This window comes from Couchioplanes caeruleus, from assembly GCF_003751945.1.
GTDB classification, from domain to species: Bacteria; Actinomycetota; Actinomycetes; order Mycobacteriales; family Micromonosporaceae; genus Actinoplanes; species Actinoplanes caeruleus.
This window is the reverse complement of sequence record NZ_RJKL01000001.1, coordinates 6,898,853-6,953,523: the sequence shown is the minus strand read 5'-3', so window position 1 is coordinate 6,953,523 and position 54,671 is coordinate 6,898,853. Positions and strand designations below refer to the sequence as shown.

General features: G+C 71.4%; 60 protein-coding genes and 4 pseudogenes (2 of these 64 running past the window's edge). 26 read left to right on the top strand and 38 right to left on the bottom strand.

Annotated elements, in window-relative coordinates:
* On the bottom strand, positions 1-137 hold the 5' portion of the coding sequence (locus tag EDD30_RS31285; RefSeq protein ID WP_071806298.1) for a DUF397 domain-containing protein. The gene continues 55 nt to the left of window position 1, outside the view; 137 of the gene's 192 nt are visible here — the first part of the coding sequence; the start codon lies at positions 135-137; its stop codon lies beyond the left edge, outside the window.
* A complete protein-coding gene (locus EDD30_RS31280; RefSeq protein WP_071806314.1) occupies positions 130-957 on the bottom strand; it encodes a helix-turn-helix domain-containing protein in 828 nt (275 codons plus the stop codon). The genes EDD30_RS31285 and EDD30_RS31280 overlap by 8 nt, the downstream gene beginning before the upstream one ends.
* A 291-nt stretch (positions 958-1,248) precedes the next feature.
* Here EDD30_RS31280 and EDD30_RS31275 point away from each other — a divergent pair, with 291 nt between their 5' ends.
* The 3 genes and pseudogenes from EDD30_RS31275 to EDD30_RS41610 form a co-directional block, all read left to right on the top strand.
* Entirely contained in the window at positions 1,249-1,488 is a 240-nt protein-coding gene (locus tag EDD30_RS31275) for a hypothetical protein (RefSeq protein ID WP_084556506.1), read from the top strand.
* Between the two features lie 172 nt (positions 1,489-1,660).
* The gene (locus EDD30_RS31270; protein ID WP_244945665.1) at positions 1,661-2,479 is read left to right on the top strand and encodes a CAP domain-containing protein; all 819 of its coding nucleotides are present in this window, start codon (positions 1,661-1,663) and stop codon (positions 2,477-2,479) included.
* A 208-nt stretch (positions 2,480-2,687) separates the two neighbouring features.
* Positions 2,688-2,918, top strand: a pseudogene (locus EDD30_RS41610) (DNA-3-methyladenine glycosylase); the annotation flags it as partial.
* A 9-nt stretch (positions 2,919-2,927) separates the two neighbouring features.
* Here the strand turns inward: EDD30_RS41610 and EDD30_RS31260 are convergent.
* Complete coding sequence (locus EDD30_RS31260) at positions 2,928-3,557, bottom strand: DNA-3-methyladenine glycosylase (protein ID WP_071806315.1); 630 nt, start codon at positions 3,555-3,557, stop codon at positions 2,928-2,930.
* A gap of 127 nt (positions 3,558-3,684) precedes the next feature.
* Here EDD30_RS31260 and EDD30_RS31255 point away from each other — a divergent pair, with 127 nt between their 5' ends.
* Positions 3,685-3,915 carry a hypothetical protein gene (locus EDD30_RS31255; protein ID WP_071806301.1) on the top strand — a complete coding sequence of 77 codons (231 nt, stop codon included), beginning with the start codon at positions 3,685-3,687 and terminating at the stop codon, positions 3,913-3,915.
* 368 nt (positions 3,916-4,283) lie between these two features.
* Here EDD30_RS31255 and EDD30_RS31250 read toward each other — a convergent pair whose 3' ends face one another.
* A complete protein-coding gene (locus EDD30_RS31250; protein ID WP_143162728.1) occupies positions 4,284-4,700 on the bottom strand; it encodes a hypothetical protein in 417 nt (138 codons plus the stop codon).
* A 113-nt stretch (positions 4,701-4,813) separates the two neighbouring features.
* Positions 4,814-4,987 (bottom strand): hypothetical protein, encoded by a 174-nt coding sequence (locus EDD30_RS39395; RefSeq protein ID WP_170047334.1) that lies wholly within the window; start codon positions 4,985-4,987, stop codon positions 4,814-4,816.
* Between EDD30_RS39395 and EDD30_RS31245 the strand changes: the two genes are divergently transcribed.
* Positions 4,976-5,347, top strand: a complete 372-nt coding sequence (locus EDD30_RS31245) for a hypothetical protein (RefSeq protein ID WP_071806303.1) — start codon at positions 4,976-4,978, stop codon at positions 5,345-5,347. The two genes, EDD30_RS39395 and EDD30_RS31245, sit on opposite strands and share 12 nt — an antisense overlap.
* Before the next feature lie 47 nt (positions 5,348-5,394).
* Here EDD30_RS31245 and EDD30_RS31240 read toward each other — a convergent pair whose 3' ends face one another.
* A complete protein-coding gene (locus EDD30_RS31240; protein WP_143162729.1) occupies positions 5,395-5,817 on the bottom strand; it encodes a hypothetical protein in 423 nt (140 codons plus the stop codon).
* Between the two features lie 301 nt (positions 5,818-6,118).
* On the opposite strand from EDD30_RS31240, the gene EDD30_RS31235 reads away from it, so the two are divergent.
* From EDD30_RS31235 to EDD30_RS42125, 4 genes and pseudogenes are all read left to right on the top strand, one after another.
* Positions 6,119-6,514 (top strand): class I SAM-dependent methyltransferase, encoded by a 396-nt coding sequence (locus tag EDD30_RS31235; protein WP_084556507.1) that lies wholly within the window; start codon positions 6,119-6,121, stop codon positions 6,512-6,514.
* A gap of 133 nt (positions 6,515-6,647) precedes the next feature.
* Positions 6,648-7,157 carry a hypothetical protein gene (locus EDD30_RS31225; RefSeq protein WP_143162731.1) on the top strand — a complete coding sequence of 170 codons (510 nt, stop codon included), beginning with the start codon at positions 6,648-6,650 and terminating at the stop codon, positions 7,155-7,157.
* Positions 7,158-7,238: 81 nt separating this feature from the next.
* Positions 7,239-9,328, top strand: a pseudogene (locus EDD30_RS42130) (GH92 family glycosyl hydrolase); the annotation flags it as partial.
* 102 nt (positions 9,329-9,430) lie between these two features.
* On the top strand, positions 9,431-10,321 hold the full coding sequence (locus tag EDD30_RS42125) for a discoidin domain-containing protein (protein ID WP_346198418.1): 891 nt from the start codon (positions 9,431-9,433) through the stop codon (positions 10,319-10,321).
* A 50-nt stretch (positions 10,322-10,371) separates the two neighbouring features.
* Here EDD30_RS42125 and EDD30_RS31215 read toward each other — a convergent pair whose 3' ends face one another.
* From EDD30_RS31215 to EDD30_RS31200, 4 genes are all read right to left on the bottom strand, one after another.
* Entirely contained in the window at positions 10,372-12,018 is a 1,647-nt protein-coding gene (locus EDD30_RS31215) for an alkaline phosphatase D family protein (protein WP_071806307.1), read from the bottom strand.
* Positions 12,019-12,092: 74 nt separating this feature from the next.
* Positions 12,093-12,506, bottom strand: a complete 414-nt coding sequence (locus EDD30_RS31210) for a CBS domain-containing protein (RefSeq protein WP_071806308.1) — start codon at positions 12,504-12,506, stop codon at positions 12,093-12,095.
* A gap of 47 nt (positions 12,507-12,553) precedes the next feature.
* Entirely contained in the window at positions 12,554-13,423 is an 870-nt protein-coding gene (locus EDD30_RS31205) for an NAD(P)H-hydrate dehydratase (RefSeq protein WP_071806309.1), read from the bottom strand.
* Positions 13,407-14,129 carry a histidine phosphatase family protein gene (locus tag EDD30_RS31200; RefSeq protein WP_071806310.1) on the bottom strand — a complete coding sequence of 241 codons (723 nt, stop codon included), beginning with the start codon at positions 14,127-14,129 and terminating at the stop codon, positions 13,407-13,409. The genes EDD30_RS31205 and EDD30_RS31200 overlap by 17 nt, the downstream gene beginning before the upstream one ends.
* Before the next feature lie 104 nt (positions 14,130-14,233).
* Here EDD30_RS31200 and EDD30_RS31195 point away from each other — a divergent pair, with 104 nt between their 5' ends.
* Both EDD30_RS31195 and EDD30_RS31190 read left to right on the top strand, forming a co-directional pair.
* The gene (locus EDD30_RS31195; protein ID WP_123678602.1) at positions 14,234-16,534 is read left to right on the top strand and encodes a putative bifunctional diguanylate cyclase/phosphodiesterase; all 2,301 of its coding nucleotides are present in this window, start codon (positions 14,234-14,236) and stop codon (positions 16,532-16,534) included.
* 94 nt (positions 16,535-16,628) lie between these two features.
* The gene (locus EDD30_RS31190; RefSeq protein ID WP_071805954.1) at positions 16,629-17,546 is read left to right on the top strand and encodes a sulfite exporter TauE/SafE family protein; all 918 of its coding nucleotides are present in this window, start codon (positions 16,629-16,631) and stop codon (positions 17,544-17,546) included.
* Here the strand turns inward: EDD30_RS31190 and EDD30_RS42120 are convergent.
* The 7 genes and pseudogenes from EDD30_RS42120 to EDD30_RS39390 all read right to left on the bottom strand — a co-directional run bounded on the left by EDD30_RS42120 (position 17,535) and on the right by EDD30_RS39390 (position 20,516).
* Entirely contained in the window at positions 17,535-17,840 is a 306-nt protein-coding gene (locus EDD30_RS42120; RefSeq protein ID WP_425321283.1) for a DUF6745 domain-containing protein, read from the bottom strand. The two genes, EDD30_RS31190 and EDD30_RS42120, sit on opposite strands and share 12 nt — an antisense overlap.
* A gap of 279 nt (positions 17,841-18,119) precedes the next feature.
* Positions 18,120-18,792 (bottom strand): annotated as a pseudogene (locus tag EDD30_RS41025) (methyltransferase domain-containing protein); the annotation flags it as partial.
* Positions 18,789-19,247, bottom strand: coding sequence for an MvdC/MvdD family ATP grasp protein (locus tag EDD30_RS31175; RefSeq protein WP_071805956.1), 459 nt, complete (start codon positions 19,245-19,247; stop codon positions 18,789-18,791). The pseudogene EDD30_RS41025 and the gene EDD30_RS31175, both read right to left, overlap by 4 nt.
* A 4-nt stretch (positions 19,248-19,251) precedes the next feature.
* On the bottom strand, positions 19,252-19,560 hold the full coding sequence (tgmA, locus tag EDD30_RS31170) for a putative ATP-grasp-modified RiPP (RefSeq protein ID WP_211277811.1): 309 nt from the start codon (positions 19,558-19,560) through the stop codon (positions 19,252-19,254).
* Between the two features lie 118 nt (positions 19,561-19,678).
* Positions 19,679-19,987, bottom strand: coding sequence for a hypothetical protein (locus EDD30_RS31165; protein ID WP_244945466.1), 309 nt, complete (start codon positions 19,985-19,987; stop codon positions 19,679-19,681).
* Entirely contained in the window at positions 19,947-20,252 is a 306-nt protein-coding gene (locus EDD30_RS41020) for a hypothetical protein (RefSeq protein ID WP_071805958.1), read from the bottom strand. The genes EDD30_RS31165 and EDD30_RS41020 overlap by 41 nt, the downstream gene beginning before the upstream one ends.
* Positions 20,253-20,318: 66 nt before the next feature.
* A complete protein-coding gene (locus EDD30_RS39390) occupies positions 20,319-20,516 on the bottom strand; it encodes a hypothetical protein (RefSeq protein WP_170047290.1) in 198 nt (65 codons plus the stop codon).
* On the opposite strand from EDD30_RS39390, the gene EDD30_RS31155 reads away from it, so the two are divergent.
* Positions 20,457-20,927, top strand: a complete 471-nt coding sequence (locus EDD30_RS31155) for a GNAT family N-acetyltransferase (RefSeq protein WP_280526180.1) — start codon at positions 20,457-20,459, stop codon at positions 20,925-20,927. The two genes, EDD30_RS39390 and EDD30_RS31155, sit on opposite strands and share 60 nt — an antisense overlap.
* 690 nt (positions 20,928-21,617) lie before the next feature.
* Here the strand turns inward: EDD30_RS31155 and argH are convergent.
* On the bottom strand, positions 21,618-23,048 hold the full coding sequence (gene argH / locus EDD30_RS31145) for an argininosuccinate lyase (RefSeq protein WP_244945464.1): 1,431 nt from the start codon (positions 23,046-23,048) through the stop codon (positions 21,618-21,620).
* 50 nt (positions 23,049-23,098) lie between these two features.
* On the opposite strand from argH, the gene dapE reads away from it, so the two are divergent.
* Positions 23,099-24,166 (top strand): succinyl-diaminopimelate desuccinylase, encoded by a 1,068-nt coding sequence (gene dapE / locus EDD30_RS31140; RefSeq protein WP_071805960.1) that lies wholly within the window; start codon positions 23,099-23,101, stop codon positions 24,164-24,166.
* A gap of 4 nt (positions 24,167-24,170) precedes the next feature.
* Here the strand turns inward: dapE and argG are convergent, their stop codons facing one another.
* The 8 genes from argG to argC form a co-directional block, all read right to left on the bottom strand.
* Positions 24,171-25,418: an argininosuccinate synthase gene (argG, locus tag EDD30_RS31135; RefSeq protein ID WP_071805961.1), complete on the bottom strand. Its 1,248-nt coding sequence runs from the start codon at positions 25,416-25,418 to the stop codon at positions 24,171-24,173.
* Positions 25,419-26,321: a hypothetical protein gene (locus EDD30_RS31130; RefSeq protein ID WP_244945463.1), complete on the bottom strand. Its 903-nt coding sequence runs from the start codon at positions 26,319-26,321 to the stop codon at positions 25,419-25,421.
* Positions 26,318-26,821 carry an arginine repressor gene (locus EDD30_RS31125; protein WP_071805962.1) on the bottom strand — a complete coding sequence of 168 codons (504 nt, stop codon included), beginning with the start codon at positions 26,819-26,821 and terminating at the stop codon, positions 26,318-26,320. Before EDD30_RS31125 ends, EDD30_RS31130 begins: the two co-directional genes overlap by 4 nt.
* A complete protein-coding gene (argF, locus tag EDD30_RS31120; protein ID WP_071805963.1) occupies positions 26,821-27,747 on the bottom strand; it encodes an ornithine carbamoyltransferase in 927 nt (308 codons plus the stop codon). The genes EDD30_RS31125 and argF overlap by 1 nt, the downstream gene beginning before the upstream one ends.
* Complete coding sequence (locus EDD30_RS31115; protein WP_071805964.1) at positions 27,744-28,901, bottom strand: acetylornithine transaminase; 1,158 nt, start codon at positions 28,899-28,901, stop codon at positions 27,744-27,746. The genes argF and EDD30_RS31115 overlap by 4 nt, the downstream gene beginning before the upstream one ends.
* Before the next feature lie 76 nt (positions 28,902-28,977).
* Positions 28,978-29,844, bottom strand: coding sequence for an acetylglutamate kinase (argB, locus tag EDD30_RS31110; RefSeq protein WP_071805965.1), 867 nt, complete (start codon positions 29,842-29,844; stop codon positions 28,978-28,980).
* Positions 29,841-31,013, bottom strand: a complete 1,173-nt coding sequence (gene argJ, locus EDD30_RS31105; RefSeq protein WP_071805966.1) for a bifunctional glutamate N-acetyltransferase/amino-acid acetyltransferase ArgJ — start codon at positions 31,011-31,013, stop codon at positions 29,841-29,843. The genes argB and argJ overlap by 4 nt, the downstream gene beginning before the upstream one ends.
* Positions 31,010-32,011 (bottom strand): N-acetyl-gamma-glutamyl-phosphate reductase, encoded by a 1,002-nt coding sequence (argC, locus tag EDD30_RS31100; protein ID WP_071805967.1) that lies wholly within the window; start codon positions 32,009-32,011, stop codon positions 31,010-31,012. The genes argJ and argC overlap by 4 nt, the downstream gene beginning before the upstream one ends.
* A 233-nt stretch (positions 32,012-32,244) precedes the next feature.
* Here argC and EDD30_RS31095 point away from each other — a divergent pair, with 233 nt between their 5' ends.
* Positions 32,245-32,586 (top strand): hypothetical protein, encoded by a 342-nt coding sequence (locus EDD30_RS31095; protein WP_071805968.1) that lies wholly within the window; start codon positions 32,245-32,247, stop codon positions 32,584-32,586.
* Here the strand turns inward: EDD30_RS31095 and EDD30_RS31090 are convergent.
* The gene (locus tag EDD30_RS31090; protein ID WP_143162847.1) at positions 32,583-33,254 is read right to left on the bottom strand and encodes a hypothetical protein; all 672 of its coding nucleotides are present in this window, start codon (positions 33,252-33,254) and stop codon (positions 32,583-32,585) included. The genes EDD30_RS31095 and EDD30_RS31090 overlap by 4 nt on opposite strands.
* A 147-nt stretch (positions 33,255-33,401) precedes the next feature.
* Positions 33,402-34,037 carry a hypothetical protein gene (locus tag EDD30_RS31085; protein ID WP_143162846.1) on the bottom strand — a complete coding sequence of 212 codons (636 nt, stop codon included), beginning with the start codon at positions 34,035-34,037 and terminating at the stop codon, positions 33,402-33,404.
* A gap of 228 nt (positions 34,038-34,265) precedes the next feature.
* On the opposite strand from EDD30_RS31085, the gene EDD30_RS31080 reads away from it, so the two are divergent.
* The 9 genes and pseudogenes from EDD30_RS31080 to EDD30_RS31040 all read left to right on the top strand — a co-directional run bounded on the left by EDD30_RS31080 (position 34,266) and on the right by EDD30_RS31040 (position 44,024).
* The gene (locus tag EDD30_RS31080) at positions 34,266-36,509 is read left to right on the top strand and encodes an exo-beta-d-1,3/1,6-glucosidase (RefSeq protein WP_071807517.1); all 2,244 of its coding nucleotides are present in this window, start codon (positions 34,266-34,268) and stop codon (positions 36,507-36,509) included.
* A 12-nt stretch (positions 36,510-36,521) separates the two neighbouring features.
* Complete coding sequence (locus EDD30_RS31075; RefSeq protein ID WP_170047480.1) at positions 36,522-37,451, top strand: phosphotransferase; 930 nt, start codon at positions 36,522-36,524, stop codon at positions 37,449-37,451.
* A 52-nt stretch (positions 37,452-37,503) separates the two neighbouring features.
* A complete protein-coding gene (locus EDD30_RS31070; protein ID WP_123678601.1) occupies positions 37,504-38,223 on the top strand; it encodes an ABC transporter ATP-binding protein in 720 nt (239 codons plus the stop codon).
* Positions 38,220-39,539, top strand: a complete 1,320-nt coding sequence (locus EDD30_RS31065; RefSeq protein WP_123678600.1) for an FtsX-like permease family protein — start codon at positions 38,220-38,222, stop codon at positions 39,537-39,539. The genes EDD30_RS31070 and EDD30_RS31065 overlap by 4 nt, the downstream gene beginning before the upstream one ends.
* Positions 39,536-41,005 carry a sensor histidine kinase gene (locus EDD30_RS31060; protein ID WP_084556614.1) on the top strand — a complete coding sequence of 490 codons (1,470 nt, stop codon included), beginning with the start codon at positions 39,536-39,538 and terminating at the stop codon, positions 41,003-41,005. The genes EDD30_RS31065 and EDD30_RS31060 overlap by 4 nt, the downstream gene beginning before the upstream one ends.
* Before the next feature lies 1 nt (position 41,006).
* Positions 41,007-41,652: pseudogene (locus EDD30_RS31055) on the top strand (response regulator).
* 91 nt (positions 41,653-41,743) lie between these two features.
* A complete protein-coding gene (locus EDD30_RS31050) occupies positions 41,744-42,700 on the top strand; it encodes a serine hydrolase (protein WP_071807029.1) in 957 nt (318 codons plus the stop codon).
* Positions 42,701-42,727: 27 nt separating this feature from the next.
* Positions 42,728-43,189, top strand: a complete 462-nt coding sequence (locus tag EDD30_RS31045; RefSeq protein ID WP_071807030.1) for a cytidine/deoxycytidylate deaminase family protein — start codon at positions 42,728-42,730, stop codon at positions 43,187-43,189.
* 76 nt (positions 43,190-43,265) lie between these two features.
* Positions 43,266-44,024, top strand: coding sequence for an SAM hydrolase/SAM-dependent halogenase family protein (locus tag EDD30_RS31040; RefSeq protein WP_071807031.1), 759 nt, complete (start codon positions 43,266-43,268; stop codon positions 44,022-44,024).
* A gap of 46 nt (positions 44,025-44,070) precedes the next feature.
* Here EDD30_RS31040 and pheT read toward each other — a convergent pair whose 3' ends face one another.
* From pheT to EDD30_RS30995, 9 genes are all read right to left on the bottom strand, one after another.
* Positions 44,071-46,548: a phenylalanine--tRNA ligase subunit beta gene (gene pheT, locus EDD30_RS31035; protein WP_071807032.1), complete on the bottom strand. Its 2,478-nt coding sequence runs from the start codon at positions 46,546-46,548 to the stop codon at positions 44,071-44,073.
* A 2-nt stretch (positions 46,549-46,550) separates the two neighbouring features.
* Positions 46,551-47,612, bottom strand: coding sequence for a phenylalanine--tRNA ligase subunit alpha (locus EDD30_RS31030; RefSeq protein ID WP_071807033.1), 1,062 nt, complete (start codon positions 47,610-47,612; stop codon positions 46,551-46,553).
* Positions 47,613-47,802: 190 nt separating this feature from the next.
* Positions 47,803-48,597, bottom strand: a complete 795-nt coding sequence (locus EDD30_RS31025; RefSeq protein WP_394328281.1) for a TrmH family RNA methyltransferase — start codon at positions 48,595-48,597, stop codon at positions 47,803-47,805.
* A 67-nt stretch (positions 48,598-48,664) separates the two neighbouring features.
* Complete coding sequence (gene rplT / locus EDD30_RS31020; RefSeq protein ID WP_071807035.1) at positions 48,665-49,057, bottom strand: 50S ribosomal protein L20; 393 nt, start codon at positions 49,055-49,057, stop codon at positions 48,665-48,667.
* Positions 49,058-49,096: 39 nt separating this feature from the next.
* A complete protein-coding gene (rpmI, locus tag EDD30_RS31015; protein ID WP_071807036.1) occupies positions 49,097-49,291 on the bottom strand; it encodes a 50S ribosomal protein L35 in 195 nt (64 codons plus the stop codon).
* 96 nt (positions 49,292-49,387) lie between these two features.
* Complete coding sequence (gene infC, locus EDD30_RS31010) at positions 49,388-50,011, bottom strand: translation initiation factor IF-3 (RefSeq protein ID WP_071807037.1); 624 nt, start codon at positions 50,009-50,011, stop codon at positions 49,388-49,390.
* A gap of 308 nt (positions 50,012-50,319) precedes the next feature.
* Positions 50,320-50,781 (bottom strand): PH domain-containing protein, encoded by a 462-nt coding sequence (locus EDD30_RS31005; protein WP_071807038.1) that lies wholly within the window; start codon positions 50,779-50,781, stop codon positions 50,320-50,322.
* Positions 50,782-50,840: 59 nt separating this feature from the next.
* Complete coding sequence (gene hisG / locus EDD30_RS31000) at positions 50,841-51,683, bottom strand: ATP phosphoribosyltransferase (protein WP_071807053.1); 843 nt, start codon at positions 51,681-51,683, stop codon at positions 50,841-50,843.
* A gap of 43 nt (positions 51,684-51,726) precedes the next feature.
* Positions 51,727-51,990, bottom strand: a complete 264-nt coding sequence (locus EDD30_RS30995) for a phosphoribosyl-ATP diphosphatase (protein ID WP_071807039.1) — start codon at positions 51,988-51,990, stop codon at positions 51,727-51,729.
* A 102-nt stretch (positions 51,991-52,092) separates the two neighbouring features.
* Here EDD30_RS30995 and EDD30_RS30990 point away from each other — a divergent pair, with 102 nt between their 5' ends.
* From EDD30_RS30990 to EDD30_RS30980, 3 genes are read left to right on the top strand one after another with little or no spacing between them, the layout of a single operon-like run.
* Positions 52,093-52,959, top strand: coding sequence for an ABC transporter substrate-binding protein (locus EDD30_RS30990; protein WP_071807040.1), 867 nt, complete (start codon positions 52,093-52,095; stop codon positions 52,957-52,959).
* A complete protein-coding gene (locus EDD30_RS30985; RefSeq protein WP_071807041.1) occupies positions 52,956-53,822 on the top strand; it encodes an amino acid ABC transporter permease in 867 nt (288 codons plus the stop codon). Before EDD30_RS30990 ends, EDD30_RS30985 begins: the two co-directional genes overlap by 4 nt.
* A gap of 1 nt (position 53,823) precedes the next feature.
* A complete protein-coding gene (locus EDD30_RS30980) occupies positions 53,824-54,564 on the top strand; it encodes an amino acid ABC transporter ATP-binding protein (protein ID WP_071807042.1) in 741 nt (246 codons plus the stop codon).
* On the opposite strand, the gene ribH is transcribed toward EDD30_RS30980, so the two are convergent.
* Positions 54,561-54,671 carry the end of a 6,7-dimethyl-8-ribityllumazine synthase gene (gene ribH / locus EDD30_RS30975; RefSeq protein ID WP_071807043.1) on the bottom strand. The gene runs 366 nt beyond the window's last position, so 111 of the gene's 477 nt are visible here — the last part of the coding sequence; its start codon lies off the right edge, out of view; its stop codon occupies positions 54,561-54,563. The two genes, EDD30_RS30980 and ribH, sit on opposite strands and share 4 nt — an antisense overlap.

The window sequence follows — 54,671 nt, the reverse complement described above, 5'->3', positions numbered from 1 at the left end:
AGGGCGGGGCCGTCCGGATCCTTGCTGTCGCGGACCGCGACGATGCCGGGCAGATTGTCCGCGACCTCGACGCAGTCACCCCCATTGCTGCCGCTGCGGGTGCTCTTGTGCCATCGGGCACCGGTCAGGTCAGCCATCGCTCTCCTTGATGATCGTGCCGATGAGGTCGTCGGAGGCTCGCCGGTCGAGCGAGGCTCTTTCCAGCTCGCGCCAGACGACCCCATAAGTCTCCACTTCGCGGGGCTTGTCCAGATAGAGGGCGCCGGTCAGATTCTCGCTGTAGATCGTCGTCGGCTCCGGTGCGGCGGCACCGAGGGTGGGAAAGTCGAGAATGGTGAACGAACCGGCGCTGGACGCGCAGTGCGGACCGACCGAGAAGGGGAGCACGCGCACGCTCACGCCGGGACGCTGCGAGATGTTGACCAGATGGGCGAGCTGTTTCTGCATGCCCAGGGTGTCGGCGATGGACCGGCGCAGCACCCCCTCGTCGATGATCACGTCGAGGACGGGCGGGCGCGGGCTGAACCGGCGCAGCAGTTCCTGGCGTTCCAGGCGGACGGCGACGGCGCTGCGTACGCCGTCCTCGTCCAGGCCGGCGCGCTGGTGGAAGAGCCATTCGGCGTACTCGCGGTTCTGCAGCAGGCCCGGGATGACGCCGGGCGCGTAGTGGCGCAGCCGCTCGGCGGCGGTCTCCATGCCGACGTAGAGCTCGAACCAGGCGGGCACCACGTCGCCGTACGCGTGCCACCAGCCCTTGGCCTTGGACTCGCGGGCCAGCCCGACGAGGACCTCGGTGATCTGGTCGTTGGCGCCGTAGAAGGAGCACATGGCCAGCACGTCGTGCTTGCGCAGCGAGACCTCGCCGTTCTCGATGCGGTACATCCGGGCGCGGGAGAACTCCAGTTCCTCGGCGGCGGCCATCAGGGATATCCCGGCCTGCTCCCGGAGCTGTTTCATGAGCCGGCCGGCCTGGCGTCTCGGGACGGTCGAGCCTGTCTCGGTGGTCACCGCAGGCCTCCTCTGTCGGAAAATTCGCAGTTGTATCGAACGAGACGACCGGGTCGTCCGGAGTGAGACGGTGGGAATTCGATTTCGGGAATCTCGTACTCATCCATTGATGCCTGAGATTAGGTCACGCACCCTCCTCTGTGTAGCCCTCGCGTCGCTGACGGTGACATGACGGGTGCCCTGGAAGGGATGCGCGATGGTGGACTACGGTCGAACACCGCAACGGGTCCCGGTGGCGGCGTGCTGATCCCGCGGACCGACCACCTGCCGGCCCGCCCGTCCTGGGACTGCCTGGTGTGCGAGCGCTCCTGGCCCTGCGCCAACGCCCGGGAACAGCTTGCCGTGCAGTACGCCCGCTTTCCGTCCGGCCTGGCGATCTACATGGTCTCGACGATGTACGACGCCGTCGAGGACCTGACCGCCCAGGGCGCACCGACCCCGGCCGATCTCTACGAGCGGTTCCTGGCCTGGATCGCGTGACCGGCGGGCGTGGATCTTATGTCTTCGTGTGTCGATCCTTAAGGGCTCCTGAGGTGGCGCCCCGGGCACCGCGGCGACGGCCATAGTCGGTGGGCGCCGCGGCCCGCGGCCGCCGAGCCGCGCCCGAGCCGCGGCCGCCCGCCGAGCGACCGAGGTGACCCCGCCCGTGACGATGTCCGCAGCCCAGCAGTTCCGGTACACGCTCGCGGCGGGTGCGACCGCCGTCGTGATCGGGGTCGGGTTCACGGTCGCCGGGTTCCGCAGCGACGACTCCGGCACGACCGCCGAGCGGGCCTCCGCCGACGCCCCGCTGGTCACCGAGCCGCCCGCCCCCGGCGGTACGGGCACCGGCGCCGACCTGCTGCTGGGCGAGGGCGCCGGCGGCGACGCGACCCCGACCGCGGCGGCCTCGGCGACGGCGGGCGGCGCCGCACCGACCACCGCACCGGCCATCGCCGCCGCGACGACGCCGGCGACCAGGCGGGCCACCCCGCAAAAGCCGACGGCCACCAAGCGCCGCACCACGCCGCCGGCCACCAAGCCGGCCGCCGGGAAACCGCCCGCCACCGACGGCACGATCCTCGACCGGGTGCTCGCCCACATCAACGCCGCACGCGGCGACGAGGGGCTGCCGGCACTGTCGCTCGACGCCCAGCTCTCGAAGGCGGCGGCGATCCACAACGGCCTGATGACCGGCGGCTGCGAGCTGAACCACCAGTGCCCGGGCGAAAGCGGCATCGGCGACCGCTTCAGCGCGCAGGGCGTGCGGTGGAGCTCGGCGGGAGAGAACATCGGGTTCCGCTCCGCGGGCAGCACCGACGCGGCGATCGTCGCGGCCGCCGACCGCATCACCGACGACATGCTCGCCGAGGTTCCGCCGGAGGACGGCCACCGCAGGAACCTGCTGAGCAAGAACTTCGACCGGATCGGTCTGAGCGTGGTCCGCGACGGCGAGGGCATCGTCTGGGTGACCCAGGACTTCGTGGGATGACCGGCAAGAGCGGGCCCGCGCGGCGCCGGCGACGCCGCCGGCTGGAGTTCGGGCCGACGCGCCCGTTCGGGCCGAACCGCCCGGACGGCTGCTGCGGTCCGGTGAAACGCCGCCGGCCCAGCGGCCCCACCCGTCCGACCACCTGACGCGGTGCCGCGGCCCGGCAGAGGCTGTGCCTGGCTGACGAGGTGACGTATTCCTGGCTCGAGTGACGTATTCCTGGCTCGAGCTGCCCACCGAGAAGGTCGACGAGGCGGCGCGGCAGTTGCTCGGCCGGCGGCTCACGGCGAACGGCGTGACCGTGCGGCTGACCGAGGTGGAGGCGTACAGCGGGCTGGGAAAGGACCCGGCCAGCCACGCCCACCGCGGGGTGACGAACCGCAACGAGGTCATGTTCGGCCCGGCCGGTGTGCTGTACGTGTACCAGATCTACGGCATGCAAGTGGAATCAAGACGTACTTTCAAGATTCCCTCTCCGACGGCGCGGCACGTGGCGACGGTACGTGCTCACCGTCGGGTCGTCCGCCAACCAAAACCGCCAGGCCACGTCGTGCGCGGCGGCTACGCCGACGCGGGGTCCAACCACAACCCGCTCCCCCGGCACCGGCTCGACCGGAGGGCGCAAAGTCAACGGACCGGTGCCGTCAACCACAGACGTACCGTATGCCGTCAGATCGAGGCCGAGCGCTTCGACCAGCCGAGCCGGGCCGGACGCCAGTTCGCGGGACAGCTTTGCCGCAGGTCGACGAGCGTGCGCCAAGTCAACACCGTCGACCACTTCACCTGCGCGGAGCAGGACGGCTGCTGCCTCCCCTGTCGGTCCGCAAGTGACGTTTGCGCAGGTATGCAATCCGTAGATGCGATACAGGTAGAGGCGCCCGGCTGGCCCGAACATGGCTGCGTTGCGCGGAGTCTGACCCCGGTGGGCATGGCTGGCCGGGTCCTCACCCAGGCCGGAGTATGCCTCAACCTCGGTGATCCGGATCGTGACGCCGTTAGCGCTTGCTAGCCAACCGAGAAGGGTGCGTGCGGTCTCGGCCACCTCAGTCGCGGGGGCATCGAGCCAGGAGTAGGTCACGCCACTAGGAAATCAGAAGGCCTCGAGGCCCAGGGTGACCGAGTAGGGCGCGGCGCGCAGGTAGTCGGTCGCCTCGGCCTCAAGGCCAGCGCCGAGCGCCTCGGTCTGCTTGCGGGCTCGCTCGGTCATGAACAAGCTCCGCGTCCCAGCCGGTTCCCGCACCATCCCGGTCGGCACCGATGTCGAGGCGGCCCTGCTGGAGGACGAGAAAGCTCAACCCGGCCTCCAATGTCGGCGAGGCTGGGAAGCCAAGAGCGACCCGTGGGCTCCGCCGTCGCGCGAGCAGGTCAAAGGCGGACTGAGTGAGAAGCCCGAGCTCTCCCTGAGCGTGGCGCTCGACCCGAACTCGATGGAGTAACGGATTTCCTGCTGCGTATCGAGGGCGACGAAGCCCGATTCCGCTGGTGAAGCAGACCCCGCGCCCACCGCGCCCAGGCAGCAGCGAACAGTGACTGCGGCGTAGTCGACTCCACGGATGTTGTCGGACGGAGCCCCTACTCAAGCGGCGCGCTGGGGCTTGACAACGACATTGGGAAGTCTTTGATCCTGTATCTCCTGCTTCCAGGAATGACCCATCAATCATGAAGATCCACTCTGTTCGGATGGGCACCACAGTGACGCCCATCCGAACGGAGCACCCTGGTGGCACCGCGGAGCGGTCTTCACCCTTCCAGAGAGGCCGGAAACTCCGATTGGCCGGAAGGCTTGCGCTGCTGAGTAAGCGACTCAGTTCTGAGTGACCCGGACCGTTTCGTTGATCTGCGTGTACTGACACTCAAACTCGTTGCACACGGACAGGTCGCCCGTGATGAGCGCCTCGCCAGGGCGGAAGAACTGGCCGCCGGCCTGGGCGAGAGCCCGCACCGTCACCGTCTGGGGTGCGCCCGTACAGGCTATGGAAGTCCAGCCGCTGCCTTGCGCCACGCCGCTGCCCGAACGCTGCGTGATGTACAGATAGAGATAGCCCGACATGCCGGCCGGGCATTCGACGGTGGCGTTGATATCCACGGCGCTGCCCCGAGCAACCACGGTCGCGGACGTGACGTCGGCGGTCAACGTACTCGCCGCGCTCGCTGGGCTGGGGAGCATCAGCCCGAACAGTGACAGTCCGAGTAGGGTGATGACAGTCAGGATGCGGCGCATGGTGGTCCTCCTGTGGTCGATGAACACGGGTGGCGCTGCGCCGACAGTAGGCCGATGGTATGGCGTTACGTGTTCAATCGAAAACGGACGGCGACGGAGTCGTTGATCCGACTTCAGCGGAGGGTCTTCGCCGGTGAAGGTCCGACCATGATGGCGTCCACCTGGGCATCAAGCGTCAGGCGGAGGTAGACCGCTTGAGTAGCCAGGTTCACGAGCATGCGCGCCCCGTACAGTCGATCGCCGACGGCTCGGCTGAGCCGTAGCGCAATGGTGTAGTGCACGACCAAGCCCGCACCGTGCTACTGGCCGAACTGGCCGCACGCGGCGTTCGCACGGTGTTCTCCGGACGCGCCCAATCAGCGATCTTCATGGCCACCACCGTCACCGACCCCGCTTACGCTGGCAGACGGATCGGCTGCCAGCTCGCATGGTGGGTGCTCGACCACGCCGCCCGCACCGGTCAGCAATGGGTACGGCGCGGCACCACCGAGCCGGGGCTGGTGCGCTACTACCGCGACGTGCAGGGCTGGGAAGTCGTGCGGGAGAAGACCCGCGACGGGTTCACCGTGACCGGCCTGGCTCGACGTGCACAGCTCAGGCCCGGCCTGTCGATCACCACAAGGGAGTTGCACCAAGCCGCCAACTAGGTCCGCGCCCGACCACTCCCAGAGGATCGTTATAGGTCTCCGACCGATCAAGCCTTCGGAGGCAGAGAAGTGCTGCACGTGACGGCGTAGTCGCCGGTCTTTTCGTCCACGAGCTTGTCGTCGACAAACAGTCGGCAGGTGGCCTTCGGTGCGCCTGTTGCGGTCAGTGCGGGGAGAGGCTTCAAGGTGGTTCGGGCACTCAGATACGACACCTTGGCCGCGTCGACCTCGAAGGTCGTCAGGAACGGCAGGGTGGCGCTAGCATCTCTCAGCTCCTGCTGTTCGCCGTTCTCGTCGGTGTAGGAGATGGACTCCGGCTGATGCGCCGACTGGAGCACGTAGCCGACTTTGTGCGTGATCGACGGCTTCGGCTGCTGCGCTGCCGGTTGATCCGTTCCGATTGCCCCGCACCCGGTCAGCATCGACAAGACCACCCAAGCCACCCCAAAGTTGCGAACCCGCACCGCCATCAAGATCCTTTCTCCGATCGCATTGGCCGGCAGAGTCTAGACAGCCGACGGCTCCGACGCTGCCCTGCCCAGCGGCCAGGTGACGCGGTCGTCACCTGGCTCAACGCAGCGCGGCGAAGAGACTTTCGATACAGCTCCCAGTACTGCAACGGCAGTCAGGTGCGTGGGTAGCCGCGCCGGACAAGACCTGTGGATATGGAGTCGTCCGCTTCAGCGCGGCCTGGAAGCAGACAGCGACCGAACAGTTCCGCGGCGTAGCGTCAACGGTGTCGCTCCCAACAAAGGACGGCCGGCATGGGTGATGACATGCAGCGGTGGCAGCCGACGAGAACCGCGCCTGAGATCTACGCCGACCGCCTGGTTCCCGGGATCTTCGGACCCTGGGCGCCGGTCGTGCTCGACATGGCCCAGCTCCGGCAGGGGCACTCCGTACTTCGACGTGGCGTGCGGTACCGGAGCCGTCGCCACGGCGGCCGCAGCGCGCGTCGGCGCAAGTGGATCGGTCACCGGCGTGGACAACAATCCTGGGATGCTCGCCGTGGCCTCGGCGCGATTCGGCCAGGAGGTGCGCTGGCCGCAGGCCGATGCGCAGGCACTGCCGTTCCGGGACCATAGCTTCGACCGGGTGATCTGCCCGCTGGGTCTGCAGCTCGCGCCGCGCCCGGCCCGGTGGAGGCGGGACCTCGGGTCGGGGTGACCGCCGCGCACGACGTGCCGTGGCGGTTCTGGTTCGCCGGGGATCCGACGGTCAACGCGTACCGGCGGCACGTACCCCGGAAAAAGCCGGAATCGCCGGTGCCGGAGCGCGCCGGCCGATAACGTCCGGTGCGGTGATCTCTCGACGGTTGTTGCTGCTGCTGGACGTGCTGTGCCTGGCCGGCGTCCTGTGGTGTGGCGCGCTGATCGCCGGCCTGCTCGGCGGCCGGACCCTCGTGGCCACCGGCGTGGCCGTGATCGTGGCCGTCGTGCTGGTCCTGCCCGGCTTCACCGCCGGCGTGGTCACCAACCGGCGGGCGCTGCGGGGACGGCGGCCACAGAGCTGGTTCATCCGCGACGTGTGGGCGCCGCCGGTGGACCTGCCGCGCTGGGGCCTGATCGCCGCCGGTGCCGTGCTGATGGCGTTCTGGATCGCCGGGATCAGCGCGTTGACCGGGATCAGCGATGATCCGCGCGCCGGGGACCGGGCCTCGCTGGAGCGTCAGGTACGCCACGAGCAGCGCTTCGCGCTGGGCGTGCTCGGGGGCATCGGGGTGGGCGGCACCGCGATGGCCGCCTCCACGCTGGTCCGCGAGCGCCGGACGGGCGCGCGGCGCACCGTCCGGGCCCGTACCGCGTATTGACAACCGCTGATATAGCCGTGCTTCCATTGATGCCACCTTGACAACGTTGTCACGTTGGCCTCAGGAAGGGACGGCACCAGCATGCTCCGTACCCTCGCCGCGGCGGTTGTCCTCACCGCCGCCGCCCTCTCCGTTCCGCAGGCGGCGGCCGCCGCCGAGCTCGACCTCACCCGGCACGTCAACCCGTTCATCGGCACCGACGACAGCAACTCGCCCCACCCGGTCGGCGGCGGGGCCGGCGGCAGCACCTTTCCCGGCGCCACCGTGCCGTTCGGGATGGTGCAGTTCAGCCCGGACACCCCCACCGCCTCGCCGTCGGGTTACCGCGACCGCGACCGCACCATCGAGTCGTTCGGCCTCACGCACTTCAACGGCGCGGGCTGCCCAACAACGAGGACCTGCCGATCCTTCCGGTCACCGGCGCCCTGGGCTCGTCGCCCGGCTCGGCCTGGACCGGCTACGCGTCGGCGTACACCAAGAGCAACGAGAATGCCGCGCCCGGCTACTACCGCAACCGGCTCGACCGGTACGGCGTGGACGCCGAGCTCAGCGCCACCACCCGCACCGGAGCACTGAGGCTGACCTACCCGGCCAGCACCACCGCCCGCGTCCTGATCAACGTCAGCCGGTCCGCCACCGGCGACCGCGACGGCAACGTCACGATCGCCGGCAACAGGGTCTGGGGCGAGCACACCGCGGGCGGCTTCTGCGGCGGCCGGACCTTCAAGATGTACTTCTCGATCCTGTTCGACCGCACGCCCACCGGCTTCGGCACCTTCCGCGGTGGCACGGTCAGCGCCGGCTCCGCGAGCACGAGCGGCACCCAGAGCGGTGCGTACGTCACCTTCGACACCACCTCGAACGCGGTCGTCAACGCCACCGTGGGCATCTCGTTCGTCAGCGTGGCCAACGCCCAGAACAACGCCACGGCCGAGACGGCACCCTTCGCGACCGTACGCGCGAACGCCGACGCCGCCTGGAACACCGCCCTCAACCGCATCCAGGTCACCGGCGGCAGCGCCACCGACCTGCAGAAGTTCTACACGGCGCTGTACCACGTGATGCAGAACCCCAACGTCTCCAGCGACACCAACGGCCAGTACCGCGGCTTCGACGGCGCCGTGCACACCGCCTCACACCCGGTGTACCAGAACTACTCCGGCTGGGACGTCTACCGCTCGTGGGCGGCCCTGGTCGCGCTGATCGCCCCCGACGTGATGAGCGACATCGTCAAGTCGATGGTCCTGGACGGACAGCAGGGCGGGCTGCTGCCCAAGTGGTCGCACCAGAGCGTCGAGGACTTCGTCATGCCCGGCGACCCCGGACCGATCATCGTCGGCAGCGCGTACGCGTTCGGCGTCCGCGGCTTCGACACGGCGGCCGCGCTGGCGCTGATGAAGAAGAGCGCGACCGGCGGCAGCATGCAGGGCGTGGTGCTGCGTGGCAACCACGCCACCTACGCCGCGAACCAGTTCATCCCCGGTAACCCCTCCGAGACCCTGGAGTACGCGGCGTCCGACTTCGCCATCGCCCAGTTCGCCAAGGCCCTCGGCGACACCGGCGCGTACGCCACCTACAGCGCCCGCTCCCAGTACTGGCGCAGCCTGTTCAACGGGGAGTCGTCGTACATCCACACCCGGGACGGCGGCTGGCGGCAGCCGCTGAACCCGGCGCAGGAGAGCCCGTACGTCGAGGGCAACGCGGCCCAGTACACCTGGATGGTCCCGCACAACCTCGGCGCCCTCGTCACGCTGATGGGCGGTCCGGCCACCGTCGTGCAGCGCCTCGACCACCACTTCACCGAGCTCAACGGCGGTCTGTCACGGCCGTACTTCTACATCGGCAACGAGCCGGAGCACAACGTGCCGTGGACCTACCACGCGGCCCGCAAGCCCGCCGGGGCGAGCGACGCGGTGCGCCGGGTGATGGCCGAGTCCTTCACCACCGGCGCCGGCGGCCTGCCCGGCAACGACGACCTCGGCGCCACCTCCGCGTGGTACGTCTGGTCGGCGCTCGGCTTCTACCCGGTGACTCCGGGCGCGGACACGCTGGCCGCGCACGGCGCGCTGTTCCCGAGCGTGCTCATCCAGCGCGGGCCGGGGAACATCACCATCACCGGTGGCAGCGCCGCGAACCGCTACGTGCAGACCCTGTCGGTCGACGGGACCTCGACCAGCCGCAGCTACTTCCGGTACGGCGACATCGCGAACGGCGCCACGATCGCGTTCACCCAGGGCGGCAGCCCGTCGGCGTGGGGCACGGGCGCGGGCGACGTGCCCCCCAGCTTCGGTGACGGCCGCGCCCAGCCGGCCGCCGAACCGGACCTGGGCGCCGACCTCGCCCTGGGCCGTCCGGTCACCGGTTCCTCGCCGTGCAACAGCGCCGAGGGCCCGGCCAGGGCCGTCGACGGGGCGATCGCCGGCAACAGCAAGTTCTGCTCCGGTACGGCACCCCGGCAGCTCCAGGTCGACCTCGGCTCGGCACGCACCGTGAACGCGTTCGTCGTCAAGCACGCCGGGCTCGGCGGGGAGGGGACCAACTGGAACACCGGCGCGTACACGATCTCCACCAGCACGGACGGCACCGCCTGGAGCACCGCGGTCTCGGTCACCGGTTCGCGCGCCAGCCGGACGTACACGCCGGTGGAGTCGCGCACCGCGCGGTATGTCCGCTTCGAGGCGACCCAGCCGGCCAACGACGGCAGCGGCACGGCCCGCGTCTATGCGCTCGAGGTGTACGGGAACGCACCGGCGAACCTGGCCCTGCGCCGGGCCGCCACCGCCGACTCCTCGTGCAGCGCCGCCGAGGGCGCGGACAAGGCGTTCAACGGAAGCTGGCTCGGCGGCTGGGGCGACAAGTGGTGCTCGCTGGGCGCCACCACGTGGGTCCAGGCCGACCTGGGCACGCGCCGCAGTCTGTCCACTGTGGTGATCCGACACGCCGGAGCGGGAGGTGAGTACCCGGCGTGGAACACCCGGGACTTCGACGTGCAGACCTCGGACGACGGCTCCTCCTGGACCACCCGCGCGCAGGTCCGCGGCAACATCGCGGACTCGACCACGACGGCGGTGAACGTCGACGCTCGCTATCTGCGCGTCTCCGTGGTCACGCCCACCTCGGACGGGAACTCCGCCACGCGGATCTACGACATCATCGTGAGCTGACGACGCCCGGGGTGGGGCGGGATCCCACCACCCCACCCCGGGACCGCCGCCTACGAGGGTGCGGACTCCTTGCGGATCTTCGAGGAGCCGGTGCCGACGGACCAGCCCGTGGCCCATTTCGCGGAGGTGTCCCGTTTGGTGCGGTCGGCGAGGTAGTACCAGTCCATCCGGCAGCGCTCGGGGGTGACCTCCAGGACGCCGTAGCCGTGCCCGTCGGTCTCCACCCACTTGACGTGCGGGTTCGTCGCCCGGAGCAGGTCGGCGGCGAGCCGGCTCAGCGGCCCGCCCGGCGAGGTGTTCAGGAAGTCGTCGAGGTTGTCGCTGGTCACCGACGGCACCACGAACTCCGCGGCGGCCGGGTTGCGGCTGCCGGTGTCCTTGGTGGTCAGCTCGATGGCCCAGGAGGTGTGGATGTCACCGGTGAGGAACACCACGTCCTTGGTGCGCGCCGCCCGCAGCGCGTCGACCAGCCGTTCCCGGTCGGCGTTGTAGCCGTCCCACTGGTCCGGATTCACCACGATGCCGTTGTCCGGGATGCCGAGCAGGTCGCCGAGGGGCCCGAGCAGCCAGGCGGGCAGGGAGGCCAGGTCGACCCGGGAGATCATCACCGGGTTGCCGACGAGCTTCCACTTCGCCGTGCTGGTGACCAGGCCCTCGGTGAGCCACGCGAGCTGGTCGCCGCCGGCGATGGTGCGGTCCGGGTCGTCGATCTCATCGCCGTCGACGCGGCCCACCTGCTGCGACCGGTACGAGCGCAGGTCCAGCATGGACAGCTCCAGCAGGTTGCCGTAGCGCAGCCGCCGGTAGATGGCGCCGTCGCCGCCCATGCGCACCGGCATCCACTCCGCGTACGCCTGCCGAGAGGCCGCGACGCGCGCGCCGAAGTCGCCCTCGGTGCCGGGGGTGTGGTTCTCGGCGCCGTCGCTCCACATGTCGTTGGCGACCTCGTGGTCGTCCCAGGTGATGATCCACGGCACCGAGGCGTGCAGCGCCTGCAGATCCGGGTCGGTCTTGTAGAGCGCGTGCCGGATCCGGTAGTCGGCCAGCGTGAGGATCTCGTGCTCCGGCTTCGTGGGACGGATCACTACGTCGCCGGCGGCGAAGTCTCCGGTGCCGTACTCGTAGAGGTAGTCACCCAGATGTACGACCAGGTTGAGGTCGCCGCGCTCGGCGAGGTGCCGGTATGCGGCGAAGTATCCGGCCTCCCAGTTGGCGCACGAGACGACACCCATCCGCAGCCGCGAGATCGCGGCGTCGGCGGTGGGTGCCGTCATGGTGCGGCCGGTGGGTGACCATGACCCGTTGTAGCCGAAGCGGAACCAGTAGGTGGTCGCGGGGCTCAGCCCGGACACGTCGACCTTCACGGTGTGGTCCCGCGCCGGCCCGGTGCGGACCTCGCCCGCGGCCACGACGGCCGCGAAGCCGGCGTCGGCGGCGATCTGCCAGGAGACGGTGACCTCGGGGCCGGCGCCGGACCCCGGCACGGAATCGGGGGTCGGGGTGACCCGGGTCCACAGCAGAATGCCGCCGGGAAGGGGATCGCCGGAGGCCACACCGTGCTGGAAGGCACCGGAAGCGGCGTGCGCGACACCGGGCAGGGTGGCCGCGGTGACGAGACCGGCACCGGCGGAGAGGCCGGCGAGACGCAAAAGGGTGCGGCGGTCTACCGCACCCTCGGCGCGGGGAATGACAGTCATGCAGATCTATCTAGCAGAAACTGCCGGGTTCCCGACCTCCTTCAGACAGTTATTCGACTGTGGTTCATCCAGGCTTATTCGGAGATCGCGTCGACGAGGTCGCCGACCTTGCGGTCGGACAGGGCCCGGGCCACGTCGGCGACCGCGACGATGCCGACGAGCTGGTGGCCGTCGATGACCGGCAGCCGCCGGACCTTGTACTGGCCCATGGTGCGCAGAATCTCCGCGGCGTCGTCGTCCGCGCCGATCGTCACCGGCTTGCCCTGGCCGAGCTCGCCGGCGGTGATCTCGGCCGGGTTGCGGTCCTTGGCCAGAGCCTTGACCACGATGTCGCGGTCGGTGACCATTCCCTTGAGCCGGTTGTCGGCGCCGCAGATCGGCAGCGAGCCGACGCCCAGGTCGGCCATCTTGTGAGCGGCCTCCGCCAAGGATTCCTTCTCGCCGATGCAGGTGACGTCCGGAGTCATGATCTCGCGGGCGGTGGTCATGGTGGTACTCCCTTCGGGTGGTCGGGTGTATTTCTGGCGTACCCGCTTCAGACGGTTGCAATCGTGTAGGCCACCTCGTCCACGAGTTCGCGGGCGAGGAAGCCGGTGCGCCCGTGGCGCGGGGCGAGCCGCAACCCGCTGACCGCGTGGGCGAAGGCTCCCCAACAGGCCGCCTGTGCCGGGTCGGCGCCCCGGCCGAGCAGCCCGGCCACGATGCCGGCCCGCACGTCGCCGCTGCCGGAGGTGCCCAGTCCGGCATCCCCGCTCTCCTCGCGCCAGGCCCGGCCGTCGGGGGCCGCGATGTGCCCGAAGAGCGACACCGTGCACTCGTAGCGGTGAGCCAGCGCCATCGTCGCGGCGGCCAGGTCGTCGCCGGGCTCCCGGCCCAGCAGATGCTCCGCCTCGACGAGGTTCGGCGTCAGTACCGCCCGCTGCGCCCGGCCGGCGAGCAGATCGGGTTCCCTGCTGAGCGCGCCGAGGGCGTACGCGTCGAGCACGACCGCCGCGTCCTTGCCGGCGGTGTCGAGGATCGCGTGCAGCAGCCGCCCGGTCTCCGCCACGTCGTCGAGGCCCGGCCCGATCGCGAGCACGTCCGCGCCGGCGGCCAGCTCGAGCAGGGCGGACGGCAGGTCTCCGGCGACCGAGCCGCCGCCGGTCTCGGCCAGCCCCACGACCTTCGCCTCGGGGACGGCGATGCTCAGCGCCGCCGCCGTCGACTCGGTCACGGCGAGCTGCAGCCGCCCGGCCCCGGCCCGCAGCGCGGCGACTCCGGCGAGCAGGACCGCCCCGGGCGTGTGCCGCGAGCCGCCCACGACCAGCACGGTGCCCCGCGACTCCTTGTCACCCTGCGGGTCCGGCAGCGGCCACTCCCGCAGCACGGCGGGCGTGATGACGCGCTCCTCAGACCGGCTCGGCATCGACATCCTCCTGGCGGGTCGGCGGGGCGCCCTCGGCGTGCAGATGGCCGACGTCGTTGAAGAGGTCGGCCCGCAATGTCGCGTCCTGGCGCCGCCACGTGCTGATCGAGCAGTTGGCCACCGTCGTGTCGTGGGCGATCCGCATCAGCTCGGCCTCGCTGAGCCGCTCGGCGAGGTAGCGCACCATCAGCACGATGGCCTCGTGGGCGAAGAGCAGGACCCGCCCGCCCGGGTGGTCCTCGGCGAGCTCCCGCAGCAGCGCGCGCAGGCGCAGCAGCACGTCGGCCCAGGACTCGCCGCCGGGCGGCCGGTAGTAGAACTTGCCGAGCCGGGCCCGCCGGGCGAACTCGTCCGGCAGCCGGTTCTGCACGCCCCGGCCGGTCAGCAGGTCGAGGATGCCCAGCTCACGGTCGCGCAGCCGCTCGTCCACCACCATCGGCACGCCGCTGCCGTCCAGCGCGATCTCCGCGGTCTGCCGGGCACGCAGGTACGGCGACACCACGGCCACCTCGGGACGCTCGTCCAGGTCGGCGAGCCACTTGCCGACCGCGCGGGCCTGCTCACGCCCGGTGTCCGAGAGCGGGACGTCGGCATCGCGCTCGGGAATGTCGATGACCTCGCACCCGCCGGTCTCCGCCGCCTCGGCGAGGGCGTTGCCGGTGCTCAGGCCGTGCCGGACGACCGCCAACCATCGCAGTTGCTCCATGGCGGGACCAATACCCGCCCGCGCGAGCGCTACGCCGGCTCCTGTGCCCGTCCTGTGGCGGCGAACTGTTCAAGCCCGCCCCGGCGCCACCGATAGGTACGGCTATGCCGGTCCGCGCCCGCCTCCCCCTGATCGTGGGAGCCTCACTCCTGGCGTTCAGCGCGGCCGGATTCGTCGCCGGGTTCTTCGCCGACGTCCCGCACCCCGTGGCGGGCTGGACGCCTCTGCCGGTGATGTGCCTGCTCGCGGCCTCCGCGTGCCGGCAGGCCTCCCACCGGGTCGATCTCGACGCCGCCACGCGCAGGTTCTGGCGCCACGGCATGCTCTGCTGCGTGGTGCTGGCCGTGGCGTCCGTCTCCAACGCACGCGACGCGGTCTCCGTACCCGGCGGGACCCAGCGTTTCGGCCCCGTGTCGGTCACCCTCTACCTGGTCGTCCTCGGGCTGGCGGTGTGGGCGCTGCTGAGGCTGCCGACGTGGCAGCGGTCCCGGGCCGAATGGGTACGTTTCGGTCTCGACACCGGGATCATCCTGATCACCGGCGGCCTGCTGGTGTGGCACTTCTCGCTGCGCAGGATGGAGGCGTGGACCTCGCTGACCGGCTCGGCCGTCCCGGCGCTGCTGATCGCGATCGCCGCGGCCGTGTCGATGATCGCCTTCGCCAAGGTCGCATACGCCGGCGCCGGCTCGCTGGACCGGCGTGCCATGCATCTGGTGTCGTTCGGCATCGGCGCCGCGGGCGCCTCGACCTGCCTGACGCTGGTCCTCGAGTCCCACCCCCGGCTCAACTCGGCCTTCGTCGCGGTGCCGATCGCCACCTTCTGCGCCCAGCTCGCCGGTCGGCGCCAGGTCCGCTGCGACCTCGCCGCCGCGAGGACGCGACCCGCGCCGCGACGCTTCAGCGTGGTGCCGTACCTGGCGGTGGCCGCGATGGACGCGATGCTGCTGGGCACCGACATCGCCCGCTCGGCCGAAGGCAAGGTCATCGCCGCCTGCACCGTCGCGATCACCGCGCTGGTGGTCGCCCGTCAGGTCACCACGCTGCGGGAGAACTCCCATCTGCTGCGTACGGTCGACGCCAGCCTGCACCAGTTGCGCGAGTACCAGGCGCAGCTGGCACACCAGGTGCGCCACGACACGCTCACCGAGATCGCCAACCGGGCCAACTTCGAGGAGCGGGTCACCGACCAGCTCGCCGGGGGCGAGGAGTTCCTCGTGGCGCTTCTCGACCTGGACGACTTCAAGGTCGTCAACGACCGGCTCGGGCACGGCACGGGCGACGCCCTGCTGAAGGCCGTCAGCCGGCGCCTGCACGAGCGGCTGCGCGACGTCGACACGGTCGCCCGGCTGGGCGGCGACGAATTCACCCTGCTGCTGCCCGGCCTGACCGGCGACGAAGCCGCCACCTTGTTGCGGCGGCTGGTGAGCGCGGTGCAGGAGCCGCTCACCGTCGACGGGCACGAGATGGTGCCGCGGATCAGCATCGGCGTCACCGCCAGCGCGCCCGGCGACACTCCCGGCGAGTTGCTGCGCCGCGCCGACGTGGCGATGTACGCGGCCAAGAACGACGGCGGCGGCCGCTGGGCGTGGTTCGACCCGGCGATGGACCGGCTCGCCGACCAGGACGCCCGCCTCGGCGCCGACCTGCGCCAGGCGCTCGGCCGCGGCGAGCTCCGGGTGCTCTACCAGCCCATCGTCGAGCTGCCCGACGGGCGCATCGCCGGCGTCGAGGCGCTGCTGCGCTGGCACCACCCCCAGCACGGCGACATCTCTCCGGCGGTGTTCATCCCGCTGGCCGAACGCAACGGCGCCATCATCGAGCTGGGCCGCTGGGTGTTCGCGCAGGCGGTCGCCCAGGCGGCGGCGTGGCGGCGCGACCACGGCGACGCCGCACCGGCGCGGGTCAGCGTCAACGTGTCGGCCCGCCAGCTCAGCGAGCCCGGGTTCGTCGCCGAGGTGGAGGCCGCGATCCGGGATGCCGGTGTCGACCCGGCCATGATCGTCGCCGAGGTCACCGAGACGGCGGTACTGGGCACCGGCGCCGCGCTGGCCGCGATCCACGGGCTCAGCGAGCTGGGCATCCGGGTCGCGCTGGACGACTTCGGCACCGGCCAGTCGTCGCTGAGCCTGCTGGTCGACTGCCCGGTGCACGTCCTCAAGGTGGACAAGTCGTTCGTCGACGGCGTCACCACGGCGAGCCCGGAGGCGGTCATCGTCGAGAGCCTGATCGGCATCACCTCGGGCCTGCGCATCCAGGCCGTCGCCGAGGGCGTCGAGACCGCGGACCAGGCACACCGGCTGCACCAGGCGGGCTACCGCTACGCCCAGGGCTTCCACTTCGCGCGGCCGATGTCCGGCGACGAGATCGCGGGGTTGCTGCGCCCGGCCGGGCCGGTGCCCGCCTGACCCGTCGTGCCAATGGGTGGGACGGCGGCAGGAAAAGTCCACAAACTCGACCCGGTTAGTAGACAAAGCAGGGATTGTTGCCGAGACTCGACCGATGGATCTCACCCTGGCGCTCGCCGGACTCGGCGTCGGCATCGTGGTCGGACTCACCGGGATGGGCGGCGGCGCCCTCATGACCCCCCTGCTCGTGCTCGTCTTCGGCGTCCCGCCGGTGGCGGCGGTCTCCAGCGACCTGGCCGCCAGCGCGGTCATGAAGCCCTTCGGCGGCTGGGTGCACGCCCGGCGCGGGACGGTCAACTGGAAGCTCGTGGCCTGGCTCTGCGCGGGCAGCGTGCCCAGCGCATTCCTCGGAGTCCTCGTGCTGCGGCTGCTCGGCGACGACGCCTCGGTGCAGCACACGATCAAGGTGGCGCTCGGGGTGGCGCTCCTGCTGGCCGCCGGCGGCCTGCTGCTCAAGGCCTGGGTGAGCCGCCGCCAGCGCGGCGACGGCCCGCCTGCGCCGATCACCGTACGCCCGGTGCCGACGCTGTTGCTGGGCGTCGTGGGCGGCATCATCGTCGGGCTCACCAGCGTCGGCTCCGGATCCCTGATCATCGTCGCCCTGCTCGCGCTCTACCCGAAGCTGCGCGCCAACGACCTCGTCGGCACCGACCTCGTGCAGGCGGTCCCGCTGGTCCTGTCGGCCGCGGTCGGGCACGCCTTCTTCGGCGACCTGCACCTCGACCTCACCGCTTCGGTCCTGCTCGGCTCGATCCCGGGCGTCCTGCTCGGCGCCCGCATCTCCTCGCGCGCTCCGGCCGGCATCGTGCGCACCGCCCTGGTGGTCGTGCTGCTGGCCAGCGCCCTCAAGCTCCTCGACGTCCCGACCCTCGCGGTGGGCATCGTCACCGGCACGGCGATCCTCGTCACGGTCGCGGTCACGCTCGTCCGCCGGGCGGCCGCAGCCCGGGACGCGACGCGGATCCCGGGGCAGACCAGCCCGGCGGAGGACGATCACCGGCTATCCGTCTGAGCCACCCCGGCGCCGACTGCCGTCGCGGTACACGACGACCTCCGGTCCGATGCGCGCCGGCCGTTCCACGGCCACGCAGACCTCCTGGCAGGGCCACCACCAGCCGGCGGCGCGGGCGAGGGCCGCCCAGTCGTCGAGGTCCGTGATGTCACACGGTGCCGGATGGGACAGGCCCAGCCGGCGCAGGACGTCGTGCTGGGCGATCCAGGACGCGTCCTGCTGGCCGTACCAGCAGATCGGCAGCCGGGCCGGTGGCCCGAGGGCGGCCCGCACCGGCAGCGCGACGTTCTCCATCAGCGCGGTCCGCAACGCGTCCTGGACGCCTCGGCGCACCACCACGCGCAAGGGCACGCCCGCCTCCAGGGCCGCCTCGGGCGGCAGCTCCGGCCACGGCTTGTCGTCCTTGCGGACGTGCCGCGCCGGTTCGAGATCCGGGTGGTCGGCGGCGGCCTCGAGGGCGGCCAACAAGTGGGACCAGCTCGCGGCGATGTCGACGGCGACGGGCGGACGGCCGCGCGGCGGCAACGGGCGCAGCCACGCGTGCAGGTCGTCGTGGCCAGGGATGCCGGTCGTGTGCGGCAGGGCGGCTGCCGGGGAGTCCACCCAGACGAACCGGGGCCGTCCCCGGCCGTGCCGCCGGTAGAAGCGGGTGAGGATCCGTTCGGCGGTTCCGCGGTCGGAGGGCCCGGTGTCGAGGCCGACGTCGAGCCATTGCCGGCGGATGCCGTCGGCCCGGTATTAGTGACGGCATACCCGACCGTGCTCAACGCCTCGCGTGCCCGCTGCACCGAACCGGCGTCGATGTCGACGGTGGTGACCAGCGGCGAACCGAGCCGGTGGGCGATGAGCGCGGCGTTGTAGCCGGTACCGGCGCCGACCTCCAACACACGGTGCCCGTCGGCCACGTCGAGCGCGTCCAGCATGATCGCCATGAGGCCCGGATGGGTGCTCGAACAGGTCGGCACGCCCTTGATCGGGCCGTCGCGACGGGCCTCATCCCAGCGGGCGTCATCGCCGTCGAGCTGGGTAGGGAGCACGCTGTTGGAGTAGATCAGCTCCAACGCCCCGGGCTCGCCCGCGTCGACCGCTTCGCACCGGGTGCGGTCCGGGGTCTGACGGAAGAAGCGGGACAGGAAGGCGGTCGGGGCACGGTGGCAAATGCGGGCCGCCACGCCTCGGTGAGCCAGCCACGGCCGGTCAGCTCGTCCACGAGCCCACTACGCAGTTGTTGGGCGGTATCGGTCATGTCGTCTCCTTGGTCAGAGCGTCCGCTATCGCGGCGGCGATGGGTAGTCCGGTGGCGTCTTGCAGCCACGCCCATTGGCCGTTGGGGTTGATCTCCAGGAAGATCCATTCATCGTGCGGGGTGACGATGAAGTCCAGCGCACCGAAGCGCAGCCGCAGCCGGGCCAGCAGGCGCCGCACCGCCTCGCGTACGGGGTCGGGCACGGTGACCACGGAGTACGACAGGCTGTCGTAATCGGTGCGCCAATCCAGCCCGGCGGCCTCAGGGCGGCCGGGCTGGCGGAGGCTGCCGTGCCAGCCTTCGCCCCACAGCGCGACGAGCGTCAACGTCTGCGGAAAGTCGCCGGGGTCGCACCGGAACACCGGCCGGTCCCGTGCTGCCAGTTCCGCCACCACGAAGTCAGCGGTTGCGTCGTATCGCTGGGTCAGCACTAGCAGCGTGCGCCCGTCGCTCACCGGCTCAGTCCTCGGTGTGGTCGGTGTCGGAATCCATGCTCTTGTGCCCGTCCGAGGTGCGGGTGCTTGTCGCCCCGGTCGAGTGCTTGCCGAGCACCGGCGCGCCGGTGGTGTCGACCGCCATCTGTCGATCGGGGTCGTAGCGGACCGTCGTCAGGTCCACCGGGATCGGGTGCGCCGGCACGACGGCGAAGCGCAACCCGAACGGCCGCCGGTCGGCCGAGGTTGGCGCCATGTCGTCGCCGTCGACCGCACCCAGCGGGCGGCCGAGCGGCAAGAACCCGGCCGCCGGGTACAGCGGGTCATCGGTCACTGGACTGGACAGAACGGGGGCGGTCGGGGACATCATGCCTCCTGGCAGGAGTAGTGCGGGGCGATGTGCGGTCGGTTTCCCGGAGGCGCCCGCGCGGGTGGCGTACTGCGAGATCGGCTCACGCGGCACCGCCGGACTCTCGCCCGGTTGCACAGGCGTCGCCGTACCGATCGCGGATTGCCCGCGCCCACCGCACCTGTTCGCACGGGAACGGCGCCAATCGCGCCCACCAATCGCGGCATCCGGCACACAGGCCGTCGCGCACGGTGTGCGCGGCGACGATTGCCGCCGCGCGGGCCAGCACTTCACACAAGTCGGCATCTGGGGTGTGGGCGCCCACGGTGGCCAGGCCGCGCGCGCTGGTCGAAAGCTGCTGCATCAGACCCTCACCGTCGCTCGTGTCGGCCGCGCCGGAGCGGGCGCGCACTCCCCAACGGTGCGCGCTCGCCCGTCGGGGGTGCCGTGCATGCCGGCACCTGCGGCGCGGGCCGTAGCCCGGCAATCTGGACGAAGACGGAACGTCGCTCTACCGCCTCGCCTCCTTGGCTGAGCTGGTAGCCGTCTAGCCACATCCAGCCCTCATAAGTCGTCCAGTCATGGACCCTGATCACCCGGAAGTAGAAGCCCCGGTTCCCGCCGAACTGCACGTTCGCGGCCAGGCCGAGGTACACCACGTCACCGGAGCGCGGCATCGGTGCCGCTGGCACCTCAACTCGCCGCCTCGAACCATGAAGGCGCATCCGCACGGCGAGTGCCGATCAAATGCGGTTGGTCAACCCCGGCACCCGCTGGGGTAGGCGCAACGCCAGCGCGAACACCCGTGCCGCCCGCTCGTGGCTTGCGCGCGGGCCGAGAACGCCGCAGGACACGCATCGACCATCGGCCCTCGACACCGTGTGCCGCTCCAGCATCGCTTGAGCCATTTCGATCAGCTCACCGCCGGAATACATCGCCATCCGTCCGCCCTCCCAGGTGGCAGAGCGCGCGCCCGCTTCGGGCCGTCACGCAATCTAGCCGTCGCGGACAGCACTGACACGCTGATCGGCTTCGTGCGGATCGGACTAGGTCGTGACCGAAGCGGTGAACTCGGCTACGCGATACGACGTTCGGATTGGGGCAAGGGCTATGCGACTGAGGCAACCAACCTCATGGTCACATTCGGGTTCGACACCCTTCGTCTGCACCGCCTACAGGCTGCGTGTGGCCCAGACAATCGGGCGTCGCAACGACTTCTCGCACGCCTCGGATTCATGCCCGAAGGTCGATTGAGGGACCACGTATTCACCAACGGCGCTTGGCGCGATTCTCTGCTCTACTCACTACTAGATCGAGAGTGGCGCGACGATTCAAGTGGCGCGCCCTCGTAGGGAACTCCCCGGGAGAGTGTGGAGCGGGCAACCCGTGTTGGGTTGCCCGATCCCGGTTACGCGGCGCTCGCGTTCTCGTCGTCCGGCATCCGCCACCTACCGCCGGCTCCCGCCGGCTGTTTGCCGTACTCAGTGAGACGGCAGGTCTAGTCGCTTGGCTATACGTCGATGTTGAAGACGGAGCCAACGCCCGTCGCCCACTATCAACTTGCCGTACGCGCGGCAGAACGGTCGGGCCACCTGGGCATGAGCCAATTTGTCACAAGTTGCGGTGACAGGAGCGAAAGCGTGCGACTGATCGCAGATGCCCGCCACCGGCTCCCGCGCTCGTCTCCGGCCATCGCCGGAATCCGGATGGACGCCATCGAGTCGCTCGCCCTTGCCCAGATAGGGACCGGAACGCTCTGGCGAAGTTGGATCACGCCGAAGGTCGGCTCGCTCGCGCCTCGAACGACGAGCCCGTCTGGCCGCGGATTTTCCGCATTGATGAGCGCAAGCTAGCCGGCTTCCGGGCACAGGTCGCCGCGAAGCTGGGGCCAGCAAGGCCAGTGAGGCGGGTGAGGCGGGTGATCACCGATCATCGCCGCATCCTTGCGAAGTCCCGGAGAAACTGCTCAGGATGATGATCGACTATCTGTGGACGATCCCGAGGATCACCCGCCTTACTCCCTGTGTTCCGGGCCCGTCCGCTCAGCGCGGGACGACCCGTTCGATCGCCCATTCACGCCAGCCGTCGAGCTTGTCCGAGGCGGTGCGGAGCTGGTCGGCGACCGGCCCGGGGCCGGTCGAGCCCGGCGTGGTCCGTGCGGCCAGGGCGCTGCGGACCGACAGGACCTCGCGGACGGACGGGTCGAGATGCTCGCTGACCGTCTTCAGGTCGTCGTCGGTGACGTCCTCGAGCTCGCACTCGCGGGCCGCGCACAGGGCCACCAGCCCACCGGTGATCTCGTGCGCATCGCGGAACGGGACGCCCTTGCGCACCAGCCAGTCCGCGACCTCGGTGGCCAGGGAGAAGCCGACCGGCGCCGCGGCGGCGAGCCTGTCCACCCGTACGGTCATCGTGGAGATCATGCCCGCCAGCGCCGGCAGCAGGAGCTGGAGCGTGTCGACCGCGTCGAAGACGGGTTCCTTGTCCTCCTGCATGTCGCGGTCGTAGGTCAGCGGCAGGCCCTTGAGCATGGTCAGCACCGCGACCAGGCCCCCGATGAGCCGCCCGGCCTTGCCCCGGGCCAGCTCGGCGATGTCCGCGTTCTTCTTCTGCGGCATGATCGACGAGCCGGTGGCGAACGCGTCGTCGAGGATCACCCAGCCGAACTCGGTGGAGGTCCAGAGCACCACCTCCTCGCCGAGGCGGGAGAGGTGCACCCCGACGAGGCTGGTGATGAAGAGAAACTCGGCCACGAAGTCGCGGTCCGCGACGCCGTCCATGGAGTTCTGCACCGGGGCCTTGAAACCCAGCTCCTTGGCGACCGCGGCCGGGTCCAGCGGCAGCGACGAGCCGGCCAGCGCGCCGGAGCCCAGCGGCGAGATCGCCGTGCGCTCGTCCCAGTCGCGCAGCCGTTCCAGGTCGCGCAGCAGCGGCTGGACGTGGGCCAGCAGCCAGTGCCCGAAGCTGACCGGCTGGGCATGCTGCACATGGGTCAGGCCCGGCGCCGGGGTGTCGATGTGCCGGCCGGCCTGCTCGATCAGGGCGTCGGCCAGCTCCACCACCGCGGCGGCCACACCGCGAGCGTGGTCGCGCAGGTAGAGGCGCAGGTCGGTGGCGACCTGGTCGTTGCGGGAGCGGCCCGCGCGCAGCTTGCCGCCGAGGGCGCCGAGGCGTTCCAGCAGACCGCGTTCCAGCGCGGTGTGCACGTCCTCGTCCTCGATGGTGGGCCGGAATTCGCCCGCCGCGCACGCCGACTCCAGGTCGTCGAGGGCGGCCAGCATCCTGCCCAGTTCGTCGGCGTCGAGCAGGCCGGCGCCGGCCAGCACCCGGGCGTGCGCGCGCGAGGCGGCGATGTCGTACGGCGCCAGCCGCCAGTCGAAGTGCACGCTGACGCTCAGCCGTGCCAACGCGTCGGCCGGTCCACCGGCGAACCGGCCACCCCACAGTCTGGTCGGACCTTCGGTCTCCGGCACGTCCTCACTCCTCAGCAATCGGTGGGATCTGTCAACGATAGGGTCGTTCCATGAAGCTCGACCTGCACGATGATGTTGTCTCATTGACCCGCGCGCTCTGCGACATACCCTCGGTCAGCGGGACGGAGGCCGCGATCGCGGACGCCGTCGAGGCCGCCCTGCACGCGCTGGGCCATCTGGAGGTGCTGCGCGACGGCGACGCCGTGGTCGCGCGCACGCAGCTTGGGCGGGCGAGGCGCATCGTGCTCGCCGGGCACCTCGACACCGTGCCCATCAAGGACAATCTGCCGACCCGGCTCACCGGCGAAGGCGACGCGGAGCTGCTGCACGGCCGCGGGACGGTCGACATGAAGGGCGGCGTCGGCGTCCTGTTGAAGATCGCCGCCACAGTACCGGAGCCCCGGCACGACCTCACCTTCGTCTTCTACGACAACGAGGAGGTCGCCTCGGTGCGCAACGGGCTGGGCCGGCTGGTGCGCCACCACCCGGACTGGCTGGCCGGGGACTTCGCCATCCTGGGCGAGCCGTCCAACGGCACGGTCGAGGGCGGCTGCCAGGGGACGATGCGCGTACGGATCACCCTGAAGGGCAAGGCCGCCCACCCCGCCCGGGCGTGGCACGGCATCAACGCGATCCACGCGGCAGCCGACGTGCTGGCGATCCTGAAGGCCTACGAGCCGCGCCGGGTCGTGGTCGACGGCCTCGAGTACCGCGAGGGGCTCAATGCCGTGCAGATCCACGGCGGCATCGCCAACAACGTGATCCCGGACGAGGTCGCGATCGACGTCAACCACCGCTTCGCCCCGGACCGCGACGTCGACGGCGCCTACGCCCACCTCCGCGAGGTCTTCGCCGGCTACGAGCTGGAGATCCGCGACCAGGCGGCGGCCGCCCGGCCCGGCCTGGACCGACCCGCCGCCGCGGAGTTCGTGGCCGCGGTGGGCCGCGCACCGGCCCCGAAATTCGGGTGGACGGACGTCGCCCGCTTCGCCGAGCTGGGCATCCCGGCCGTCAACTACGGCCCGGGCGACCCGCTGCTCTGCCACACCGACGAGGAGAACCTGCCCACTGCGGACCTCCGCGAATGCGAGCGCGTCCTGGCGGCGTGGCTGAGCTGACACCTCAGGGGGTGTCCTGCGAGTTCGCGTTCCTGGCGATGGCGCCCGGGATGGCGTACATGTGCGCGAAGGCCCGGGCCTGCTCGCCGTTCCACAGCGACGAGCCGTAGCCGTAGACGACGCCCTGCCGGGTGGCCGCGTCCAGCAGGCTGTACGGGCTGCGGCTGCCCAGGGGAATGACGTTGCCCTTGATCAGCTTCACCCGTACGTGGCCGGTGACGCGGCTCTGGCTGCTGTCCAGGAACGCGCGGTAGTCGTCCAGGATCGGGTCGTAGTAGACGGCCTCGTGCAGCAGGTCGCCGTACGCGGTCCCGAGCTGGGCCTTGGTGGCCTGCTGCCGGTTGCTGAGCACCAGCCGCTCCAGCTCTCGGTGCGCGGCGATGAGCGTCAGCATGCCGGGCGCCTCGAAGCCCACCCGGGCAAGGTTGCCGACCATGGTCGATCCCATGTGGATGCCCCGGCCGACGCCGTGCTCGGCGGCGAGGACGTTGAGCGAGCGCAGGATCGCGTAGTTGGGCGTGCCGGGGCCGGTGCCGTCGATCGGGGTGCCGTCCGGCAGGGTCGCGGAGACGACCTCGCCCTTCACGAACTCGAGGATCAGCTCCACCCCCGAGGCAGGGGCGTCCTCGATGGACTTCGTGTACGTCCATGCGTCCTCGGGCAGGTAGTCCCAGGACCCGTACGTCTCCTTGCCGCCGATCGAGGTGCCGATCAGACCTTCGTTGATCGAGTACGTGGTGACCTTCTCCGGCGTCTCGAAGCCGCGTTCGCTCAGGTAGTCGCGCTCGTACTCGCGGGTCAGCCGCTCGTCGCGGATCGGAGTGATGATCTCCAGCTTCGGCGCGAGCGCGCGGATCACCGAGTCGTAGCGCACGTGGTCGGCGCCGGCGCCGGTGGAGCCGTGGGCGACCGCGTCCGCGCCGTTGTCGAGGGCGACCTGCACGACCTTCTCGGCCTGCACCAGGCGCTCGGCTCCCACACAGGACGGGTAGCCGTTGTTGCGCAGGTAGTTGGCCTTGATCGCGTACGTGATCACGCGGGAGTAGAGCTCCTCGCGGGCGTCGACGACGAAGTGCCGCGCGGCGCCGAGCTCCTCGGCACGCTTGCGGACCGCGTCCGCCTCGCCGCTGTGCAGGCCACCGGTGTCGATGTTGGCGGTCAGAACCTCCCAGCCCTGCTCACGCAGCGATACCAGGGCGTACGAGGTGTCGAGACCGCCGGAGAAGGCGAGAACGATCGAGCGGCGGGACATTCAGTTTCCTCCGGACGGGTACGGGAGTTCGAGGATCGGCACGAATGACGTCCCGTGTGAGACGAGGTGGCCGGGAGCGAGCACGTAGTAGGTGCACTTCCGGGCCTCGATCGCCTTCTGCATGGCCCGCTGACGCTCGTAGTCGAAGGGGTCCAGCAGGAACGTAGGTTCCGGGTCGCTCTCGGCCACGGGAACGGTGAAGTCGTTCTCATAGACGAACGATCCGGGCGCGGTGTGGAAAGGCACGGTGGCCACCATGATGCGCAGCCGGCCGAAGCGGGTGTGCACCCGCAGCGCGGTGTTGTCGTACTGCGTGACGCCGTCGAGCTTCTGCGCCTGGTAGACCGAGAGCGCGAGGGCCTTGAGCGCCCGGCCGAGGCCGACGTTGGTCATCACCGACCACAGTGACCAGCCGACCCAGGTGCCGGGCGCCGCGCTGGGCGCCGCGCAGTAGCCGCCGATCGGGATGGGACCCTGGTAGTCGCTCTGCTTCACCCTGTCGAAGACCTCGCGCAGGTGCCGCTTGGCGTCGTCGTCGAAGGCGCTGGTCTCCAGCGTCTCGGTGAACTGCGCCTGCGGCAGGGCGGCGATCACGGCGGCCGACGGCATCAGGATCAGGTCGACCATCACCCACTGCGGCATCGGGATGCCCCGGTCGCCGAACGCGATGCCGTTGATGACGTTGAACAGGTTGAGGAATTCGCCGGTGTCCCAGCCCTTGTCCTCGCTCGTGTCGGTGAAGTCCAGCCAGGTGAGCTTGTGGCCGTACGGCGCCTCGTTGAGGAACGGGCGCAGCGTGTCGTTGGAGGCCAGGTAGAACTCGAGCCCGTGGGCCTGGAGCTTCTGCATATTGTCGGCGAAACCCGGAAAGAAGGCCTCGACGGCGGGCTGCTGCGCGATCACGGCAGGGTCCCTTCGTTGTCCGTACGGCTCCACGCCGTGAGCTTCTCGGCGAGCCGGGCGCCGGACCCGGTGTCGGAGTCCGGTTCGCGCGCCACCACGAGGATGGTGTCGTCGCCGGCGATGGTGCCGACGACGTCCGGCAGGCCGGAGCGGTCCAGGGCGCTGGCCAGGAACTGCGCGGCGCCCGGCGGCACCCGCAGGATGACCAGGTTGCCGCTGACGTCGACCGAGTTCAGCAACTCGCGCAGCAGCCGGACGAGCCGCGCCGGGGCCTGCTCGACCGGGCGCAGCGCGGGCAGCCCGTCCTCGGGGATGAGGTAGACGCCCGCGGCCTTGACGGCCCGCAGCTCCTCGAGGTCGCGCGACAACGTCGCCTGGGTGACCTGCACGCCCTCGACGGCGAGCAGGTCGGCGAGCTCGGTCTGCGACCGTACGGCCTTGTCCCGCACCAACTGCACGATGCGCGCGTGCCGCGCTGCCCGCGTTCCCGGACCGGTCATCAGGAATGGTCCTCCAAGAGCCAGGCCAGCAGCGCCTTCTGGGCGTGCAGGCGGTTCTCGGCCTGGTCGAAGACCGCGCTCTGCAGCCCGTCCAGCACCTCGTCGGTGATCTCCTCGCCCCGGTGGGCGGGCAGGCAGTGCAGCACGATCGCGCCGGGCGCGGCCGCGGCCAGCAGGTCGGCATTGACCTGGTACGGCCGGAACGGCGTGAGCCGGTCGACGCCGTCGTCCTCCTGGCCCATGGAGGTCCACGCGTCGGTGGCCAGCACCTCGGCGCCCTTTGCCGCCTCGTACGGATCGCGGAGCACGCGGACCGAGCCACCGGTACCGGCGGCGATCTCGCCGGCCCGGGCGACCACGTCGGGCCGCGGCTCGAACCCGGCCGGCCCGGCGAGCCGCACGTGCATGCCGGCCATCGCGCCGGCCAGCGCATACGAGTGCGCCATGTTGTTCGCCGTGTCGCCCACGTACGTCAGGGTGCGCCCGGCGGTGCCGCCCAGCCGTTCCCGAACGGTCTGCAGGTCGGCGAGGAGCTGGCAGGGGTGGAAGCCGTCGGTCAGCGCGTTGACCACCGGCACGCCGACGTCCGAGGCGAGCTCCGCGAGCCGCTCGTCGCCGGAGGTGCGGAAGACGATCGCCGAGGCGTAGCGCGAGACGACCCGGCCCGCGTCGGCGAGGGATTCGCCGCGTCCGAAGTGGGTGGCCTGGGTGTCCACGATGATCGCGTTGCCGCCCAACTCGGCGATGCCGGTCTCGAACGACAACCGGGTCCGCAGGCTGACCTTGTCGAAGAAGACCGTGACGGACCGCGGCCCGGCCAGCGGCCGGTAGCGGAACCGGTCGGCCTTCATCTCGGCGGCGAGGTCCAGCACGGCGCTCTGCTCGGCCGGGCTCAGGTCGTCGTCGCGCAGGAAGTGACGGGTCACGGTAGGACCTCCCGGAAGGCGGCGACGAACGACTCCGCCTGCTCGGCGGTGAGGATCAGCGGCGGCGCGAGCCGGATCGCGTCCGGCTGCACCGCGTTGACGAGGAAGCCCCGCTCGCGCAGCGCGTCGGTGAGCCCGGCGGCGACCGGCTCGGCGAGCCCGATGCCGAGCAGCAGACCCGCTCCCCGCACGCCGGTCACGAGCGGGTGGCCGAGGCCCTCGACGCCGTGCCGGATCAGCTCGCCGACCCGCTTGACGTGGTCGAGCAGCCCCTCCCCCGCGATCGTACGGATGACCGCCAGGCCCGCCGCGCAGCTCACCGGGTTGCCGCCGAAGGTGGTGCCGTGCGAGCCGGGGCCGAACAGGTCGGCGGCCCGGCCGAAGGCGAGGCAGGCGCCGATCGGCAGGCCGCCGCCGAGGCCCTTGGCCAGGGTGACGACGTCGGGCTCGACGCCCTCGCCCTGGTGGTGGAACCAGTGCCCGGTGCGGCCGATGCCGGTCTGCACCTCGTCGAGCACCAGCAGGGCGCCGTTGCGGGTGCAGGCCTCCCGGGCCGCGGCGAGGTAGCCGGGCGGCGGGACGACGACGCCCATCTCGCCCTGGATCGGTTCGAGGATGACCATGGCGGTCCGGTCGGTCACGGCGGCGCGCAGCGCTTCGCTGTCGCCGTACGGGACATGGGTGACCTCTGCCGGCAGCGGCCGGAACGGGTCCGCCTTGGCCGGCTGGCCGGTGAGCGCGAGCGCACCCATCGTGCGGCCGTGGAAGCCGCCCTCGGCCGCGACCACGTGGGTGCGCCCGGTGAGCCGGGACAGCTTGAACGCGGCCTCGTTGGCCTCGGCGCCGGAGTTGCCGAAGACGACCCGCCCGGAGCGGCCGGCGAGGGCGAGCAGCAGCTCGGCGAGCGCGACCGTGGGCTCGGCGACGTAGAAGTTGGAGACGTGTCCCAGCGTCGAGATCTGCTCGGTGACCGCCTGGACGATCGCCGGGTGCGCGTGGCCGAGCGCGTTGACCGCGATGCCGCCGAGCAGGTCGACGTACTCTCTGCCGTCATCACCGGTCAGGACCGCGCCCGCGCCGCCGACCAGGGCCAGCGACGGTGTGCCGTAGTTGTTCATCAGGCTCTGCCGCCAGCGTTCGACCAGAGCGCTCATGACGCCGCCTCGCTTCGCTCGCCGGCGCCATGAGGCACGAACGCACTGTGTCTGATGATTCGCTCGCTGCGCTCGCTCATGACGGGACCACCATCGTTCCGGATCCTTCCGAGGTGAAGACTTCGAGCAATGTCGAGTGCGGCACCCGGCCGTCCACGACGTGGGCCGCGGGCACCCCGCCGCGGACGGCCCGCAGGCAGGCCTCCATCTTGGGCGCCATGCCCGACTCCAGGCCGGGCAGCAGCTTCTCCAGCGTGTCCGCGTCGATCTGGGAGACCAACGAGCCCGTGTCGGGCCAGTCGGTGTAGAGGCCCGGCACGTCGGTGAGCACGACCAGCTTGCGGGCGCCGAGCGCCACCGCGAGGGCGGACGCGGCGGTGTCCGCGTTGACGTTGTGCACCACTCCGGCGGCGTCGGGCGCCACGCCGGCGACCACCGGGATGCGCCCGGCGGCGATGAGGTCGTCGACCGCCGAGGTGTCCACTTCGGCCACGTCGCCGACCTGGCCGATGTCGACCGGTTCGCCGTCGATCACGGCCGGCCGGCGGACCGCGGTGAACAGGCGCGCATCCTCGCCGGAGAGGCCCACGGCGAACGGGCCGTGCTCGTTGACGAGGCCGACGAGCTCCCGCCCGACCTGACCGACGAGCACCATGCGGACCACGTCCATCGCCTCCGGCGTGGTGACGCGCAGGCCGCCGCGGAACTCGCTCGCGATGCCCAGCCGGTCGAGCATCCTGGAGATCTGCGGGCCGCCGCCGTGCACCACGACCGGCTTGATGCCGGCGTACCGGAGGAAGACCATGTCGGCCGCGAAGGCCCGCTGGAGCTCCGGATCGATCATGGCGTTGCCGCCGTACTTGACGACCACCGTCGCACCGTGGAAACGCTCGAGCCACGGCAGCGACTCGATCAGCACGGACGCCCTCTCCGCCGGGGTCATGTGCTGTACGCCGAGTTCTCGTGCACGTACGCGTGGGACAGGTCGGTGGTGCGGATCGTCGCGTCCATCTCCCCCTCGTGCAGGTGCACCTGGATGGTGACGTCCCGCCCGCTGAGGTCCACCTTGGAGCGGTCCTCCGCGGCCGCACCGCCCCGGCAGACCCACACGCCGTTGATGCCGACGTCGATACGGTCCGGCGCGAAGGCCGCGGTCGTGGTGCCCACGGCGGCGAGGATCCGGCCCCAGTTCGGGTCGTTGCCGAACAGCGCCGTCTTGACCAGGTTGTTGCGGGCGACCGTGCGCCCGACCTCGACCGCGTCCGCCTCACTGGCCGCGCCGAGCACCTCGATGGCGATGTGCTTGGTGGCGCCCTCGGCGTCGGTGATGAGTTGCCGCGCGAGGTCGGCGCACGCCTCGGTGACCGCGGCGGTCAGCTCCTCCTGCGTCGGCTGCACGTCGGAGGCCCCGCTGGCCATCAGCAGCACGGTGTCGTTGGTGGACATGCACCCGTCGGCATCGATCCGATCGAAGGTCAGCCGGGTCGCCTCGCGCAGCGCGACGTCCAGTGCCTCCGGGCCGGCGACCGCGTCGGTGGTGAGCACGACCAGCATCGTGGCCAGGGCCGGGGCGAGCATCCCGGCGCCCTTGGCGATGCCACCCACGGACCAGCGGTCCCGCACGACGTGCACGTTCTTGGCGACCGTGTCGGTGGTCATGATCGCCTCGGCGGCGCGTTCCCCGCCGCTCGCGTCCAGCGCCTTGACCGCGGCGGTCACGCCGGGCAGCAGCTTGTCCATCGGCAGCAGCTCGCCGATCAGGCCGGTCGAGCAGACCGCCACGTCGCCGGCGCCGATCAGCAGCGGCTTCGCCCTGCCGCGCAGCGCCGCCGCGGTGTGCTCGGCGGTGGCGTGGGTGTCGCGGAAGCCCTGGGAGCCGGTGCAGGCGTTGGCGCCTCCGGAGTTCAGCACGACCACGCGCACCACGCCGCCCTTGACGACCTGCTGGCTCCAGAGCACGGGCGCGGCCTTGACCCGGTTGGCGGTGAAGACCCCGGCGACTCCGGCGTCGGGACCGTCGTTGACGACCAGGGCCACGTCGAGGTTGCCGCCGGCCTTGAGCCCGGCGGCGACACCCGAGGCCCGGAACCCCTTGGGCGCGGTGACGGTCACGGCGCCACCCCGAACGTGGAGAGGCCGGTCGTCTCGGGCAGGCCCAGCATCAGGTTGGCGCACTGGACGGCCTGTCCGGCGGCGCCCTTGCCGAGGTTGTCGATGGCGCTGACCACGACGATGCGCCCGGAGTCGAGGTCCAGAGTGGCCTGCAGGTGGCAGGTGTTGGCGCCGAGGGTGGCGCCGGTGTGCGGCCACGCTCCCTCGGGCAGTACGTGCACGAAGGGCTCGTCGGCGTACGCGGCCCGCAGCACGTCACGCGGATGCGTGCGGCCGATCGGCCGGGCGTTCACCGTGGCGAGGATGCCCCGCGGCATCGGCGCGAGCACCGGCGTCATCGCCAGCGAGTCCGCGCCGGACGCCTGCTTGATCTCGGGCACGTGCTGGTGCGCGCCGACCTTGTAGGGGGTCAGGTCGCCCATGATCTCGCTGCCCAGCAGGTGCGTCTTCGCCGACCGTCCGGCGCCCGAGGTCCCGGACGCGGCCACGACCACGACGTCGGCCGGATCGGCGACACCGGCGGCGACCAGCGGCGCGAGCGCGAGGGTGACGGCCGCCGCGTAGCAGCCGGTGTTCGCGACGCGGTCGCTCGCCGCGATCGCCTCCCGCTGGCCGGGCAGCTCCGGCAGGCCGTACGTCCACGTGCCGGCGTGCGGGCCACCGTAGTAGCGTTCCCAGGCCGCGGCGTCTCGGAGCCGGAAGTCCGCGCCCAGGTCCACGACCTTGACCCCGGCGCCGAGCTGAGCGGCCAGGGCCGCCGACTGCCCGTGCGGCAGGGCGAGGAAGACTAGATCGGCGTCGCCCAGCGCGGCTGCATCGGTCGCGCTCAGCGTCAGTTCCATCCCCGCGAGCTGAGGGTGTACGGCCGCGACGGGCATACCCGCCTGGGTGTGCGCGGTGGCGGCGGCGAGGTCGAGCTCGGGGTGCCCGGCGATCAGCCGCAGCAGCTCACCCCCCGCGTACCCACTCGCGCCAACGACAGCGACCCGGATTCCCATACCTACCTCCGCATGACTATGCAGAGGACCGTATAACGTCCGGGGACCGTCCGGCAACCGGGTATGTCGTCGATCACCCCCCGCGGTGCTCGCGCGGGCGCCCGCGGGGAACGCCCGAATCCAAATTATGGACGGATAGCCGACTGGTGATCGTGCACTTCATGCATTCGTATGGAAACTCGAACAGCGGGGGCTCTTCCGCGATGAATTGACCATCAAAGTGAGGAGGCGTCGTGGCGAAGTACGAAGTGGTGCTTTCCCCGGCGGCGTGGCGTGCCATCAGAGATCTCCGGACGGTTCAGGACCGTGACGATCTCGCCGACTGCCTGGGCAAAGAGCTCGATCAAGGACCCAATGCGGAAAATGTTTGGGTTTTCCAGATCGGCGACAGGAACTACACCGCTACGCCGCTGACCTTTCGGGGCTGGGTGGCGATCCACCGCCCGCTCAGCCGCGCCGAGCTGGACCGCCTCGGCGACGAGCAGGGCCGCCGGGTCGAGTCGATGGGCTTCCTGATCCACGACCTGCTGCCGCCGCACACCGCCTTCGAGATCGGCCCGTACAGCGAGGTCTAGAAGCTGACCGCCGCTGCGGGCTTCTCCTTGGCGGCCTCGGCCGGCTTCGGCGGGTTGGCCGCGTACGCGAACACCAGGACCCCGGCGATCACCACCGCCGACGCGGCCGCGAGCTGGCGCCGCAGCACCTTGAACCATTCCTTGGTGATGTAGAAATTGGCGAACGCCACCACCGTGCCCGCCGCCTGCTGCAGGGCGGCGGAGCGGGCCGGGGCGGAATCGGGGGCACCGCGAGCGGCCTCATTGGCGTCGGCGAGTTGTGCGTAAAGATCCGGCACGCTGGTCGCCAATGATCCGAAAAGCTCTTCGGCGATGAATTCGAGCCGCTCCTTGAGCCCTTCGATCATCGCCGCACGCAGGCGATACCGCCGATCCCGCAGGCGCCCGATCCGGTCGCCGAATTTCGGGCGGGACCCGCCGCTCTGCCGCTGCGCGCTCTGCCGTACGCGATGATCGAAGATGTCTTTCTCGATGTCGGCCAGGGTCACCCATTCGGTGGTCAGAATCTGACTCGCCCGCAGGACCATGTAGCCGACGCCGGTCAGCGCGACGACCAGGCCGGCGAACGCGGCCACCAGTCGCGGTATCTCCTGGCTGCCGAGCGAGCCGAGGCCGGTCAGTTGCAGACCCGCGACCAGAACCGCACCCACCCCGGCCGCGGCGGTCACCAGCCAGCGGGTCGTGGCGCGCAGGGCCTCGGTGGCCGCGAGGTAGGCATCGGCCGGCGCAGGCCCCGCCGGGACGGCACCGTCCAGGAAAGGCACGCCGGGCACGGCGATCGGACGTGACGTCGTCATCGCAAACGCCGGCGAAACTCAGGTGCGGGGGGACGCGGAACCGGCGCGAAGGACGTCCGAATGCTCGGCGAGCGCCCGCTCCAGCGTCCTCATCGGCTCGCCGGTGGCGGCTTCCTTCTCGCCGTAGCCGATGTTGTAAAGCACGCGGCTCATGTTCTTGTTGACGAGGTAGCCGACCAGGCGCTGGGTCACCGGCACGAGCACGCCGAGCATCTCGCCAGCGTGCGTGACGGCCAGGATCTCGCCCGCCTCCCCGGCCTTCTCGATGGCGGCCGCGGACAGGTCGCCGACCCGCAGGCTGCGCGCCGGTGGCAGGTCGTCCTCCGCGCTGTCCATCAGCCCGGTGGACGCCAGCATCATGGGCAGAGCCTGGTCCGGCAGTCCCCGGCCCGCCGGCACCGGCATCTCGACGTCGGTCAGCGCATTCTCCAGGGTGCGCAACGGGGCGCCGTCCGCCAGCGCCCGCTCGCCCTCGGTGACGCTCTGCAGGACCCGCGACCAGTTGTTGTCGATGACGTGGGCCACCCAGTTCGGGGTTATGGGAATCATGACGCCGATCAGTCGCCGGGTCCTCATGACGCCGACCAACTCGCCGGCGTGGGCGCACCGCTTCAGTTCCTCGCCGCGGAGGTTTCGGATGCTCACCATTCTCATGACCACTCCTCCCGGAGGTCTCTTTCGCCCTAGCATAGGTCCTGCGTCGACAACTGTCGACAGTTGTCGACGACTGTCGACAGGCCGACGCTACACCGCCGCCTCTGGTCCCGGGCCACGGGCTTCGGTTCCGGTACCAATTGACCGAAAAGCCGATCCCCGCGGACGCCGGTACCGGTTCCGGCCGTGCGACACTTCCGGCGCTGGGCGATGCATCGGAGGAGAGCGATGGCTGCTGGCGACCCGTACCGTGATCCCACCCTGGGCGTCGACCAACGCGTCGAGGATCTGCTGAGCCGGATGACGCTCGCCGAGAAGGTCGGGCAGATGCTCCAGCTCGACGCCCGGCAGGACCTCGAGGACGCGGTCATCACGCGCCTGGCCGGCTCGATCCTGCACGCCTCCCCGGCTCGGATGCTCGAGGCGATCGACCTGGCCGCCCGGACCCGGCTCGGCATTCCGCTGATCACCGCCGAGGACTGCATCCACGGGCACGGCTTCTGGCCCGGAGCCACCGTCTTCCCCACTCAGCTCGCGATGGCCGCGACCTGGGACCCGGCCCTGGTGGAGCGGATCGCCCGGGTGACCGCCGTCGAGGTGTCCGCGACCGGCGTCCACTGGACGTTCTCGCCGGTGCTGTGCATCGCCCGCGACCTGCGCTGGGGACGGCTGAACGAGACGTTCGGCGAGGACCCGTTCCTCATCGGCGAGCTCGGCGCGGCGATGGTCCGCGGCTACCAGGGCGACGGCCTCACCGATCCGACCGCGATCCTCGCGTCCGCCAAGCACTTCGCCGGCTATTCCGAGACGCAGGGCGGCCGGGACGCGAGCGAGGCCGACCTGAGCCAACGCAAGCTGCGGGCCTGGTTCCTGCCACCGTTCGAGCGGGCAGCCCGCGCGGGCTGCCGCACGTTCATGCTCGGCTACCAGTCGATCGACGGAGTGCCGATCACCGCGAACACGTGGCTGCTCAACGACGTCCTGAAGGGAGAATGGGGGTTCACCGGCACGCTCGTCACCGACTGGGACAACGTCGGGCGCATGGTGTGGGAACAGCAGGTCTGCGCCGACGAGGTGGAGGCGGCCGCCGTCGCGGTCCGCGCCGGCAACGACCTGGTCATGACCACCCCCGCGTTCTTCGAGGGTGCTCAGGCCGCGGTGCGGCGCGGCCTGCTCGCCGAAAAGGACGTCGACGCCGCCGTACGCCGGGTCCTGCGGCTGAAGTTCGAGCTCGGCCTCTTCGAGAACCCGCGCGCCCCCGACGCAGACCGGCAGGGCGCGGTCATCGGGCACCCGGACCACGCCGCGCTCAACCTCGAGGTGGCCCGCCGTTCCCTGGTCCTGCTGCGCAACGACGGCACCCTGCCGCTGCCGTCCGGCGCGCCGAGGACGGTCGCGGTCATCGGCCCCAATGCCGACGATCCGCAGGCCCAGCTCGGCGACTGGGCCGGCGCGTCCGGGCAGGTCGACTGGATGCCCGGTGGCCAGCCGCGCGAGCTGATCGAGACCGTGCTCGACGGCCTGCGCGCGGTCGCCCCGGCGGACTGGACCATCACCACGGCCCGCGGCGCCGACATCGAGCGTCTGGTGCCGGACCCCGCCGGGGAGTTCTACCAGGACGGCCAGCCGCGGCCGCCGATCTCGCAGCCCGCCGGGCCCGAGCCCGCGATGATCGCCGAGGCGGTCGCCTGCGCCCGGGCCGCCGACTACGCGGTGGTCGTGGTCGGTGACACCGTGGCGCTGACCGGCGAGAGTAAGTCCACGGCCACCCTGGAGCTGCAAGGCGGTCAGATCGCGCTGCTGGACGCCCTCGCCGCCACCGGCACGCCCACCGTGGTCGTGCTCCTCAACTCCAAGCCCGCCGTGCTGCCGCCGTCCGCGCTGGGCGCCCACGCGCTCGTGCAGGCCTTCAATCCCGGCATGCGCGGCGGCCGGGCCCTGGCCGAACTGCTGCTCGGCCACATCGAACCGTCCGGGCGGATGCCGGTCTCGGCCGCCCGGCACGTCGGCCAGCAGCCGATCTACTACAACCAGATCCGCGGCCAGCACGGCGACCGCTACGCCGACCTCGACCAGGATCCGCTGTTCGCCTTCGGCGAGGGCCTGAGCTACACCACCATCGAGTACGCCGACCTGCGCATCGACGAACCCGACGTGCCCATGCACGGCACGGTCCGGGCCACCGTACGGCTGCGCAACACCGGTGGGCGTCCCACGCTCGAGACGGTCCAGGCGTACGTCAGCGACCTCGTCACCAGCGTCACCTGGGCCACCCGGGAACTGAAGGCGTACCGGCAGGTCGAGGTGCCGCCGGGCGAGACGGTCACGGTCGCCCTCGACATCCGGGCGGCCGACTGCACGCTGGTGACGGCGGACGGGCGACGCGTGGTCGAGCCGGGCGACTTCGAGCTGCTCGTCGGCCCCGATTCGCGGCCCCGGAACCTGCTGCGAGCCCGGTTCCGGGTCTCGTAGATCATCATTGGCGTGCTGACACCACCGGAAGATCTGCCCGAGCGGGTCCTGCGCGAGGCCTTCTCGCTGGACTCCCTGCACTACCGCCCGGTCGGCTGGGGAAGCCACCACTGGGCGGCCGGGAACCGCTGGTTCCTCACCGTCGACGACCTGGAGGCCAAGCGACGCCACGACGGTGAGGACCTGGACGCACCGTACGAGCGGCTGCGCCGGGCCCTCGACGCCGCCGCCGCGCTGCACCTGCCGTTCGTGGTGGCCCCGGTGCGGCCACTGGTGCGCGTCACCCCGCGGTATGCGGCGGCGCTGTACGAGTTCGTGGACGGTGAAAGCTTCTCGTGGGGCGACTACCCGTCGGAGGACCATCGAGGCGCCGTCCGCGACATGCTGGTGGCCCTGCACACCGCACCGCGAGAGGTCGGGCGGCGGGCGACCACCGACGACTTCGCCATCCCCCACCGCGACGCGCTCGAAGCGACCCTGGCCGGCCACGAGATCGCGGACGCCGGACCGTACGCGGTCCGGGCGTCCCACCTGATCGCCCGGCATGCCGCACCGATCCGCGCTCTGCTGGAACGCTACGACCTGCTCGCCGCCTCGGCCGACCACTCACGGTCCGTGCTGACCCACGGTGAACCTCATCCCGGCAACACCATGCACACCGCCGCGGGCTGGAAGCTGATCGACTGGGAGACCGCGCTGCTGGCCCCGCCGGAACGCGACCTGTGGCTGCTCGGCGGCGACCACGCGGCCTACACCGCCGCCACCGGCATCGAGGTACGGCCGGAGCTGCTGGAGCTCTATCGCCGCCGGTGGCTGATCAACGATCTGTGCGTGGATGTGAATCGCTTCCGCCGCCCGCACACGGGAACCGCCGACGACGAGGAGTCCTGGAACATCCTGCGGGCCAACGTGGAGAGTGAGGTGCGGTCAACCGCACCTTGATCGACGGGACAGCACCGCTGTGCGCCGGACTCGCGGCCGCCAGGGTGGACGCATGGAATCAGTGATCTCCCTGACCGCCGTGTCCCGGCGCTACCCGCGCGGCGTCGTCGCCCTGCGCGAGGTGTCCCTCGACGTCCCGTCCGGCCAGTTCGTCGCCGTGATGGGCGCGACCGGCTCCGGCAAGAGCACCCTGCTGCACTGCGCGGCGGGGCTCGACCGGCCCAGCTCCGGCCGGGTGCACCTGACGGGCCGCGACGTGACGCGGATGCGTGAGGCGAGACTCACCCGGCTGCGACGCGACCGGGTCGGATTCGTCTTCCAGTCCTACAACCTGCTGTCCGAGCTGACCGTGGGTCAGAACGTCGCCCTCCCCGCCCGCCTCGGCGGCCCCCGCGCCCGCCGGATCGACGACGTGCTCGAGGCGGTGGGCCTCGGCGGGCTCGGCCGCCGGCCCGTCGGCGAGCTCTCCGGCGGCCAGCGGCAACGGGTCGCGATCGCACGGGCGCTGGTCACCGGCCCCGCCGTGATCTTCGCCGACGAGCCCACCGGGGCCCTCGACCCGTCCACCGGCGCGCAGATCCTCGGCCTGCTGCGCGACGCGGCCGACCGCGAAGGCGTCACGGTGCTGATGGTCACCCACGACCCGGCGGCGGCCGCCTGGACCGACCGTCTCGTCCTGCTGCGCGACGGCGTCATCGCGGCCGACGGCCCGGCGCCGGACGCCCGGGAGATCGCCGACCGGCTGCGCGGCGTATCGGCGGTGGCCGCGTGATCCGGCAGGCGCTGCGACGCAACCCCTGGTCGTTCCTCGGCCCGGCGGCCACCCAGGGCCTCGCCGCCGCACTGGTCACCGCCGGGCTCTGCCTGACGGCGTCGCTGGCGGAGGCACCGCTGGACGCGGCCCAGCGCCGGGCCCTGACCGACAGCGGCGTCGGCGACATCGGCCTGCTCTTCCTGATGGCGTCGATCTACCTGTCGATCATCATCGTCGGCGTCACGATGAGCGCCGCGATCCGCCACCAGGCCCGCGACATCGCGCTGGTCCGGGCGATCGGCGCCACCCCGGGGCGGGTCCGGCGCGCCATCGCCGCGCAGGCCGCCGTCGTCGCCGTGCCGGCCACGCTCGCCGGCGTCCCGCTGGGCATGCTGGCCGGACGCGCCTGGGTCGGCGGCCTCGTCGGCCACGGCATCGTGCCGGCCGAGGTGACCTTCCACGCCCACGGTGGAGCCCTGCCGATCGCGTTCGCGGTCACCGTCGGCACCTCCCTGCTCGGTGCCCTCGCCGCCGCGGTCCGCCCGTCCCGGATGCGGCCCGCGGTCGCCCTGACCGAGGCGGTGGCGCCCCGGTCCCGCATCGGCGTGATCCGTGTCGCCATGGGCCTGATGCTGGTCACGGGCGGCGTCGTGTTCTCGGTGGTGATCGCGGACCTCGACGCCGACACCGCCGACCAGGCCGGGCTGTTCGTCATGCTCGCCCTCTGCGTCGGCGCGGGGCTCCTCGGGCCGGCGCTGCTGCGGGTCGCCGCGCCGCTCGCCCGGCTTATGGGCGACACCGGCCGGCTGGCCGCCGACACGGTCGCGGTCAACGCCAGGGCCCTGTCCGGCGCGCTCGTCCCGCTCACCCTGGCGATCGCCTTCACCGCGGTGACACTCGTGCGCACCGCGACCACCACCCACGTCACCGGCATCCCCGCCCCGGCCGAGGTCCGCTGGCTCGAGTTCTTCGGCACGGGCGCCTACGCGTCCTTCGCCGCGATCGCGGCGGTCAACACGCTCGTCACGGCGATCCTCGCCCGCCGGCGCGACCTGGCAGTCACCCGGCTCACCGGCGGCACCCGCGGGCGCACGCTCGCGATCGTGATCTGCGAGGCTCTGGTGGTGACCGGCACAGCCCTGGCGGTCGCCGCGGCCGTGGCGGCGGTGACCCTCCTGCCTCTGCTGCACACGGCCCTGGGCACCTGGAAGCCGTGGCTGCCCGGCTCCTGGCTGGCGGCGGGCATCGCGGCGGTGGCCACACTGGTCGCGGCGGGCACCGTCCTGCCGGCCGCCCTGGCACTACGGCGCCCGCCGACCGAGGTCGTCGGATGATTGTGCTGCGTGTCTGGGGCGGTGGCCGCATGTGGCGGGAGATGGGCTTCGTGCTCAGCGGCCTGCTGCTCAGCCTGCCGGCGTTCGTCCTGTCGCTGCTGGGCATCGTCTCCGTGGCGTTGTCGGTCGTCGTCTTCGGCCTGGCGCTGCTGGCCGGGGTGCTGGCACTCGCGCGACTGATGCCGCGATACTTCCGCCTGTTCGCCCGCCGGCTGCTCGCCCACGACTGGCCCGACCCGCCGCCGCTTCCGGGAACCACCCGCCGGGCCCGGATCGTCGCCCTCTTCGGCGACGCGACGGCATGGCGGGCGCTGACGTACTTCTTCCTGCGGTTCCCGCTGATCTGCGTGGGGGCGTACGGGACGGTCATCGCCCTCGGCCTCGGAACGATGGGGCTCACCTATCCGGTGTGGTGGTTCCTCCTGCCGGCCGAGCTGGGTTTCGACGGCCGTAGCTGGCCCGCGAGCTGGTGGGTCGCCGCCCAAGGTGCGGCCCTGCTGCTGGCTCTGCCCTGGTTCCTGCGCCTCGTGGTGTGGGCCGACGGCGCGCTCGCCCGTGGACTGCTGTGGCCCGGCCGCGCGGCCCGCCGCATCGCCCAGCTCGAGGCGGGTCGCGCCGCCCTGCAGCAGGACGCGACGGCGCTGATGCGCCGCGTCGAGCGAGACCTGCACGACGGCACCCAGGCCCGGCTGGTCTCCCTGGGGCTGACGCTGGCCCGCATCGAGCACCGCAGCGCCGACGACGCCGTCCGCGCCCTGGCCGCCGATGCCCGCGGCACCGTGACCGAGGCCCTCGCGGAACTGCGCGACATCGTCCGCGGCCTGCACCCTCCGGCCCTGGACGACGGCCTCGAGGTGGCCCTGTCCACTCTGGCCGGGCGCAGCGCGGTCCCGGCGTCGGTCATCGTCGACCTGCCCCGGCGCCCGCCGGACGAGACGGCGTCGGCGGTGTACTTCGCGGTGGCGGAGCTGCTGACCAACATCGCCCGGCACTCCGGCGCCACCCGCGCGGCGATAGCCGTCCACGAGCAGGGCCGCTGGCTGGAATTGACGGTGACCGACGACGGCCACGGCGGAGCCGCTCCCACACCACCCGTCCCCACGCCGACCGGGCCCGCACCGCCCACCTCCGCGCCGCCCGTCCCTGCGCCGCCCCGGCCCGCGCCGCCCGTCCCCACGCCGACCGGACTCGTGCCGCCCGCTTTGTCCGCCTTGCAGGCGCGACCTGCCTCGCAGGTGCCGCCCGCCCCACACGCGACGCCCGTGCAGCCCACCGCGCACGCGGTGCCCGCGCAGCCCGCGCCGACCGGGGCGGGGCCGGGCGGGGCCGGGCGGGCCGCCGGGTCGGCCGGGACCGGGCTGGCCGGGTTGGCTCGGCGGGCCGCCGCCCTTGACGGCCGCCTCGAGGTCGACTCGCCGGTGGGCGGGCCGACGACCGTGACCATGCTGCTACCCCGGAAGGATTGACGTGCGCGTCGTCATCGCGGAGGACAATCCGCTGCTGCGGGAGGGCATCGTGCTGCTGCTGGGTGAGCACGACATCGACGTCGTCGCCGCGGTCGCCGACGCCGATGCCCTGCTCGACGCCGTCGCGGCCGAGCGGCCGGACGCCGCCGTGGTCGACGTGCGGATGCCGCCCTCGCACACCGACGAGGGGCTGCGCGCCGCGTTGACCATCCGGTCGGCGTACCCGGAGATCGGGGTTCTCGTCTTCTCGCAGTGGGTCGAGACGAGCTACGCGCGGCGGCTGCTGGCCGAGCACGCCGGCCACGTGGGCTACCTGCTCAAGGACCGGATCGTCAGCACCGGCGAGTTCGTCGAGGCGCTGCGGCGCGTCGCGGCCGGCGGCACCGCCCTCGACCCCGAGGTGGTCCGGCAGCTTCTCGCCGCGCCCTCGGTCGACGCGGGGTTGGCCCGGCTGTCCACCCGCGAACGCGAGATCCTCGGGCTGCTCGCCGAGGGCCGCTCCAACGTGGCCATCGCCGACGCGCTGCACCTCGCCGAGCGCAGCGTCGAGAAGCACGTCACGGCGATCTTCACCAAACTCGACCTTCCCCCGCGACCGTACGGATCACCGGCGCGTCCTGGCCGTCCTCCGGTTCCTGCGCTCATAATCACGCGCCGCGGTCAGACCGTATCGTCTCGCGGCCCTCGTCCGTTGTGCGTTACCGTGCCGACGGACCACCGGATCATCGAGGGAGCGCAATGCCAGCCCACCTGTCCCGCCGTTCCGCACTCGGGCTGGGCGCCGCCGCGGCGGCCGTCTCCGCCGGCATGAGCGGCCCTGCCGCCGCCGCGCGACCCGACGACGGCGTGGCCTCCACCGGCGGGCCCCGCGTCATCCGCCGCGTGTACGAGCAGGAGAAGGCGAAGGCAGGCGGCACCTGGCACACGCATATCGCCGCCGTCGACCCGGCAGGTGTCCCCCGGCCGATCGTCGAGGACGACGCCGACCATGTGACCGAGGGCTACAGCGTGCAGAAGCTCGCCGTCGCCGCGGCCGTCATGGACAAGATCGACCGAGGCCAGCTCACCCTGGGCACCAAACTGGACCTTCAGCAGGACATCATCCTCGAAGGCTCCGGCATCTACTTCCTGCACGCGGTCTGGGGTGACGAGATCACGGTCGCCAACTTCCTCACCGCGATGCTGCTGATGTCGGACAACACCGCCGTCCGTATGTGCGGTCGCGTCGTACCGGCGGCCGAGATCAACGACATCCTCGCGGCGAAGGGCTTCACCCACACCCGAGTGGAACCGGTCGAGAACCCGCACCGCTTCTTCCTCGGCACCACCACGCCCCGCGAGATGCACGACCTGCTCTGGCGCCTCGCCACCGGCACCCTGCTCGCCCCCGCCTCGTGCCGATTCCTGCTGAGCATCGCCCGCTCGATCAACGGCTACCACGACGGCATCCGCCGCACGATGTCCTCGGAGGAACGCAGCCGCATCGCCACCAAGTACGGCGCCGACTTCAACGACCTCGGCGCCTCCCGCCACGAGGCCGGCATCATGTTCGGGCGCGACGGCAAGCCGAAGCTCACGTACGCGCTGTTCGCCGAGGGCCTGGACGACCGCGACAACTACGGCTCGACCCATCCCGCGGTCCAGGCCCACGCGGTGATCGGCCGTACCCTCCTCGACCACCTCCCGGCCGGCTGAACCGACCGGGACCGTAGTCTTGCGATCATGGCCTCCTCCGAGGATCGCCGCTGGTTGACCGCCGCGATCGACCTGTCGCGGCTGTCACTGCCGACACCCACCAACTACGCCGTCGGTGCCATCGTCGTCGACCACCACGGCCACGCGCTGGCCACCGGCTACACCGGCGAGTGGAACCCGCGCGACCACGCGGAGGAAGTCGCCCTCGCCAAGCTCGCCGCCGTGCCGCGCCCCGACCTGGCGAAGGCAACCATCTACAGCACCCTGGAACCCTGCACCGCACGGAGATCCCGTCCTGGCACCTGCACCGGCCTGATCCTCGCCCGAGGCATCGGCCGCGTCGTCTTCGCCCTGCGCGAACCACTCATCCTCGCCGACTGCCGCGGCGCCGAATCCCTTCGCGAAGCCGGCGTCGACGTCGACGAGATCGACGACCTCGGCCCCCTGGTCCGCGAGATCAACGCCCAGCACTTCATCGCAGCTCAGTAGTAGCCGCGCCCTCCCTGAGGCGATGGACTCGCAGTACTCGACAGGCACGGCCGTGGTCTTCCCGTAGGTTGGAGCCATGCTTGTGACCGTCGTCGCCGACTATGGCATCGGGGATCTCGCTTTCGCCGAGGTGCGGCAGCGGTTCGCGCTGATGCTTCCGGGAGCCGACGTCGCCGCCATTCCGGTGCCGCCGTTCGATACCGTCAGCGCCGGGTTCTGCGTGGCTCAACTCGCCTTCGGGGAGGGGCCGGACGACCGGGTCGTGTACGCCAACGTCGCCCCTCGTCAGGATGAGGACGATCCGCGGGAGGACAACGCCGGGGAGCGGCTAGTCGCCGCACGCCTCGATTCCGGGGTGCTGGTGGTGGGGGTGGCGGCCGGGGCCAGCCTGTCGTTCCTCGCCGCCGCGGGGGTGCCGCTGCGGGCGGTGAACGTGCCGGACGCGGGGTCGCAGTTCCGTTCCCGGGACGTCTTTCCCGCCGCCGTCGCGCGGCTGGCGCGCGGAGACGGCAGTCTGCTCGGCGAGCCGGTGAGCGTCGCGCCCGCCCCCGAGCGGGCTGTGGTCTACACCGACGGGTACGGCAACCTGAAGACGAGCTGGTACGACGCCCCGGCCGAGGCCGGCACGACGGTCCGGGTGCGCATCGGTGACGCCGAGGCCGAGGCGATGGTCAGCGACGGCGTCTTCACCGTTGCCTCCGGAACGATCTCGTTCGCGCCGGGCAGCTCCGGATGGGCGGGGCGGGCCTGCTACGAGTTGTTCGCGCGGGGCGGGAATGCGGCAGAGATCTTCGGGAATCCTCCCGCTGGCACACCGATCGAGATCGCACGTTGACGAGAAGGCCGGGCCCCTGGTGGGACCCGGCCATCACGACGGTCACTCAGGCGCCGCGCAGGGTCGCCCCCGTGCGGGCCGAGGCCTCGGCCACCGCGGCGTCGCGGGCCGCCACGGCTTCCTCGACGGTCAGCGTACGGTCCGCGGCGCGGAAGGTCAGCTTGTACGCCAGGCTCTTCAGCCCCTCGCCGAGCTGCTCCGAGGCGTACACGTCGAAGAGTCGTACCGACTCGAGCAGCTCGCCCGCGCCCGCCGCCAGCGCCGCCTCCACCGTGGCCGCCGGCACCCCCGACTGCACCACCAGGGCGACGTCGATGAGGGCCGGCGGGAAGCTGGAGATCTTCGTGGCCTGGGTGACCGGCCGGGCCGGGATCGCGTCGAGGTCGAGCTCCATCGCGCAGGTGCGCTTGGGCAGTTCGAGCGCGGACAGGACGGCCGGGTGCAGCTCGCCCGCGTGACCGATGACCTTGCCGTCGACGGCGATCGCGGCGCAGCGGCCGGGGTGCCACGGCGCGTACGCGGCCGCCTCGACCGTGACACGCTGCGGGGTCATGCCGGCCGCCGACAGGGCGATGCGGGCCGCCTCGACGGCGTCCGACCAGGTGGCCGGGCGTCCCGCGCCCCACCAGCCGGCCGGGGTCACGTCGCCGGTGAGCACCGCCGCGAGGTGCCACGGCTGCTCCGGGACGATCGCATTCGCCGCGGCCCAGTCCTCTTCGGACGGCCCGTGGTCCACGCCGAGCGCCGGCGGTGCCGTGGTCGTCAGGTGCGGCAGGAACACCGTACCCGTCTCGTAGATCGCCAGGTCACGCTCGCCGCGGCCCAGGTTGCGCCTCAGCGTCGCCAGCAGCGGCGGCAGCAGCGAAGTGCGCAGCAGCGGCTCCTGCTCCGACAGCGGGTTGGTCAGCTTGACCGCGCTGCGGCGCGGGTCGTCGGGCGCCAGGCCGAATGCGTCCGCCGCGCCGGGGGCGACGAACGGGTACGACAGCACCTCGACGTAGCCGTTCTCCGCCAGGGCCCGGCCGACCGTACGCCGCCGCAACTGCTGCTCGGTCAGGCCGCGGCCGCCGCGGGCGGGCGGGAGCACGCTCGGGATGGCGTCGTAGCCGCCGAGCCGGGCCACCTCCTCGACCAGGTCGATGGGCGCGACCAGGTCGGGGCGCCACGACGGCGGCGTCACCTCGAGCGGCTCGGCGCCGGCGACCGTGCAGCCGACCTGGCCCAGCAGCTCGGCGACCTGCTGAGGCGGGTACGCCAGACCGATCCGGTTGCTCGCCAGGTCGGTCGGCAGGTGCACCGGCGCGGGCCCCGCCACGTGGTCGAGGTCGAGCACCCGCTCGTCGACCGTGCCGCCGGCGTGGGCGGTGAGCAGGTCGACCGCCCGCTGGAGCGCGACCAGGGGCAGCCGCGGGTCGACGCCGCGCTCCCAGCGCTTGGCGGCCTCGCTGAACAGCTTGTGCCGCCGGGCCGTACGGCCGACCATGACCGGGTCCCAGTGGGCGGCCTCGAGCAGGACGTCCACCGTGCCCGGCTGGACCTCGCTGGTCTCGCCGCCCATGACCGCGGCGAGCGAGATCGGGCCGGTGTCGTCGCAGATCACCATGTCCTCGGCGTCGAGCACACGCGCGACACCGTCCAGGGTGGTCAGCTTCTCCCCCGGCCTGGCGCGGCGCACGACCAGGCCGCCGCGCAGCAGATTGAGGTCGAACACGTGCATGGGCTGGCCCAGCTCGAGCATCACGTAGTTGGTGATGTCGACGGCGAGCGAGATGGTCCGGACGCCGGCCGCGATGAGCCGGCGCTGCATCCAGGCCGGCGACGGCGCGGACGGGTCGATGCCCCGGACCACGCGCGCCGCGAAACGGTCACAGCCGTACGTGTCCTCGATGGTGACCTCGTACGGGACCTCGTCCGTGGCGGTCGCGGCCGGGGAGAGACCCGGGTCGGTGTACGCCGTGCCGTACGCGTACGCGAGCTCGCGGGCGATCCCTCGCACACTCATCTGGTAGCCGCGGTCCGGGGTGATCTCCAGGTCGACGATGACGTCGTCGAGGCCGATCACCGGGCGGGCGTCGGCGCCGGGCGTGGCCGTCTCCGGCGGGAGCACGATGATGCCGGAGTGGTCGTCGCTGATCCCGAGCTCGGCCGCGGAGCAGATCATGCCGTGGGAGTTGCGCCCGTACGTCTTGCGCGCACCGATGGTGAAGCCGCCGGGCAGCTCGCCGCCGGGCAGGACCACCACGACGAGGTCGCCGGCCACGAAGTTGCGGGCGCCGCAGACGATCTCCTGCGGCGTCGGGTTGCCGACGTCGACGCGGCAGAAGCGGATCGGCTTCTTGAAGCCGGTCAGCTCCTCGATCTCCAGCACCCGGCCGACGACCAGGTCACCCTTGATCGTCGCGGCCTGGTCGACGATGGACTCCACCTCGATGCCGAGGCCGATCAGCCGCCGTTCGAGCTCGGCGACGTCGACGGGCGCCGGCAGCTCGACGTACTCGCGCAGCCAGGACAGGGACAGCTTCATGATCAGACCGCCATACCGAAGTTGCGGGTGAACCGGACGTCACCCTCCACCATGTCGTGCATGTCGCTCACGCCGTTGCGGAACATCAGCGTGCGCTCGACGCCGATGCCGAACGCGAAGCCGGAGTAGCGCTCCGGGTCGATGCCGCACGCGGTCAGGACCCGCGGGTTGACCATGCCGCAGCCGCCCCACTCGACCCAGCGCGCGCCGTCGCGGTGCCCGGCGAACCACACGTCGAACTCGGCGGACGGCTCGGTGAAGGGGAAGTAGTGCGGACGCCAGCGGGTGCGCGCGTCCGGGCCGAACATCGCCCGGGCGAAGTGGTCCAGCGTGCCCTTGAGGTGGGCCATGGTGATGCCCTCGTCCACCACGAGCCCCTCGAGCTGGTGGAACACCGGGCTGTGGGTGGCGTCGAGGTCGTCGGTGCGGTAGACCCGGCCGGGGCAGACCACGTAGATCGGCGGCTGGCGCGTCAGCATGGTGCGCACCTGGCCGGGCGAGGTGTGCGTGCGCATGACCAGGCCGGGCAGGTCCACGTAGAACGTGTCCATGAGCCCGCGCGCCGGGTGGTCGGGCCCGATGTTGAGCGCGTCGAAGTTGGCCCACTCCAGCTCGAGCTCGGGGCCGTCGACGACGTCGTAGCCCATGCCCGCGAAGAGGTCGGTCATGTGCTCCGCGAGCGTGGTCAGCGGGTGCCGGGCGCCGCGCGGGCGCCGGTCCCACGGCAGGGTGACGTCGACGCGCTCCTCGACCAGCACGCGGGCGGCGCGCTCGCGCTCCAGCTCGGTCTGGCGGGCGTCGTACGCGGCCTGGACGGCCTGCCGGGCCACGTTGACGCGCTTGCCGGCGTCGGACTTGGCCGCGGGCGGCAGGGAACCGATCTCGCGGCGCGCCAGCGACACGGGCGAACGGTCGCCGAGATGCGCCGGCTTCAGCGCGCCGAGCGCGTCGAGGTCGCCCGCCGCGGCGAACGCCTGCCGGGCGTCGGCGACCGCGGCCTCCAGGGCCTCGGGGGCGAGCAGGGCGGCCTGCTTGGGATCGTATGGATCGTTGCGGTAGGACATGGTCGGGCGAACTCCCTCACACCGGATGAGCCATCGGGCAGTGTACGGAGGCGCGGCGGCGCCGCAGCCCGCCGGTCTGGGAAGTTCGCGCTATCCAGTCTCTTGTTGCTCGCAGTGCGGCGAAGCCGCTTCTCGGCAAACTCGAGTCAGAGCACGCGCCCGCGACCAGCGGGCCGGCTAAACATCTGACTCATGACTGACTCCTCGGGGAGCGCTGCGCTCTCGCCGAAGCATACAAGCAGACCGCCGCGGCGGCAGCCAGGTTAAGGCTCTCCGCCCCGCCGTAGATCGGTACGCGGACCCGCTTGTCCGCGGCCTTGAGCACGTCGTCGGGCAGACCGTGGGCCTCAGAACCGAACAGCCAGGCGGTCGGCCGGGCGAGCGACCCGTCGTCGAGCAGCCCGTCCAGATCGGCGTCGCCGTAGCCGGTGGTGCCCAGCACCTGAAGCCCGGCGGCGCGCAGTTCGCCGGCGACCGTCAGCGGCGCCCGCACCACGTCCACGTGGAACAGACTGCCCGCGGAGGACCGCACACATTTGCCGTTGTACGGGTCCACGGCATCGCCCGCGAACACCACCGCACCGGCTCCGGCGGCGTCGGCCGTGCGCAGCACCGTACCCGCGTTGCCCGGGTCGCGGATCTCCGCGACGACCGCCACCAGCCGGGGTTGCTTGGCCAGCGCCTCGGCCAGAGGCACGTCGACCTGCTCGCAGACGGCGACGAGGCCCTGCGGCTGCACGGTCTCGGCCAGGGCGGCCAGCCCCTCGTCGGTCACCGGGGACACCACGGGCGCCTGCGCCGCCAGGTCACCGTGGCGGGCCAGGGCGGCGTCCGTACCGAACAGCTCGAGGACGACCCCCGCGGCCAGGGCGGCCCGCACCGCCTGCGGCCCTTCCGCGAGGAAGCGGCCGGTCTGGTCGCGGTCGCGGCGGCGCTGCAGGCGCCGGGCCGTGACGACCCGGGGCGTACGGGGGGTGAAGGTCACGCTTCCTCCGGGGTACAGCATCGGGGCGCCTCCCGGACGAACCGGAAGACGCCCCGAGAGGATGTGCTCAGGCGGCCTGGGCGGCGGCGCCGCCCGTGCCCTCGGCCGCGACGGCGGCGCGAGCGATCTCCACGATCGCCGCGAACGAGGCGGCGTCGTTGACGGCCATGTCGGCCAGGATCTTGCGGTCCACCTCGACGCCGGCCAGCTTCAGGCCCTGGATGAGGCGGTTGTAGGTCAGGCCGTTGGCCCGGGCGCCCGCGTTGATGCGCGTGATCCAGAGCTGACGGAAGTCGCCCTTGCGGTCACGGCGGTCGCGGTACGAGTACTGCATCGAGTGCAGCATCTGCTCCTTGGCCTTGCGGTACAGCCGTGAGCGCTGACCGCGGTATCCGCTGGCGGTCTCCAGCAACGTGCGACGCTTCTTCTGGGCGTTCACTGCCCGCTTGACGCGTGCCATTTCGGTACTCCTAACAGGGGAACGGGTGTGGCGCGCGCGTCAGCGGCCCAGCAGCTTCTTGACTCGCTTGGTGTCAGCCTTGGCCACGACGACCGTACCGGTCATCCGGCGCGTGACGTGGGAGGACTTGCCCTCGAGCAGGTGGCGCTTGCCGGCCTGCTCACGGACGATCTTGCCCTTGCCGGTGACCTTCACCCGCTTGCCCATGCCGGTGTGGCTCTTCATCTTCGGCACTTGAACGCCTACTCTCTCTGCCCCGCCGGCCGGGGACCGGCGGGGATTTTCGTAGCTACTCTGAGCTTGCCCGCGGCGGAAAACCGAGGGAAAACCTCATTCGGCGGTGGTGTCCGCGGGTGCGGCCGGCGCCTCGGCACCATCGCCCTCGCGCGGTTCCCGGGGCGGGCGGGCGTTGGCCGCGATGGTCGCCGCGGCGGCGGCCTTGGTCGCCCGGTGGGGAGCCAGCACCATGATCATGTTGCGGCCGTCCTGCTTGGGACTGGCCTCGACGAAGCCCAGTTCCGAGATCTCCTCGCTGAGCCGGCGCAGGAGCCGGAAACCCAGCTCGGGGCGGCTCTGCTCGCGACCGCGGAACATGATCGTCACCTTGACCTTGTCGCCCGCCTTGAGGAACCGCACCACGTGACCCTTCTTGGTCTCGTAGTCGTGCGGGTCGATCTTCGGACGGAGCTTCATCTCCTTGATGACGGTCTGTTGCTGGTTGCGCCGGGCTTCGCGCGCCTTGAGTGCACTCTCGTACTTGAACTTGCCGAAGTCCATGAGCTTGCACACCGGCGGACGTGCCATCGGCGCGACCTCGACCAGATCCAGGTCGACGTCCGCGGCCAACTGCAGGGCGCGCTCGAGCGGGACGATGCCCACCTGCTCACCCTCGGGGCCGACCAGTCGGACCTCTCGTGCCCGGATCTGTTCGTTAACGCGTGGTTCGACGCTGATGGGGCCTCCTCAGAACGATGTCATGTTGTGGGCCGTCCCCGGCCATGCCGCGGAAAGCCCTGCCAATGTCGGTCGGCCTCGCGCCACCCCCGGAATCACGGGCGACGGGAAAGCAGAAGGCCCCGGCACATGCCGGGGCCCGCTCGACCGGTCATCGGCGCCCATGAGGACGCACACCCACCCCGGAACCTCCCGGAATCGGTTGACCGGACCCGACCGCCGCGAGAGCGATTCGGGTGGGAACCAGCGGGCTCCTCTTTCGCGCCCGCGAGACGCGGGCGTGGTCGACTGCGAGGAAGTCTACCAGCTCACGAGGAAGCGGCCGAATGAAGGGCCCGCAGCGTCCGGACCCCTTCGACGGCGTACTCCTTGTCGGCCGCCTGGAGCGCGTGCACCGGCACCGTCTCGTCGTCGTGCAGCTCCAGCATCGCCCAGGCCGAGTTGCGGTCGAAGCGCACCGCGCGCACCGCCGACCAGGGCAGATCGAAGTTGCCGACGACGTTGCGGATCTGCACGTGGTCGGCGTCCGCGCGTACCCGGGGGCGGGTGAAGGCCAGGATGCCCAGGGCGGCGAGCACACCGAGGCCGATCATCGCGCTCTGGTCACCACGCGCGAACTGCCCGAGGCCGCTGCCGGTCGAGCCGTGCAGCCCGAAGCTGAGCACGGTGAAGAGGATCACCACCGCGGCGGCGGAGACGCCGGCCACCCAGCGGATGCGACGCGGCCGGAACGCGACCGCCTCATGCGTGGGAGTACTCACGTGCACCACTCTGCCACTGCGGCGGCCCGTCCCGCCGGGCAGGTCCCCCCGCCCGGCGAAACGGCCTCTCACAGCCGGCAGTTGGCGATGTCGGTGACCAGGATGGCGCGGGCGCCCAGCTCGTACAGCTCGTCCATGATCCGGTGCACGTCCACCCGGCGGACCATGGCCTGGACGGCGACCCACCCCTCGCGGTGCAGCGGGGAGATCGTCGGCGACTCGATGCCGGGCGTCAGCGCGGTGGCGTTCTCCAGCAGGTCGGCCCGGACGTCGTAGGCGAGCATCACGTAGCTGCGGGCCACCAGCACGCCCTGCAGGCGCCGGACGAGCTGCGCGGCCCGGGGCTCGGTCACCTCGTGCCGGCCGATCAGGATCGCCGACGAGCGCAGCAGCGGCTCGCCGACGGTAACCAGCCCGGCCTGGCGCAGCGTGGTGCCGGTCTCCACCACATCGGCGATGAGGTCGGCCACGCCCAGGCGCACGGCGTTCTCCACCGCACCGTCGAGGCGGACGACGTCGGCCTTGAGGTCGTGCTCGTCCAGGTAACGCTCGACCACGCCGGGATAGGCGGTGGCGATGCGCCGGCCGCCGATGTCGGCCGCCGAGGCCAGCGAGCCGGCCGGGGCGGCCCAGCGGAACGTGGCCCCGCCGAAGCCGAGGTCCAGCACTTCCCGGGCCGGCACGCCCGAGTCGACCAGCAGGTCCCGGCCGGTGATGCCGAGATCCAGGTCGCCGGAGCCGACGTACGTGGCGATGTCGCGGGGACGCAGGTAGAAGAACTCGACGGCATTGTCCTCGTCCCGGCAGACGAGGTCCTTGCCGTCGGTACGCTGGCGGTAACCGGCGTCGCGCAGCATCTGTGCGGCCGGGGCGGACAGGGTTCCTTTGTTCGGTACGGCGATGCGCAGCATCGGACGTGCTCCTTCGATCGAGACGATGCGGGCGGAGGGCACGTCAGAGATGTCGATAGACGTCCTTGAGCTCGAGACCGGTGGCGATCATGAGGACCTGCGCCTGGTAGAGGAGCTGCGAGATCTCCTCGGCGGCCCGCTGCGGCCCCTCGTGCTCGGCGGCCATCCAGGACTCGGCGGCCTCCTCGACGACCTTCTTCCCGATGAAGTGCACGCCGGCGTCCAGCGCCGCGACAGTGCCCGAACCCGCGGGCCGTTCCGCCGCCTTCGTCTGCAGCTCGGCGAACAACTCTTCGAACGTCTTCACGGGAGCCGATTGTGGCAGCTCATGCGCCCCGGGCGGCGGACGCCCCCAACCCTTGGGATTCGGGTTGGCCCGCCGGACGCCGCCAGGGTTAGCCTGCGGCACATGGTCAGCAGAAACACCGTCGCGGCGCTGACCGGCGCCGCCGTGCTCCTCGCCCTGGCCGCGTGCGCGCCGGCGGACGAGGCCCCCTCGCCGAACGGCGGCGCGGCGACCGCCACCGACTGCACGAGCGGAGCGCTCGGCACCCGGACGCCGGGCAAGCTGACGATCGGCACCGACATCCCGGCGTACGAGCCCTGGTTCAGCGAGAACACGCCCGGCAACGGCAAGGGCTTCGAGTCGGCGGTGGCCTACGAGGTCGCCAAGCGGCTGGGCTATCCCGCGGAGAACGTGGTCTGGACGCAGGTGACGTTCAACAACGCGATCGCGCCCGGACCCAAGGCCTTCGACTTCGACATCAACCAGTTCTCGATCACGCCGGAGCGCAAGAAGGCGGTCGACTTCTCGTCGCCGTACTACCTCGTACGGCAGACCGTGATCACGATCAAGGGCTCGAAGATCGCCGGAGCGAAGACGATCGCCGAGCTCAAGGACGCCACGCTGGGCGCCCAGGTCGGCACGACCAGCTACAAGGCGATCACCGACGTGCTCAAGCCGACCGCGAAGCCGCAGGTCTTCAACAACAACGACGACGCCAAGAAGGCCCTGGAGAACAAGCAGGTCGACGGCATCGTCGTGGACCTGCCGACCGCCTTCTACATGACCGGCGCCGAACTCGAGGGCGGGGTCATCGTGGGGCAGTTGCCGCAGGTGGGCGTGCCCGAGCAGTTCGGCCTGGTGCTGGATCTGGGCTCGAAGCTGACCCCGTGCGTCAGCAAGGCGGTGGACCAGCTCCGCCAGGACGGCACCCTCGCCACGCTGGAGAAGACCTGGCTGGCCGGCTCCGCCGGGGCACCCGAGCTGTCGTGACCGCCGAGCTCCACCGGACCGGCGCACGTACGGGGCCCAGCGACATCCGGCGCGGGCGGATCGCCTACCGCAGGCGGCAGACGATCCGCTCGGTGCTGCTCGCCGCGCTGTCCACGGCGGTCGTGGGCGGCGCGCTGGCCCTCGCGGTCACCGGCGCGCCGGGCTGGGAGCGGGTGAAGGCGTCGTTCTTCGACTGGCAGGTCGCGAAGAAATATCTGCCCGACGTGCTCGCCGGGCTGTGGCTCAACATCCGGCTGCTGGCCGTCTGCGCGGCCGCCGCGCTGGCGCTCGGCCTGCTGGTCGCGGTGCTGCGCACGCTGCGCGGCCCGGTCTTCTTCCCGGTACGGGCGCTGGCCACCGGATACACGTACGCGTTCCGCGGCCTCCCGCTGATCATCGTGCTGTACGTGTGCACCCTCGGCGTGCCGGGACTGCGCCTCCAGGGGATGCCGAGCGTGCTGGTGCTCGGCGGGACGGCGCTGGTGATCACGTACGGGGCGTACCTGGCCGAGGTGTTCCGGGCCGGCATCGAGTCGGTGCACCCCAGCCAGCTCGCCGCCGCGCGGTCGCTGGGGCTGACCTACCGGCAGACGATGCGCCACGTGGTACTGCCCCAGGCGGTACGCCGAGTCGCCCCGCCGCTGCTCAACGACACCGTGGCGCTGCAGAAGGACGTGGGCCTGGTGTCGCTGGCCGGTCCGATCGACGCCGTGCGCGCGGCCCAGATCGCCACCGCGCAGGATGCCAACTTCACCCCGTACATCGTGGCCGGGGTGCTCTTCGTTCTGCTCGCCCTGCCGCTCATCGGCGTGACCGACTGGGTCACGCTGCGCGCGGCCCGCCGCCAGTCCGCGGGGTCCTGAGATGCTGCTGTCCTGCGAGAATCTGCGCAAGACCTTCGGGCCCTCCGTGGTCCTCGACGACCTGTCGCTGGAGGTGGACGAGCACCAGGTGGTGGCGCTGATCGGCGCCTCCGGCTCGGGCAAGTCCACCCTGCTGCGCTGCGTCAACCTACTGACCGAGGTCGACGACGGCGTCATCCGGCTTGACGGGGAGGACATCACCGACCCGCGGGTGAACCCGGACCTGGTCCGCCGCCGCATCGGCATGGTGTTCCAGTCCTACAACCTGTTCCCGCACATGACCGTGCTGCGCAACATCACGCTCGCGCCGGACAAGGTGCACGGGCGCGCGGCCGCGGAGATCAAGGACCAGGCCATGCAATGGCTGGACCGCGTGGGGCTCGCCGGCAAGGCCGACAGCTACCCGGACCGGCTCTCCGGCGGCCAGCAGCAGCGCGTCGCCATCGTCCGGGCCCTGGTCAACGGCCCACGACTGCTACTGCTCGACGAGGTCACCTCGGCGCTCGACCCGGAGCTCGTCGGCGAGGTGCTCACGATGATCCGCGGGCTCAAGGACGAGGGCATGACCATGGTGCTGGCCACCCACGAGATGGGTTTCGCCCGGCAGGTCGCCGACCGGGTCGTCTTCCTCGACGGTGGCCGGGTGCTCGAGGCCGGGCCGCCGGAGCAGGTGCTCGGCGACCCGGTCGAGGCGCGGACCCGGCAGTTCCTGGCCCGCATCATCGAGGCGGGAAGGCTCTAGGCCTTCTCGACGCCGCGGATCGCGAGGACGGCGTCGAGCACGGCGACGGTGCTCTGCCAGCCCTTGTCCTCGATCGAGTCCTCCAGCCCGGCCCGGTCCTTGGCCTG

Bases quoted from the DNA above. Each gene is read 5' to 3' on its own strand.
- rplT (WP_071807035.1), bottom strand. From the start codon at position 49,057: ATGGCACGCGTCAAGCGGGCAGTGAACGCCCAGAAGAAGCGTCGCACG.
- EDD30_RS41020 (WP_071805958.1), bottom strand. From the start codon at position 20,252: ATGCCGCGCTCCGGTGACGTGGTGTACCTCGGCCTGGCCGCGAACGTG.
- argC (WP_071805967.1), bottom strand. From the start codon at position 32,011: ATGGGAATCCGGGTCGCTGTCGTTGGCGCGAGTGGGTACGCGGGGGGT.
- EDD30_RS31070 (WP_123678601.1), top strand. From the start codon at position 37,504: ATGGAATCAGTGATCTCCCTGACCGCCGTGTCCCGGCGCTACCCGCGC.
- EDD30_RS31115 (WP_071805964.1), bottom strand. From the start codon at position 28,901: ATGAGCGCTCTGGTCGAACGCTGGCGGCAGAGCCTGATGAACAACTAC.
- EDD30_RS31215 (WP_071806307.1), bottom strand. From the start codon at position 12,018: ATGACTGTCATTCCCCGCGCCGAGGGTGCGGTAGACCGCCGCACCCTT.
- EDD30_RS31250 (WP_143162728.1), bottom strand. From the start codon at position 4,700: ATGCGCCGCATCCTGACTGTCATCACCCTACTCGGACTGTCACTGTTC.
- EDD30_RS31045 (WP_071807030.1), top strand. From the start codon at position 42,728: ATGGCCTCCTCCGAGGATCGCCGCTGGTTGACCGCCGCGATCGACCTG.
- EDD30_RS31085 (WP_143162846.1), bottom strand. From the start codon at position 34,037: ATGAGAATGGTGAGCATCCGAAACCTCCGCGGCGAGGAACTGAAGCGG.
- EDD30_RS30980 (WP_071807042.1), top strand. From the start codon at position 53,824: ATGCTGCTGTCCTGCGAGAATCTGCGCAAGACCTTCGGGCCCTCCGTG.
- EDD30_RS31255 (WP_071806301.1), top strand. From the start codon at position 3,685: ATGAACAAGCTCCGCGTCCCAGCCGGTTCCCGCACCATCCCGGTCGGC.
- EDD30_RS31040 (WP_071807031.1), top strand. From the start codon at position 43,266: ATGCTTGTGACCGTCGTCGCCGACTATGGCATCGGGGATCTCGCTTTC.
- EDD30_RS31205 (WP_071806309.1), bottom strand. From the start codon at position 13,423: ATGCCGAGCCGGTCTGAGGAGCGCGTCATCACGCCCGCCGTGCTGCGG.
- hisG (WP_071807053.1), bottom strand. From the start codon at position 51,683: ATGCTGCGCATCGCCGTACCGAACAAAGGAACCCTGTCCGCCCCGGCC.
- EDD30_RS31210 (WP_071806308.1), bottom strand. From the start codon at position 12,506: ATGACCACCGCCCGCGAGATCATGACTCCGGACGTCACCTGCATCGGC.
- EDD30_RS31080 (WP_071807517.1), top strand. From the start codon at position 34,266: ATGGCTGCTGGCGACCCGTACCGTGATCCCACCCTGGGCGTCGACCAA.
- EDD30_RS30990 (WP_071807040.1), top strand. From the start codon at position 52,093: ATGGTCAGCAGAAACACCGTCGCGGCGCTGACCGGCGCCGCCGTGCTC.
- EDD30_RS31050 (WP_071807029.1), top strand. From the start codon at position 41,744: ATGCCAGCCCACCTGTCCCGCCGTTCCGCACTCGGGCTGGGCGCCGCC.
- pheT (WP_071807032.1), bottom strand. From the start codon at position 46,548: ATGAAGCTGTCCCTGTCCTGGCTGCGCGAGTACGTCGAGCTGCCGGCG.
- EDD30_RS31235 (WP_084556507.1), top strand. From the start codon at position 6,119: ATGACATGCAGCGGTGGCAGCCGACGAGAACCGCGCCTGAGATCTACG.
- EDD30_RS31270 (WP_244945665.1), top strand. From the start codon at position 1,661: ATGTCCGCAGCCCAGCAGTTCCGGTACACGCTCGCGGCGGGTGCGACC.
- EDD30_RS31195 (WP_123678602.1), top strand. From the start codon at position 14,234: ATGCCGGTCCGCGCCCGCCTCCCCCTGATCGTGGGAGCCTCACTCCTG.
- EDD30_RS31125 (WP_071805962.1), bottom strand. From the start codon at position 26,821: ATGACCGGTCCGGGAACGCGGGCAGCGCGGCACGCGCGCATCGTGCAG.
- EDD30_RS31200 (WP_071806310.1), bottom strand. From the start codon at position 14,129: ATGGAGCAACTGCGATGGTTGGCGGTCGTCCGGCACGGCCTGAGCACC.
- EDD30_RS31280 (WP_071806314.1), bottom strand. From the start codon at position 957: ATGAAACAGCTCCGGGAGCAGGCCGGGATATCCCTGATGGCCGCCGCC.
- EDD30_RS31190 (WP_071805954.1), top strand. From the start codon at position 16,629: ATGGATCTCACCCTGGCGCTCGCCGGACTCGGCGTCGGCATCGTGGTC.
- argB (WP_071805965.1), bottom strand. From the start codon at position 29,844: ATGACCCCGGCGGAGAGGGCGTCCGTGCTGATCGAGTCGCTGCCGTGG.
- EDD30_RS42120 (WP_425321283.1), bottom strand. From the start codon at position 17,840: ATGGAGAACGTCGCGCTGCCGGTGCGGGCCGCCCTCGGGCCACCGGCC.
- EDD30_RS31240 (WP_143162729.1), bottom strand. From the start codon at position 5,817: ATGGCGGTGCGGGTTCGCAACTTTGGGGTGGCTTGGGTGGTCTTGTCG.
- EDD30_RS31030 (WP_071807033.1), bottom strand. From the start codon at position 47,612: ATGTCCTACCGCAACGATCCATACGATCCCAAGCAGGCCGCCCTGCTC.
- dapE (WP_071805960.1), top strand. From the start codon at position 23,099: ATGAAGCTCGACCTGCACGATGATGTTGTCTCATTGACCCGCGCGCTC.
- EDD30_RS31060 (WP_084556614.1), top strand. From the start codon at position 39,536: ATGATTGTGCTGCGTGTCTGGGGCGGTGGCCGCATGTGGCGGGAGATG.
- argG (WP_071805961.1), bottom strand. From the start codon at position 25,418: ATGTCCCGCCGCTCGATCGTTCTCGCCTTCTCCGGCGGTCTCGACACC.
- EDD30_RS39390 (WP_170047290.1), bottom strand. From the start codon at position 20,516: ATGGCGATGTATTCCGGCGGTGAGCTGATCGAAATGGCTCAAGCGATG.